Genomic DNA, 57,671 nt, shown 5'->3' with positions numbered 1-57,671 from the left:
ACCTGACGCTCGACGTGGCGTACTCGCGGCCTTATGACTGCGATCGGCCCGAAGTCGACTACTCCCACTGGGGGCACGTGAACGTCGACCGGCTGCGGCAAGTGCTGCCGTCGAACAACTTCCGCTATTACCTCTGCGGTCCGCCGGGGATGATGGAATCGCTCGTCCCGGCGCTCTTGGAGTGGGGCGTCCCGGCCGAGCATATCAACTACGAAGCGTTTGGCCCCGCCACCGTCCGCGGCCTGAGCGACGCCGCCGCGAGCGAGCCGTGCAACGTTGACTTCGTCCGCTCCGAGAAATCGCTCCGCTGGCAAGGGAATGAAGAGTCACTGCTCAATCTGGCAGAGCAGGGGGGCGTGCGACTTGAATGGGGCTGCCGCGCCGGCAACTGTGGCCAGTGCCGCGTAATGATCGCCGCCGGCCGCGTCGCGCATGCCAAGCGCCCCGGCGTCGAACTCGTCGACGGCGAATGCTTGGCGTGCATCGCGCGGCCTGTCGGCGACGTGGTCGTCGAAGCGTAAGTTCCCCTAGCCCCGGGCTCCGCCCGGGGGTCGGTTTGCGCATCGACGCGTATTGGAGTGGTGAGCGACCCCCGGGCGGAGCCCGGGGCTAGAGTGCGAGAGCATGCCACCCGATTCGCTGGCAGGCCTGATTTCCCGCCCAAAATTGCGGCGATTTGTAACCTAAACTTGCGGAGCTTGAAATTCCGTCCAACCGCACGTTTGGGATCAATGAATCGTTCGGCATTGAGGTTCGCAGCGCTAGCACTCCTGTGGTTCGCCCAGGAAGCCCGTGCTGCTGCGCCTGCTCCAGCCGCCGATCAACCGCTCTCCGCCGCCGCGGCGGGATTCATTCAGTGCGATCCTGCCAAGGTGCTTGGCCCCGACTCGTGCACGAAGTGCCACGAGAACGAAATGCTCTCGTGGCGCGAGACGCCCCATTTCGCGACGTTCGAAACGCTTCACCGCATGCCCGAGGCGAAGGCGATTGCCGATCGACTCGGCCTCCGCAGCGTCAAGCGCAACGACGAGTGCACCAAGTGCCACTTCACCGTCCAAGAAGAGCATGGTCGCGAGCGGGTGATTGCCGGCGTCTCGTGCGAGTCGTGCCACGGCGCCGGGCGCGATTGGATTGAGCTCCACGCCGACTACGGCGGGCCGACCGTTACGCGTGCGATGGAATCGCCCGAGCATCGCGCCGAGCGAATTGAAAAGAGCATCGCCGCCGGGATGAACAATCCGGCGAACCTGTACTTGGTCGCTCGTCAGTGCCTCGCCTGCCACACCTCGCCGAACGAACGGCTGGTGAACGTCGGCGGTCACGCGGCGGGGACGCCCGACTTCGAACTCGTCGCCTGGTCGCAAGGCAAGGTGCGGCACAACTTCCTCCGCAGTGGCGGGACGGTGAACGCCCCGTCGAGCCCCGACCGGCTGCGCGTCATGTACATCGTCGGCGTGTTGGCCGACCTCGAAGCGAGCTTGCGAGCCACCGCCGCAGCGAGCCAGAAGTCGACGTTCGGCATTGCCGCCGCCCAACGGGCCGCGCGGCAGAAAAGACGCCTATACGAAATTTCGCAATTGGTCCAGAATCCGCACGTCTCGGCGGCGCTCGACGCAGCCCTCAGCGCGCGACTGAAACTCCACAACCGCGAGGCGATCATTGCCGCGGCGAACGAAGTCGGCAAGCAAGCGTACGAGTTCGCCGCCACGGCCGACGGCGCTCAGCTCTCCGCGATCGATCCGTTGTTGCCGACGCCGGCCCAATACAAGTAGATTCGCCATGGAAGTCGCCGTCAGCAGACCGCAGCGTTGGGACGTGCCGTTCGGCGAATCAATGCGCGACGACGCGATCGATCGCCTGCTATCGATCGAGCCGTTCGCCGGCATCGACGCGGCGAGCTTTCCGGCCTCGCTGCCGCTGCGTGAAATCTTGCGGAACGACACGCGGCTACAGCACTACGCCGCGGGCGACATCATCGTCCGCGAAGGCGACTATGGGAACAGCGCGTTCCTGATCCTCACAGGCCGCGCGCGGGTGGTGCTGGCTGGCCTCTCGCCCGAGGTCCTCGGCCGCAAAGAACCTAAGCGAATTGGCTGGCTCGCCGCGATGGTGCAGTCGTTTACGCGGCCGAAACTCGCCGAAGTCCGCGATTACTCCGCCAGCGAACTCAACTCGAAGGCGAGCTCCCCGCTTCATGCGGGGGGGATCTCAACCGCCGAGCGCGGCGACCCCGGCCACCCGCACATCTTCCTCCAAGACGTCCCGCGCGTCCTCGAAGCGACTGACACCGTCGTCCTCGCCCCGGGCGAAATGTTTGGCGAACTCGCAGCCCTCACCCGCAGCCCGCGCACGGCGACGGTCTTCGCCGAGAACGAAACGACGCTGCTCGAGATTCGCTGGCAAGGCCTCCGCGACCTCATGCGTCGCACCGACGCGCTGCGGCTGCATGTCGAACGCTTGTATCGCCAGAACAGTTTGCTGGTGCACCTCCGCGAAACGCCGCTGCTCCGCGACCTACCCGCTGAGCAACTCGGCATCGTCGCCGATGCGACGCTGTTCGAGAGTCATGGCGCCTTTGATTGGAATGATTCGTTCACCACAGCGGTGAAACGCCGTCCCGGCGATGCGATCGTCGATGAACCCCTCATTGCCGAGGAAGGAACGCCGGCGGATGGGCTGCTACTGATTCGCTCTGGCTTCGCCCGGCAGAGCCGATGCTACGGCAGCGGCCACCGCACCGCGGCGTATCTCGGTCGTGGGCAAACGTTCGGCTTGGCCGAAGCGGTCGCCGCGGCAGGAAGCGGCGTGCCCGCGAAGTGGAACGACTCGCTGCGAGCGGTCGGCTACGTCGACGTGCTGCGGATTCCGCAGAGCGTGCTTGAGCAATCGGTCTTTCCGTACCTCTCGCCCGACGCGCTGGCCAGCGCCGTAAAAGCCCAAGCAACTTATACCGTCGCCCCTCAAACGACAGCGCCGACTGCCACGAATGGCATCGACCAGAGCCTGCTTGAATTCCTCGTCGATCACCGCCTGCTCAACGGCCAAGAAGCGATGGTGATCGACCTCAATCGCTGCACCCGCTGCGACGATTGCGTCCGCGCCTGTGCTGCAACGCACGACAACAACCCGCGGTTTGTGCGGCAAGGGCATCGGCACGGGCCGCTGATGATCGCCCAAGCTTGCATGCACTGCGTCGACCCCGTCTGCATGATCGGCTGCCCCACCGGCGCTATCGGCCGCGACGGCGTGAGCGGCGTCGTGCAAATCAACGATCGCACCTGCATCGGCTGCAGTACCTGCGCGAACAGTTGCCCATACGACAACATTCAGATGGTCGAGGTCCGCGACCAGAGCGGCGCGACGCTCATCGACGCCGCGACGCAGCAGCCGATCGCGAAGGCGACGAAGTGCGATCTCTGCACCGGCCTGCCGGGCGGCCCGGCTTGCCAGCGCGCGTGCCCGCAAGATGCGCTTGTTCGTTTGGACTTAGGTAACTTAGGCGAACTCTCCGCCTTCTTGGCTCGCTGATTCGTCTTCGCCGAGCGCTGCAAAACCGCTACGCTAGCGTGGCTGTAGGTTGGGCTTTCAGCCCGACAGCAGCGCCATCGATTCGCCATGCCGATGGTGCATTCCCTTCGGCCAATCGTCGCCAACGATGTGGAGCGGAACGTTGCGTTGAATTTATCGTCTGTATGCCGTGTACCCGCTGCCGTCAGGCTGAAAGCCTGACCTACTCATGACCACCTTCGCTCGCCGCCGATGGATTGGCGCCGCCGTCACGCTGACGGCGCTCGTCGGCGTATGGCTGTGGGCCGAGCGACTCGAGAACCGGCTCGAATCGTCAAGCTACTTCACCGGTTGGATCCTGCTCACGGCGATCATCGCGCTCGCCGCATTTCAAGTTCGTAAAAAACTCCCCGCCACGCCGCTTGGCACGTCGGCAGCGTGGCTGCAGACGCACATCTACATCGGCCTCGGCTCAGCAGGGCTCTACGCCATCCACGCCCCCTGGCGGTGGCCGAACGGCGTGCTCGAAACGATCCTTTCGCTGCTGTACATCTCCACGTTCCTTAGCGGCGTGATCGGCCTGTACTGGACCCGTTCGCTGCCACGGCGGTTGAGCCGGCTTGGCCAAGAAGTAATCTACGAACGGATCGGCGCCGAGCGACATCGCATTCAAGAGCGTGCCCAGAACGCCATCCTCGCCGCGGTGCGCACCGCCGGCGCCACGACGCTCGGCGAGTTCTACAACGCGCGGCTGCACGATTACTTCTCCACCCGTCGTGGTTGGCGGTTCCGCATTTGGCCGAGCAGCGAGCTCCGCAAGTCGCTCCTCGCCGAACTGACCGACGCGACGCGCTACCTCTCCGACGAAGAACGCAAAACGGCCGAGCAACTGTTCTCACTTCTCCGCCAGCGCGATGATCTCGATTACTCTGAGTCGCTGCAGTGGCGGCTGCGGGCGTGGTTGTTCGTGCACATTGCGCTCACGTACCCGCTGCTGCTGGTCGCGGGACTGCATGCGTGGACGGCGCACCTCTTTTACGGAGGTCTGCCGTGAGAGAGCCGCGAAACCCCGCGACGACCGACCAGTACGAACGCCCGCAGCAGCACTGGAGCTGCGGTTTGGCGGGCGACGGAACCGCCTGCCCGGCAGGGCCAACGGCGCACGGCGCCTGCCCGGCCGCGGCAGCTTGCCACCCGGTGCGCGACGGCGATCGTTGGCACTGCAACCGCTCAGCACTCCGCGGCGGACCATGCGAGGAAGGCCCGACGCCCGACGGCGCCTGCTGCATCGCCTACCGCTGCACGCCAGTGTTGTCGTTGCGGCAGCGACGCGGCCGCTTCGTGGCGGCGATCGCCATCGCCGCGCTCGGCGCGCTGTGTATGGCGCTTAGCGGTTCATTGCGAAACGAGTTCCTCGCCCCCGGCCCACTGTCGATGCATCACGCTCAGCTGCTCGAGGGCGAGAACGCGACGCTCCGCTGCGCGCAATGCCACGCGGCCGGCATGGCGTCGATCAGTTCGTGGTGGGAGCACTCGTTCGGCGGCGGCGAATTGTCGCCGACCCAATCGACGCTCTGCCTCGAATGCCATCGCGACAAGATCGGCGAAGAGTTCGCCCTCGCATCGCACGGCGTGCAACTCGCTTCGCTCGAACGGATGACCGACTTGCGACAGGAACGCCAAGGCAACGCCGCCCCGGCCGACGTGCCGTGGGACCAGCGGCCGCGCAACCCGAACGACCCCATCGCCTGCTCCGCCTGCCATCGCGAGCATCAGGGCCGCATGCACGACCTCCCCGCGGTGAGCAGTGTCGCCTGCCAGTCGTGCCATCGCGCGGAGTTCGACAGCTTCGCCCACGGCCATCCGGAGTTCGGCCAATGGCCCCACCTGCGGCGAACCGGTATCGCGTTCGATCACGCTGCACACCAACTCAAGCATTACCCTGAGGAGAAGCAGGAGTTTTCTTGCGCTGCCTGCCATAAGACCGACGCAACCGGGCAGCGGCAACTGACGGCAAGCTTCGCTGAGAGCTGTGCCCAGTGCCACGACAAGTCGATCGCCGCGAGCTTCGCCGATGGCGTGACGTTCCTCTCGCTGCCGACGGTCGACGCCGACACGCTCGCCGATCACAACATCGATCTCGGCTCCTGGCCGGCGGCTGCGACGGGCGACTTTGAAGGCGCCCCGCCGACCGTTGCCAAGGTGCTGATGCAAGCCGACGCCGCCGGCGCCGCCGCGCTCGGCGTGTTGGGGCCGGATTTTGATTTGTACGACGTCGACATCGACGACCCGACGCAACTCCGCGCCGCCGCACAAACGGCCGAGTCGATTCGCGCGATCGTCAATGAACTTGCCGACCAAGGCGAGCCCGCGCTCGCGGCCCGTTTGAAGTCGCTGCTTGGACGCGAACTCACGGCTGCAGAACTGGCGAATCTTTCTGGCCGGCTGTCAGCGGAGCGGATCGGCGAGTTCCGCGATCAGTCGTTGCTTGGAAAGCCATCGGGTATTCCTGCCGACATTGCCGAACGCCGCCGGCAGCAGCGCCCCGCAGCGGGCGACTGGACGCACGATCCGACGACGCTCACGCTTCGCTACCAACCGACCGGCCATGCCGACCCCTGGCTGCGGGCATGGCTCGACGTCCTCGCCGAAGGGGCGAGCGGAAAGCAGGCCAAACTCTTCGAGCCGCTCCTCACGCAAGCGATGAAGCCAACGGCCCCCGGCCTTTGCGGCAGTTGCCACAGCGTCGACCGCGTCGACGGCCGGCTCGCGATTCAGTGGGAACTGCACGATCCCACACGCGAGCCGCGTAGCTTCACGCGATTCAACCACGCGCCGCACATCGTCATGCCGAAAGCAGGCGACTGCGCGAGCTGCCATCAGTTTGCTGTCGGCGCCGACTTTATGGCGAGCTATGCCGAGCGCGATCCGCATCGCTTCACGTCAGGCTTCGCACCGATGTCGAAAGCCGCGTGCGCCGCCTGCCACACCCCCGCCGCCGCGGGCGACAGCTGCACCCAATGCCACCGCTACCACAAGTAGCCGCGGCAAGTAGCCGCGGGTCAACGACCCGCCGGAGCGGTGATCGAGGGGATTCACCACGAAGGCTCGAAGAGCAAGAAGACGCACCAAGTGAAGCGGAGGGCATTCAATTCCCTTCACTTCTTCTTCGTGCGTCGTGGTGTCCTTCGTGTCTTAGTGGTTCGTCTTCAAAGAATCGCTCCGGCGGGTCGTTGACCCGCGGCTGCTAGAACTTGTGCCGTAGCTCGAGCCGCGCCCCGTCGATGTCGTTCGAATTCTCCAGCCAGCCGTGCATTGCGTCGGCGCGTAAGATCCACGCGTTGCCGAGCCGCACTTGGTAGCGAACGCCGAGGGCGTACTGGTCGCCCGGCGCGATCCGGCCAACCGGGTCGCCAAACGCTTGCAGCACGGCCGTTTCGACGATGAACTGCCGATCGAATTGCCCGCCGAGCAGGTCGACGCCGAAGGCGCCGCCGTAGGTATCGTTGCCCGAGTCGTCGAGGAACGGATACCCGGTGAGCAGGTCGCTCTCGAAGTTGATGCCGGTGTTCTTCAGCGGCCCCTGCAACCGGCCGAGCGGTTGCGGGCGATCGAAACCGGCGAAGAAGTTCGCGTACGGAATCACGTTGTACGGCAGCGGCGTCAGCAAGCTGTTTTCCATCAGTAGCAAGAAGCCGTCAGCCGTCCGCTGATCTTTCGGCACATCTTGGCCGGCGTTGACGATCACCCGCATCGAGTTCGAGAGCAGGTTCGCATAACGCCGCGTGTACGAGGCGCCGAGATTGAAATAGTCGAGCCCCAGGTCTGCGGGATCGTCGACGTACGCTGCGCCGAGTTCGAAATAACCGCCGCGACGCTCCATAAAGGTCGTCACGCCGACGAACTGGGCGTCGTCCGCGTCGACGCTGAACGCATCGGTCGTCAGCTCTTTGAACCCGGCGAAGAAGGTGGTGTCGAAGTTCGAGATATCGAGCCCCGGCGAGTTCTTCGCGGGAATCGTCGCTGCGGCGCCGACGAACGCATCTTCGAGCCACACGCCATTCTGCAGCACCATCGGAATGAGGCCCGCCGCGAACGGCATATCGAACGGCGCGTCGGTGCCGCGGGCGCCGCCGATGAGGTAACCGAGGTCGCCCTCAAAATACATCGTATCGGTGTTCTGATCCCAGCCGTCGAAGTTGTCTTCGACTTCCATCCGGCTCTCGTCGACGACGACGCTGGTGAAGTTTTGCCCCTGGTCGAGCGGGCCGAAGAACATGTGGAACCGCTCGGTCGCGGTGATCGGGAAATCGAGGTCGAGGTTGAGTCGATTCGCCCAAATCCCCTGCGAGTTGCCGACGTTATTGTTGCTCGCCACCGCAGTGCGGAAATCGCCGTACAAGTACAGTTTCGGCCGCACGAGATTCGTCGGCCCCATGAACGTGAACGATGGCGGCCACGCGCCGTTGCCGTACAGCGGCGTGAACCCTTCGATCCACGGATACTGCGTCAGGTTGAGATGTTTGCCGCCATAGACGCCAAGTTCCGCTTGCCCGTCCCAGCAGTAGGAATCGAGCTTCGGATCGGGCGCGAAGTCGATCGACGTGAACGGCGCATCGTTGCTGCACGAGTCGTGGACCGGCGGTTCCGCCTGCATCACCGCGCCGTTGAGCTGCGGGGGCGTCGGCATCTGGTCCCAGATGATCGAGTGCGATGAATCGACGCCCGGCGTCGAGGCAGGGACTGGTCCGTAGCGGCCGAGCGAACGCATGAATCCCGGCACCGCGGGCGGCGGGGCGAGCATCGTGCCCGTCAGCGGCGGGCCGAATACTGCTTGGACGCCGGTGGAGGCTGCATAGGTCGGTGCACAGACGGGCGACGGTGCGAAATTGCCGCTCGTCCCCGTAACGGCGTTGCCTGCGGCGGGATCGACGGCAGGGATAGGCGGAGCGAACGCGCTCGCAGCGCCAGGCGTGCCAGGGTTCGCGGCAAATAAGGCAATCGGTTGGTCGACAACCGGCGGCAACGCTTCGAGCGCCGGTCCTGCTGTTGGCGGAGCAAACAAATCGTCGAACGCCGATTGTGCGTGCACGGGCTCGACGTCAGCGGCCAAACCGACTGCACACAGCGAGACCGCAACCGCCAGCGCGCACCGGCGCCACGGCGTCATCATCGTTCGATCAATTCGTTGCGGCAAAGTCATTCGGCCAGGCGTCGTTTAACTGCTCACTTACTCACCTAAACAGCTACCAACTCAAGCACTTACTCACTCACTCCACGTCGAACTCCACGCTCGACGTATGAAAATCGAGCGTCCCTTCCATCATCGCGCGTTGCATCTCGGCCGTTGAATCGCAGAACCGCATGAAGTACATCGGTTCCGTCCGATTCCGCATCCGGAAGCTCAGGCGATATCGTCCCGGTTCGCACAGCAACTCGCCGGGGATCTTGTACGGCACGGTGCGCGAACCGAGCGGCGCCAGCGATCGCGCTTCCATCCGAATGAACGGCGGATGGTTGAGCACCGAGATCGGCTGCGCGGCTGGCCGGATGAAGGGGAGGGGATCGATGTCGATGTTCACCGGCAGGAAGAACTCGCGGTCGGTTCCCTTGGCGCCGGTGATGAGGAACATCGTCTGCAAGTTGAACAACTGCCAATCGTACGGAATCCGCTTGTGGCGGACGTCTTCCGAGTGGATGTCGGCCAAGTCGCCGAAGCGATCGAGGTAGCCGCTTTCCCACACGCGTTCGCCGCGCGGGTTAATCAGCGCCACATTGGCCCACAGCTGCGGCTGGGCGCCGAGCGACGCCGTCGGCAGGTTATGCCCGTCGTTCGTGTTGGTGACGATGTAGTTGAACTCAAGATCTTGCCCGCGGACGCGCGGCTTCGTGAAGAACGGCCCATTGACGTGCGAGCCGTTCTCCATCACCTGGGCCCGCAGCTGGTTCTTCACCTGCTTTTTCTTGAGGTTCTCATCTATGATGTCGCGGGCGTCGTAGCGGTCGTCCGATTCCTTCCACGCCTCAGGGAAGGTCACGCGAATGGCCCCATCTTCGACGGCATCTTCGAATGCGTCCGTCCCCCAGCCCGCCCGCCAATCGAACTGCAGCCAGTCTTTCATCGACCAGCGATCAGCCTTCGGGTTGAACGGGAACACGCCGGGATGGGCGATCGAATAGCCCGGCCCGTAGAAGACGTGATTTGAATGCTTGCGGTCGGTGTTGACCGTCTTCTTGTTGATCTCGGCCGCGGCGCCATATTCGTAGCCACTTGGCACGCCGGGAATGCGGCCCATGTGGCAATCTTGGCACGAGACCCCCTTCTTGCAGGCCGGCGAGGCGCGGTACTGCTCCCACACCACTTCCAGCTTAATGCCGGGGTATACAGCTACTTGGTGGCAAGACGTACAGAACGACGCGTGCGACAGCTGCGGGAACGAGAACGCCGCCGCGTGCATCGGCTGGCCTAGTCCCGTTTCGTCGGGCGACGTTTTGACTTTGAATTTCTCTTTTTCGTCGATCACCTGCGCAACGCCGTCGCCGCCAAAGGGGCCATACATCGGCGCGTAGACGTCGCCCGGTTCGATGCGGCGTTCGCCGTTGGTCTTGCCGTACCATTCGCGAATGCGATGGCAGGCAATGCACGTGACGCCTTCGCGAGCAACCGGCGGCAGGTCGTACATTGGCGCCGCGCGCGAGATGCCGAGCGTCGTTCCCGCTGGTGAGTGGCAGCGATAGCAGAAGTAGCCAATCGTCCCTTGCGTCAGGTCGTTGATCTTCTGTTCGAAGCGGTGGAACATCGGCGACACGGCCGCGTACGCGTGGCTCGAGACGCTCCACTCTTCGTAGATTTTTTCGTGACAGACGCGGCAGGTCTTCGCGGAGGGGTAGAGCGATTCCGCTGCGAACGTGCAACGCGACTGTTCGCCCGGCGGCCGCTTGTCAGCCGCCTTTGCTCCCGCAGCAGCATTCGCCGCTCCCCCAGCCGCTGCACCACCCGGCTGGCCAGTAGCCGGACCGCCATGCGGTCCGGGAGCAGCGCCATGGGCGCCCCCATGCATCGACGGCATCCCCGCCGGCGGCGGCACAAACGGCGACGGCCCCGCACCAGCCGGCGGTAAAGCAACAGGCGGCGTAGCCAACGGCAGCGTGGTCGTCGGCGGTTGTCCAACTCCCGGCTCGATGCCGTTCGGCGCGATCGGCGGCACGGCTGGAGACGTAACTGGCGGTGCAACCGGCGCTGGTACAGCGGCAGGCGGCGCGACGCGCGGAGTCGCTTCGGGACCAAGCAAGTCGCCGCGATCGTTCAGCATGTCTTGCGCGGGATTGGGCGCCGTGCGCGGAACCGCCGGCTGAGGCGCCGTCGGTTGCGGAGCCACATTAGCTCGCGGCACCGGCGAATGTTCCGGCGCGAGCAAATCGTCGACGCCGTTGAGCAGATCATCATCAGGCCGCAACTTCGCAGCCGCTGGCGCGGAGGCTGGTGCTTGAACAGGAGGCGCAATGACCGCAGGCGCCTGAGCAGGCGGCACTTCAACCGTAGGCGCGAGCCGGGGCGTCCCCGCCCCCGGCTGAGGCGCAACAGACGGCGGCGTCGCAACTGCCGGCTGCTGCGCAGGCGCAGTTCCTACCGCCGCTGGAGTCTCCCCCGCAGGCGCGCCCTTCTGAAACTCCGGCGAAGAATGCAGCAGATCATCCTGCTCGCTGATGAGTTCATCATCCACCGGCGGCAACTGCACGAGCCGCATCACCGGCCCTTCGTGCGTCGTCACCGGCGAACCATTTAGTGGGCCAACGCGAACCGGCCGAGGGTACTTCACCACCGGCGGCACGGGTTCGCCGTTCGCTGCGGGGACGATCGCGTTGTCTTGCATCACTTCCGCTTCGCGCTGCCCGGCCGTCTCGATGTCGGGCTCGCTCGCCAGCGCAATCCACCCGGGGCAACCCCCTTGGGCGAGCATCTGCTGCACTTCTTCTTTGAGCTTCGAAGCGTACTGCGTCGGCTGATTCGCAGAAACGGCCTGCACGCTGTTCGCGGCGTCGTATGGCCCACAGTGGTCGGCCGCCGTCAGCGTCGCGACGCCGCTGCGCTGTTCCCGCGAACTCTGCGGAGCGAGCAACATGCCGCACGCCGCGCACGCCACGAACAGGCAAGCCGTCCGGGCGACCAGCGGCGTGAGACGACGAGTTGGCGATTCGGTGGGCCGCATCAACAGCGCATTCCTGACTCGGCGGAAAAGGAAGCGGCCGCGGGCGCCGCTGCTAGCAGTCGTCTCAAGGTCTACGGATACGGTTTGATTGATCGAACCGGTGCGGAAGGAAGATTGAGACTTGTCTTCGCAGCCCGCAGAGCTTGCCAAGCTTCCGGGGTCAAAATGGCCCGACTAACCCTGCAGGCCCGTGGTGGCTACAATTCCCGTAGCCGCGGCGATTTGCCCTTCAGAAAGCTCGGCCGTGCGAACTAGCGGTGAGCCGTGTTCCGCTGAGAAAATCCAAACTGGGCCGACTTTGCCGGTTAGGAAAAAGGTAGGCTGGAGGGCTGGGCGCCCTCAGCCCGATGTTAGCCACAGAGTTCCGACCCTCCGCGTCGTCCGTGCGATGAACCGAATCTTTGCCACCTTCGCCGCCTGCATGTTGCTGCTCCACGCAGCCATCGGTTGCTGCTGGCATCATCAGCACGTTGCCGCGCAGGTCGAAGCGAGCGAATCGCAACTCTTGCCTGTCGTCTGCGGTGGGCATGCCCACTCGCATGACGGACACCGTCACGACCACGACTCAGCGCCGGCCGAACCCGAGCATCGTCACTCCGACGACGGCTGTGGTGAAGAGGCCTGCCAGTTCGTGAAGAGCGACGCCGGTTACAGCCTATCGCTGCTCGACGGCGCCATGCTCGCCACGGCCCCGGCGATCGATACGACGATTGTGAACGAAGGCCGCTTCGCCCGTCGCGATCGCCGCACCGGCCACATTCTCGAGGGCGTGCCCCTCCATCTACGTCACCAAGTCTTGGTGATCTGACGCTCGCCGCTGCGCGCATTCCCCCAGCGCAGCGTTCGCCGCCTCTAGCCCCGGGCTCTGCCCGGGGGTCGATTACCATTCCGGTAGACATCGTCGCGCGTGACGTCACCCCTGGGCAGAGCCCGGGGCTACTAAACGCTCCACCACTCACGCCGCAAGCCTCGCCGCAGGTACGCATATGCCCGCTCGCACAACAACCACCCTCATCGGCTGGACTGTCATCATCGTCTCCATCGTCGCTGGCCTCGCCGGCGGTGCGTGGCTGATCGCCTCGCGCAATGGTTCGTCCGGCGAACCGAGCGCCGCCGACTTCGCCGCGGCGCTCGGCGGCAAATCTGCCGAAGACGATCACGAACACGCCCCCGGCGACGGCCATGATCACACCGAAGGCGAGGGGCATGACCACGCTGGCCACGATGAAGGAAACTCACTCGAACTCAGCCCTCAAGCCCTCAAAAACATCGGCTACGAGCCCTTCACCGTTGCGGCCCGCGATTTCGAACGCAAGATCTCGCTGCCCGGCATGATCGTCGAACGCCCCGGCAAAACGCAGTACCGCGTTTCGGCCCCGCTCGGCGGCGTCGTCACGAAGGTCCACGTCATCGAAGGCGAAACCGTCGCCGTCGGCCAACCGCTGTTCGACGTGCGACTCACCCACGAAGAACTCGTTTCCGCTCAGGGCGAGTACCTCAAGACGCTCGAAGAACTCGACGTCGTCAATCGCGAAATTGAGCGGCTCGAAGCACTCACCGAAGGGGTCATTCCAGGCAGCCGTCTCCGCGACCAGAAGTACGAGCGGCAGAAGCTCGAAGCGCTGCTTCGCGCCCAGCGGCAATCGCTCCTCCTCCACGGCCTCAGCGATGCGGAAGTCGACGAGATCGTGAAGACGCGGCTCCTGCTGCAGTCGCTCACCATCAAAGCCCCGCCGCATGACGAGCAGTGCGACTGCGGCGATGAGCAACTCCTGCATGTGCAAAGCTTGCCGGTCGAGCGTGGCCAGCAAGTCGAAGCGGGCGCAACGCTTTGCGTGCTCGCCGACCATTGCAAACTCTACATCGAAGGGACCGCGTTCGAGGAAGACGCGACGCAAATCCGCGACGCGGCCTCGCGCGGCGCTGCCGTCTCCGCCGACCTACTCGTGCGCGATCGCCGCGAACCGATGATCGAAGGCCTCAAGATTCTCTACCTTTCGGACCAAGTCGACCGCGAATCGCGGGCGTTCCACTTTTACCTGACGCTGCCGAACGAAATCGCCCTCGACCGCACGGAGGGCGAGCACCGCTTCATGCAGTGGAAGTTCAAGCCCGGCCAACGCGTCGAGCTCCGCGTCCCCGTTGAGAAGTGGGAGAGCCGCCTCGTCGTTCCGGCCGAGGCGATCGTCAGCGACGGCTCTGAGGCGTACGTCTTCCAGCAGAACGGCTCGCACTTCGACCGCGTCGCTGTCCACGTCGAGTACCGCGACCAGCAATCGGCGGTCATCGCCGCCGACGGCGCGCTCAAACCGAAAGCCGTCATCGCCGCTCGCGGGGCGTTCCAGATGAACCTCGACCTCAAGAACAAAGCCGGCGGCGGCGTCGACGCCCACGCGGGGCACACGCACTAGATTCAACCGTGAATCACAGCAAATAAAGAGAGTAATCGGTAATCGGTGATCTGTGATCGGAAAGAACCATCCTCGATTCACAACTGACAACTGACCACGGACAACTGACAAATCGCATTCGCGACTATTCGCGTGATTCGCGGGTAGGTATTTCCTCTAGTTTATAAACAGCAGTTTGAGTTCCTCAATGCTCAACGCCATCATCCGCCTCTCGCTCCAGTACCGCTTCGTGACGATCACGCTCGCGCTTGTCACGCTCGTCTACGGCGGCTACACGCTCTTCAACCTGCCCATCGACGTCTTCCCCGACCTCAATCGCCCCCGCGTGACGATCATCACCGAGGCCCACGGCCTCGCGCCCGAAGAAGTCGAAACGCTCGTCTCCTTCCCGCTCGAGTCGGTTCTCAACGGCGCCACCGGCGTCGAGGCGGTCCGCAGCACCTCCGACGTCGGCCTGTCGGTGATTTACGTCGAATTCAAATGGGGGACCGACATCTACCTCGCGAGGCAAATCGTCACTGAGAAGATCGCTCTCGCCGCCGATCGCATGCCGAGCGGCGTTCATCCGCAGCTTGCCCCCGTCTCGTCGATCATGGGGCAGATCATGATGATCGGCATGGTCAGCGAAACGGGCGCCACGTCGCCAACCGAGGTGCGTACGCTCGCCGATTGGGTCGTCCGCCAGCGGCTGCTCACCATCCCCGGCGTCGCGCAAATCGTCACGATGGGCGGCGGCCGGCTGCAGTTTCAGGTTCTCGTGAATCCTGAATCGCTGGTGAAGTACGACGTCTCGCTGCAGAACGTCGAAGAGGCCCTCGCCAAGTCGAACAACAACGCCACGGGCGGCTACCTCAACGTCGGCGAGAACGAACTCCTCGTCCGCGCGATCGGCCGCGTCGAGAGCCTCGCCGATCTTGAATCGGTCGTCGTGAAGGCCGACCGCGAACGTCCCGTCCTGCTCGGCCAGGTGGCGAAGATCGTCGAAGGCGACCAGATCAAGCGGGGCGAAGCCGCCGTCGACGGTTCGCCCGCAGTACTGCTGATCGTCACCAAGCAACCGGGCGCCGACACCCGCGACCTCACCGACCGCGTCGTCCGCGCTGTGAACGATTTGCAAAGCTCGCTGCCGAAAGACGTCCGCATCGATCCGAACATCTACCAGCAGCGGGTCTTCATCGATCTCAGCATTCACAACGTCATCGAAGCGCTCCGTGACGGCGGCATCCTCGTCGTCATTATTCTGTTCATCTTCCTGCTCAACTTCCGCACGACGTTCATCACGCTCACCGCGATTCCACTGTCGATTGTCTCCGCCGGCCTCGTGTTCAAGTGGTTCGGCATGTCGATCAACACGATGACGCTCGGCGGCCTTGCCGTCGCGGTCGGCGAACTGGTCGACGACGCGATCGTCGACGTCGAAAACATTTTCCGCCGCTTGCGCGAGAATCGCCATGCCGCGGTCCAGAAGCCGGCGATTCAAGTGATTTACGAAGCGAGCAGCGAAGTCCGCAACTCGATCGTCTTCAGCACGATCCTCGTGGTGCTTGTCTTCGTGCCGCTGTTCGCCCTCGGCGGCATGGAAGGGCGGCTCTTTGTGCCGCTCGGCGTCGCCTACATCGTCTCGATCATCGCCTCGCTTGTCGTGTCGCTCACGGTCACGCCCGTGCTGTCGTACTGGCTGCTGCCGAACGCCAAGTTCATGGCCGAGGAAAAAGACGGCTTCCTGCTACGCTGGCTGAAGTCGATCGGCGGCCTCGTCATTCGCTTTAGTGTGCAGCATCCGTGGCCGATTCTCATCGCCGTCCTTATCGCCGTCGGCGCCAGCGGCGTCGCGGTGACGCAAATGGGCCGCGACTTTCTGCCGCCGTTCGACGAGGGGACGGTGCAGGTCAACGTCCTCGTGCAGCCCGGCACCTCGCTCGAAGCCTCGAACCGCATCGGCGCCATCGTCGACGAGCGGCTGCTGCAAGTCCCCGGCGTCGTGACGATCGCCCGCCGCACGGGCCGTGCCGAACTCGACGAACATGCGATGGGCGTCAACGTCTCCGAGATCATCGTCACGATCGATCCCGGTTCAGGCCGCACGCGCGAGCAGATTCTCGACGACATCCGCCATCAACTCGCCGACGTGCCCGGCACGACCATCGCCGCCGAGCAACCGCTGCAGCATCTCATTTCGCACATGCTCTCCGGCGTCCAGGCCCAGGTGGCGATCAAACTTTACGGCGACGATCTCACCGTCCTCCGCCGCACGGCCGCCGAGATGAAAAAAGCGATCACCGGCGTGCCCGGCGTCACCGACCTGATGGTCGAACAGCAGACCCTCATCCCGCAGTTGCAGATCCAAACCCGTCGCGACGAACTCGCCCGCAACGGCCTCACGGTCGACGACGTCAACGAATTCATCGAGACTGCGATGAACGGCCGCAAGGTGTCGGAAGTCCTCCGCGGGCAACGCAACTTCGATCTCGTCGTCCGCCTCGACGAACCCTACCGCGAAGACATCGAGTATCTGAAACGCCTGCGCATTAACCTCCCCACGGGTGGCGGCGGGGTGCCGTTGAGCGCCGTTGCCGATGTCGTCGAAGCCAGCGGTCCCAACACGATCAACCGCGAAAACGTCCGCCGCCGCATCGTCGTCTCGTGCAACACCACGGGCCGTGACCTGGCGAGCGTCGTCGGCGACATTCAAAAACGTCTGGCGCCGATCCAAGCGTCGCTCCCCACCGGCTACTTTATTCAGTACGGCGGGCAGTTCGAGAGCCAACAATCGGCGACGCAAATGATCGGCCTGCTCAGCCTCGCGTCGCTGGCGTGCATGTTCCTCGCCCTTTACACGCTCTTCCGCTCAGTAAACCTCGCGCTGCAAGTGCTGGCCGCGCTGCCGATGGCGGCGATCGGCGCCGTCACCGCACTGCTCATCACGGGCCAGTCGCTCACGGTGGCGAGCATGGTCGGCTTCATCTCGCTCGCCGGCATCGCGTCGCGCAACGGCATTTTGCTGATTGCCCACTACCTTCACCTCGTGCGGCACGAAGGTGAAAGCTTCTCGCTCGAAATGATCGAACGCGCCGGCAAGGAGCGGCTGGCACCGATGTTGATGACCGCCCTCACCGCCGGCATCGCGCTCATCCCGCTTGTCCTCGCGGCGGGGGAGCCGGGCAAAGAAATTCTCTACCCCGTCGCCACCGTGATCCTCGGCGGCCTGATCAGCTCAACGCTCCTCGACTTCTTCGTCCACCCGGCCCTCTTCTGGCTCTTCGGCCGCAAGGCGGCGGAGCGGAGCGAGCATGAAGAGAGCGAGTGGGCGTGAGGAGGTGGGGCAGTTGTCAGTTGTCAGTTGCGGCGCCTCTAGAACGCCAACGGCGTTCCACAACAAAGCCCAGGGTCGCCGCAACGCGGCGCACCCTGGGTATCAGGCATCCACAACCGCAGTCACCCCAACGGGGTTACACAATCTCCACCATTGCACGGCGAACATTGTGAAACCCCGTTGGGGTTTTTTTCTCGACACGCGCCTGGACCCAGGGTGCGCTGCGCGACCCTGGGCTTTGTTGTTCAACGCCGTTGGCGTTGCGAACTTGTGATGCCACTCAGAGAGCGCGGACGCGATTGGGGCCCGTCGCTCTAACCACTGGTCGTTTTCGCGTTTCGTTTTCTTCGCGTCAACCTGGCCAAATCTGCCAGGCACGCGCCGCGCGAACTGCACGCTATGCTCCACGCATGCCAACCACCTGCTGCGATCTCTGCCATTCCGCCGACCAAAAAACAAAGCGGACGCCGACATTACTCGGCGTCCGCTCGTTATGTGATCGCTGCCGGACCGCTTACCGCCACTCGCTGGTCGAGGCGCTTGTCGAATTCCAACGGAATTCAACGCCCTTGCCAGCAACCGCGACGGGCTCCGCTCACCGGCAAGCCGCCTGAGCGACGCCCCGTTACCAGGCGTTAGTTCTTGAACAGCTCGACGTTCTTCGTGCGGTCAAAGTCCGCATCGGTAAAGCCGTTGTTCACCTTCAGGTTGAGGTACGTGTAAGCTTCTTCGAGCGGCGGTTCTTCGCCCGGATTTTGCGGCCAGAGGTACGCCGCGTAGCGAATCGGCACGCGAAGCTCGTTGTCGATGAAGACCTGCGCCTTGTGGAAGCGGAAGTTCTTCCGCGGCGTCGGGTGAACGACTTCGATCACCGTCACCGGACGCTTGTCGGTCGCGGTGCCAATCGTCGTTTGCAGCGTGCGAACTTCGCACTCGCCGAAGTTGATGTCCTTCGAAGCGACGTCGATCAGTTCAGTCGTCAGGTTGCGGATGCCGAGCTTGCTGATCGGGTACTTCTGGCCAGCCATCGCGAGGCGGCCATCGGGATCAAGTTCAAACACGCCGAGCTTCTTGCGGAAGCCCGAGTCGCGGGCATGCAGCACGCCCTTCTCGCCGTTCGGGCCGGCGACGTACAAGCACTCGCGACCCTTGTTCGGCGACAGGAAGAACATGTGGACGCTGAACGGCTGGTGCCGCACCTTCACGAAGGCGACTTCCTGCTCTTGCAGTTCGCCGTCGATCCGCTCCTGCTTGTACATGATCGCCGAGTAATCTTTGATGTCGGCGTCGATGTGCTGCACGCCCTCTTGGGCGACGCGAAGCGCGGGCATCAGCGGGTGTTCGCCCGGCTTCTGTTCCAGGTCGAACGGCGCGCCAGCGGCCGGCTCGGCAATGCGAGCGGCGACTTGCGTTGGCTGTTGCGTTTGCGCGGCAGCGGCATTGGCCACGCGGTGGACTGGTTCAACGGTTCCTGCCGGCGCTTGAGCCTGCGCGCCGCGACCCGCCAGCAGCGAAACTGCCAGGGCTAGTGCAGGCGTACATTGGCGTAACACGCGAAGACGTAATTGACAGCTCATTCTGGGCGCTCTCCTATGGCGGCCTCCGGCCGCATGATTGGCAGGGCGTTTGTATTTTCTAGGCGGGGACAGGGAAGCAAACGTCGTTCCTCACCCTGTCGGCGATTGGTGGCGGGGGCGTGCTTGCGTCGTTGGTCAGGCGGTTGCCAACGCGGAAATCCCAAGCGGGCTAAGGAGTTCTGCGTTAAGGTTTGACCAATCGGAAGGTCGCTAGGCGCGGACGATCCCTCTTGCCGCTTCCTAACTATCGTTCGCACTGGGCGAAACAATTACAATCGTCGTAACCTGGACCGGGAGTCAGCCTAACCGTTTCAGCCGATACCCCCAAGGCGGGGAATCGTATCCGAGTGTTACGACCACGAAAAGGTTAAACTGTGCAGAACAAGGAAACTTCCCCATTTGTCCGTGTCGTGACCTCTGCGCTGTTTGAGGAAAATGCCTATCTTCTCTCGCTTGCCGAGGGAGGCGCCTGCATCGTCGTCGACCCCGGACTTGAGCCTGATCGCATCGTCGACGAGCTCGAAGCGGCCGGACTCCACCCGGTGGCGATCCTCAACACCCACGGCCACGCCGACCACATTGCTGGCAACGGCTACCTGAAAGAACGCTGGCCCGACGCCCCGCTAGTGATCGGCGCCGGCGACGCCTGGAAGCTAACCGACGCGAAGGGGAACCTCTCGGCCGGGTTCGGGATGCCGATCGTTAGCCCCCTGGCCGATCGGACCGTCGACGAAGGCGAGGTCGTCGAGTTCGCCGGAATTCGCTGGACCGTCTACGACACCCCGGGCCACAGCGCGGGCCACGTCATTTTCGTCGCGAAGGAGCTCTCGCCGATGATCGTCCTCGGCGGCGACGTGCTGTTCGCCGGCAGCATCGGCCGCAGCGACTTTCCCGACGGCGATCACGAGACGCTCATCGAATCGATCCGCACAAAGCTGCTGACGCTGCCTGATAACGCTGTGGTGCTCCCCGGCCACGGCCCGCCAACGACGGTGGGCGAAGAACGCCGCACGAATCCGTTTTTGGCGTAACCCCTAGCCCCGGGCTCCGCCCGGGGGTCGCGCACCATGCCGATGGTACGTCGCCCCGACTTCACGCCGACCCCCGGGCGGAGCCCGGGGCTAGAATGCGAGGTGCCGCTGCGCTAGTTCGCACCTGCTTCGCGCCGGTATGCTTCCGCCAACAACTCCACCGGATGGCACGCCCGCACATGGGCCAGCCGCGGGTCGCGGCGCATACCGTTCTCGATTTGCATCAAGCACCCCGGGTTGCCGCTCGCGAGCACCGACGCGCCGGTCGCGGCAATATGTTCCAGCTTGCGACCGAGCAGCTTCGCCGATTGCTCCGGCTGCGTGATGCTGTAGACGCCCGCGCTGCCGCAGCACCAGTCAGACTCCGCCAGCGGCACGAGATCGACGCCCGGCAACAGCTTCAACAGCGCGAGCGGCTGCGCAGCAATCTTCTGCCCATGCAACAAGTGACAAGAAGCGTCGTAAGTCACCCGCAGCGAGCCGGGGCGTCCCGCCCCCGGCGCATTGGTGTTTTCTTGCGGCGCGCGGCACCCAATCTCCACCAACCACTCGCTCACATCGCGCACCTTGCGATCCCAAGCGACCGCCCGCGAGTGATATTTCGAGTCGTGATGCAACAGCTCAGCATACTTCTTCAAATGCGATCCACACCCGCCCGCGTTGCTGATGATCGCATCGAACTTCTCAACGTCGTACAGATCGAGATTCTTCCGCGCCAGATCGCGAGCCAATTCCAACTCGCCGTTGTGGGCATGCAGCGAACCACAGCAATACTGCAGTCGTGGCGTCACTACTTCGCAGCCGTTCGCCAGCAGCACGTCGGCCGTCGCGCGGTTGATAGGGCTGAAGAGCAAATCTTGCACGCAGCCGGTGAGGAGCGCCACGCGATATTTCGCCGGCGCTGCCGGCGTTTCGACCGGCGCGATGCGGGCGTTCGAAAAGGGCGCTACCACCGTCGGGGTCGCCGCTTCCATCACCTGCAACTGCCGCGGCAGGAGCTTCATCACGCCAAGCTTCCGCAGCGCCGACTGCACGCCCAGCTTTTGGTAGAGCCACAGCGAACGGCCCACCGCTCGCATTAGCCGCGGATGCCGGAACAACACCGAGAGATTCGCCCAACGAAACAACCGCCGCGCCGGACCGCCGATGACGCCGCGCCGCTCCACTTCGCCGCGGGCATTTTCCAGCAGCGTGCCGTAGTCGACCCCGGCCGGGCACGCCGTCTGGCAAGCGAGACAGCCGAGGCAGTACGACATCTCCTCGGCAAACGTCTGGGTAACGTCGAGCCGCCCGTCGGCCACCTCGCGCATCAACCGAATCCGCCCGCGCGGGCTGCTCCGCTCGAACTTCGTCTCGTCGTACGTCGGGCAGGTGGGCAAGCACATGCCGCAATGCATGCATTGCTGCAGCACGGAGTAGTCGAGCGATTTGAGAAGGTTCAGTTCAGACAAGGTCGTTCAACTGCATCGAAGGGAGATAACTAACCACGAAGGCACGAAGCTCGCCAAGAAAATCACCAAGAAGAATCTTGCTTGGTGCGTCTTGATGCCCTTGGTGTCTTCGTGGTTTGTATTGTCATTCAAAAATCTTGCCAGGATTGAGCAGCCCGTCGGGGTCGAGCGCGCCCTTCACCAGCTTCAACAACTGGTAGCTGTTGTCGCCCAGTTGCTGCTTCAAGTACGGCTTCTTCGCCAGGCCCACGCCATGTTCGCCGGTGATCGTGCCGCCGACCGCGAGCGTGCGGTCGACGATCTCGGCCAGCGAGAGCTCGACGCGATGCATCTCGTCGGCGTTCCGTTCATCGGTGAGGTACGTCGGGTGCAGGTTGCCGTCGCCCATGTGGCCAAAGGTGCCGATCTGCAGCCCATGCTTTGCGGCCGACGCGGCGATGAACGCCACCATCCCCGCGAGTTCGCTCCGCGGTACGGTGACGTCTTCGAGGATCGTCGTCGGCCGCACGCGGGCGAGTGCCGAGAACGCCGCTCGCCGCGCCGAGAGCAACTTGTTCGCTTCCGCGTCGTCAGCCGCGGTCCGCACCGAAATCGCGCCGCAAGCAGTGGCGATCGCCGCCATCGCAGCCGCTTCTTCCGCGACGACGTGCGGATGGCCATCAGTTTCCATGATCAGCACGGCCGCCGCTTCGGTCGGCAAGCCGACGTGGGCGAAATCCTCAACGCAGCGAATCGTCTGCTGGTCGAGAAACTCGAGCGTGCAGGGAATGATCTTCGCCGCGATGATGTTCGAAACCGTTTCGCCTGCCGCTTCGAGCGTCGTGTACGACGCGAGCATCGTCTTGCGAGCTTGAGGCAGCGGCACGAGCTTCAGCAGCACCCGCGTCACAATGCCGAGCGTTCCCTCGGAGCCGACGAACAAGTCCCGCAGGTTGTACCCCGCGACGTCTTTAACGCACTTGTTGCCAAGCCACACGACCTCGCCATTCGCGAGGACCGCTTCGAGGCCCATCACATAGTCGCGGGTTACGCCGTATTTCAGGCCGCGCAGGCCGCCCGAGTTCTCGGCGACGTTGCCGCCGATCGTCGAAATCTTTCGCGATCCCGGATCGGGCGGATAGAACAGCCCATGCTTGCCGGCCGTCTCGTCGATCGTCTGCGTGATGCAGCCCGCCTCAACTTCAATGGTGAGGTTCCGCGGATCGAGTTCGATGATCCGGTCCATCCGATTGAGGCAGACGACGAGCGCCCCCTCCATCGGCACGCTGCCGCCGCTCAGCCCGGTGCCCGAACCGCGCGTCACGATCGGCGCCCGATGCCGCCGCGCCGTCTGCACGCAAAACGCCACCTCGGCTGTCGTCAGCGGAAAAACGACGCACGCCGGATTCTGCCGCAGCGCCGCGGTGCCGTCGTAGGCGTAAACCGCCAGATCCTCGGCCGCCGTCAGCACCCGATCGGCGCCGAGTTGCTGGGCAAGTTCCTCGGCAAGCGAAACGACCGTCTGCGACATGGGGGCTAGTTCAATGGCGGTGAGCGAACGACAAACCGCCAGTATAAACAAACGCCCCCGACGTTTTCAGGCGGGCCGCCGCGATTTCACTCGCCGTACAGCAGAAACTTTTGGCGACGCTTCCCGAATTCTTTCAGATCGTCCGCGAACAGCGCCTCCAACTCCGCCCGATCGGCCCCGGCGACAATCGCCTGGTAGACCTCGTCGTTGATCAGCAGCCGGTCGGCCGCCTTCACCTGCCAGTCGAGCGGGTAGAGCCGCCGTAGCGTCGCGGCCATCTCCAGCCCCACGGCCACGGCGTTAAACTCCGCCTGATTGGTAATCGCCACGTTCACGCCGCCGCACTTTTGCTCTTTAAACTTGCTGTCGCTCGGCGTGAACTCGATCGGCGTGAACCGCACCCCCGGCAGACCGGCGGCGTTCAGTTCCGCGGCCAGCTTTTGCCCATCGATCCACGGGGCGCCGATCAGTTCGAACGGCGTATCGGTGCCGCGACCGACCGACACGTTGGTGGTCTCCCACACGCCCATGCCGGGGTAGAGAATCGCCTCGGTGAGGCTCCGCATGTTCGGCGATTGGTTGACCCACGTCAGCCCGGTCGCATTCCAGTAGTCGCCGCGGCTCCAGTTCTCGGCCTTGATCACTTCGAGGTCGACGTCGATCTCGCGTTCCGCACGGTACATCGTCGCCAACTCGCCGACCGTCAGGCCATGCCGCAGCGGCACCGTGTGGCAGCCGACGAACGACTCGCGGCCGCCGTCGGCCAGCGGACCTTCCATCGCGACGCCGCCAATCGGGTTCGGCCGATCAAGCACGACGTACTTCAGCCCATGCTCGCCCGCCGCTTCCATCGCCCAGGTCATCGTCGATTCGTACGTGTAAAACCGGCAGCCAATGTCCTGAATATCGAACACAATCGTGTCGATCCCCTTTAGCTGCTCAGCCGTCGGCTTGCGCGTCTCGCCGTAGAGGCTGTGAATCTTGAGCCCCGTCGCTTCGTCGCGGGCGTCGGTGATGCCATCGTGATCGAGCTTGCCCGCAATGCCATGTTCCGGGCTGAAGATCGCCAACAGCTTCACCCCCGGGGCGTTCGCCAGCAGGTCGATCGTGCGGCGGCCGTCGCGATCAAGACCGGTGTGATTGGTGATGAGGCCCACCTTGCGGCCGGCGAGTTGCTTGAACCCATCACGAGCCAGCACATCGATGCCCGTCAGTACCTGCGGCCGCTTGGTCTTGGCGACCTTGGTTGCTTCGACGGCGTGCAGCGCCGGCCGCACATCACCAGCGCCTTCGGCCTTCGCTTCCACCGCAGCCTTCGCCGCCACGGCCACGCTTGTCGGATTCGGCCCGTCAATCGCCGCCGCCGCCACCGAACCAATCCGCCCCGCGAGCGGATTCACCAACCCATCCCCCTTCGGATGAACGCGGTTCGACAGGAAAATCACGAACAGATCGAGTTCCGGATCAATCCACATCGCCGTGCCCGTGAACCCGCCGTGCCCCACGGCGCGGCTGCTGAGCAGCTCGCCACGATTGGTCGAATAGGCACTCTTGTTGTCCCAACCAAGCGCACGCGAGTTACCGGCGACGTCGCGCGGCCGCAGCATTTCGGCGAGCGTTGCCCGGCTCATCACGAACGGCGGAACCGCGTGAGCGGCCGACTTGTTGTCGTCACCGCGAGCCAACTCTTGCGACGGCTTGTTCGAAGCCCCCCGCAAGAATGCATCGCAGTAAATCGCCAGGTCCGCGGCTGTCGAGAACAACCCCGCATGCCCGGCGACGCCGTTCAGCAAATACGCCCGCGGATCGTGCACTTCGCCGCGCATCCACTCGTCGTTGCGTTTCTCGGTCGTCGCAGCCCGCTGCGACAGCTCCTTCGACGGCGTGTAGCCCGAGTCCTTCATGCCGAGCGGCTTGAAGATATTCTCCGCTGCAAACTCCGCGACGTTCTTTCCGCTTGCTCGCTCAACGATCTTGCCCAGCGTCAGGAACCCGACGTCGGAATAAACAAACTGCTTGCCCGGACGGTCGGTCGGCAGGGCGAACAACCGCTCCCACGCCTTCTCCTCGCCATCCTCGTAGTCACCCAACGCATTGTCCGGAATCAACCCGCCGCGGTGGACGAGCAAATCCTCAACAGTGATGTTCTCTTTGCCGTTCTGCGCGAACTCCGGAATGTACTCCGCCACCGGATTCCGCAGCCGCACTTTGCCTTGCTCGACGAGAATCATCACGCTCGTCGCGGTGGCAATCGGCTTGGTGAGCGACGCCATGTCGAACACCGTGTCGACTGTCATCTCTTCCTGCGACGGCTCGATGCGACGATCGCCGTACGCCTTCAAGAAACCGATCCCGCCCGTGCGGCCGATGGCCACGACGCAGCCCGGCAACCGCTTCGCTTCGATCTCTTCTTTGACGAGGGCGTCGATGCGATCAAGCTGCGCCTGGTTCAGCCCGAGCGACGCGGCCGGCACGACCGGGATTTCCGCCTGAGCGGCATTCACGGCCGCCACTAGGCTCAACGCACAGGCGCCAATCAACGAAAGCGTGTATCTCATCGTTGCGATCCTAATTTCAGAGGAAATCAGTTTTTCTTAAGCGTGTTTCGCCCCAAGCGGCGTCTTACTTAGCAGCCAGCCCGACGCAAACGTCGCGGCCGAACCAATCGTCGCGTACCACGGCCACCAGACGGTCGGAACAGCGGGCACATACCTCGGCAGGAACGTCACCAAGGAAATCACAATCAACCCGCACACAAACCCGCCCAGCGCGGGCTTTTCCGAAACGCTCGGCGCCAACACGCCGATCAAATAAAGCCCCAGCATCGGTCCGCTCGTGAAGGCCGCAATCGTCAGCACTTCGTTAACGATGCTCTGGCTCGCGCTCATCCGGTAAGCGACTACCGCGATGCCGATCTGCAAGATGCCGAACGCCAACGTAGACCACTTCGCCCACCGCATCTGCGTTTCGCGGGTGAGCGTGTTGCCCGAAAGCGGCAGCACGATATCGCTCACCAGCGCGGTCGATAGCGAATTGAGCGAACTCGAAAACGCCGCCGCGAACACCGCCGCCAGCGTCAGCCCAATGATCCCCGGATCGAGATGGTTGATAATGAAGTGCGCCACCACGCGGTCGGAGTTCTTACCGAATGGAACCTCTGGCGGGAACTCGTTATAAAACGCAGCCAGGCCCACGCCGATCAACAGAAACAATGCGAATTGAAAAAAGACGATGAACCCGCTCGCCGCCAACGCCCAACCCGCCGTCCGCTGGCTTTTGGCAGCCAGCAACCGCTGCACGGTCAACTGGTCGGTGCCGTGCGTCGCCGCGGTCAGGAACATGCCGCCGATCAATCCTCCCCAGAACGTCAGCGGCACCGTCAGCGACGGCGTGAAATCGAACACCCGCAGCTTGTCATTCTTGGCTGCGTAGCTCCAGTATTCATCCATCCCGCCTGGAAGCAACGTTAGGATCTTGTAGAGAATCACCCCGGCGCCCAGGATGTAGATCGCAAATTGGACGCAGTCGTTCCAAACGACCGACTTGACGCCCCCCAAATAGGTGTAAGCGATCGTCACCGCCCCGACGGCCCAAATGCAGAGCTGCATTTCGAGGTTCATCGCCTCTTTTAGGACCAGGGCGGCCAGATACAGCCGCAGCGCATCGGCGATATTTCGCGTCACCAGGAACAGCAGCGAGGTAATCCGCCGCGAAGACTTCCCAAACCGCCGTTCCAGTACCTCGTACGCGGTGAAGGGCTCGCCGCGGAAATAAATCGGCAGCAGTAACCAAACGACGATCAACCGACCGACGATATATCCAAAGGTGATCTGCAAAAACCGTAAATCACCGCCGGCGGCAAACGCCATCCCGGGGATACTGAGAAACGTGACTGCACTCGTTTCGGTCGAAACAATCGACAACAACACGGCCCAGCCGGGCATCGAGCGGCCGCCGAGAAAGTAGTCGACGGTCGTCTTTTGACCGAGACCGACCCAAATCCCCAGCGCTAGCATCGCCAGGAGATAAATCGCCACGATCGCCGCGTCGAAACCTGAGATCGGGAGTTCCCAGAACGACGACGACTCGGCGAATACTAGCATGGGCCTGCAAATCCCACAGCGTGGCGGGAAATTCAATACTTGGGTGGGAAATGGGCTGGCTGTAACAAAGAGCCGCCTGGCGCATCTTACTTTTACGCAACCAATTCGCGCTAGACTTACACTATAACTACCACCCCCCAAACGCAGGGCAGACCAGCGCAGATTTTACTCTGTTTCGCGCACCGAATCTGTCTTACGTCCGAGACCGTTACTAGAATCGAAGCATGCTCGAACATCTGACCACCGAAGCGCGGAACCCCGCGTCTGAACACCTCGACAGCCTGACTCCCCTTGAGTTGGTTCGCCTGATCAACGAGGAGGACGCCAAGTGCACCGAAGCGGTCGCTGATGAGGCCGAGCATATCGCGAAAGCAATCGAGGTAATCGCTCACCGTCTTTCCCACGGGGGACGGTTGATCTACATCGGGGCCGGAACTTCGGGGCGCCTCGGTTTGCTGGATGCAGCGGAATGCCCGCCGACCTTCCGTTCGGATCCGTCGCAGGTCGTCGGCATCATCGCCGGCGGTCCGTCGGCGATGCTGAAGGCCGTCGAAGGGGCTGAAGATTCGACGACGCTGGCTGCTGAAGATCTTCAAAAGCTCAATCTAAGCAACAGCGACGTCCTGGTCGGCATCGCCACCAGCGGCCGCACGCCCTACGTCATCGGCGGCATGGACTACGCCCGCAGCGTCGGCGCCTACACCGTAGGCCTCGCCTGCAACCGCGAATCGCTGCTCAAGTCGCGGGCCGACATCAGCATTATTCCGGTCGTCGGGCCCGAAGTCCTCAGCGGTTCCACACGCATGAAGGCCGGCACCGCCACGAAGATGGTGCTCAACATGCTCACCACCGGCGCCATGGTGCAGATGGGCAAGACGTACGGCAACCTGATGGTCGACATGAATGCGAGCAACGTCAAACTGCTCGAACGGGCCAAGCGGATTGTCTCAGCCCTCACCGAACTCGCCTCCGAAGAAGCGGCCACACTGCTTGAAGCATGCAAAGGCGAAGTGAAGACCGCGATCACCTCCCACCGCCTCGGCGTCACCGCCGAAGAGGCCCGCGTCATCCTGCACGCCACCAACGGCCACCTGCGCGCCGCCCTCGAATCAATGGGCCGCCTCAACGGCCACGCCGCGAACGGCCACTCGACCGTCAACGGCCACGGCAGCAACGGCCATTCGTCGAACGGCAGCCACTAGGCTGTTGGTTTCACGCTAGTGTGAGTGCTCGCCGAGACCGCGCTGGCAGTTTCCAGCTATTATGTGGGAGGTGTCTCCGACGCCGATTCCGCGCACCATCCCAACGGGGTCGGGGGCCTTTTGCCACTGGCAATTTCCCATCCCGTTGAGAGCTCCTAGTGGCAAAAGGCCCCCGACCCCTTTTACGCCGCCTCAAACTCAGCGCCCCCTCATGCCGACGAATCAGGCTACCGCAACCGACGCCCAACTCGCCATCGGCGTCGACGGCGGCGGCACGAAAACCGAAGTCTGGCTCGCGCAACTCAACGGCTCCGCCCCGCCCGCCATCCTCGGCCGCGGTTTGGCCGCCTCCTCCAATCCCCGTGCCGTCGGCATGGAAACCGCCCTCGCTAATCTCGGCGCAGCGATCAACCTCGCCTGGGCCGACGCGAAGCTCACGAAATGCTCCGTCCGCGTCGCCGTCCTCGCGATGTCGGGCGCCGGCCACGCCGCCGTTCGCGAAGAGATCGGCGCGTGGGCCCGCGCTCAAGGCATCGCCGAGGAGATCCGCTTCGAGCACGACGCCGAACCAGTCCTTGCCGAGGGAACGCCGGCAGGGCAGGGGATCGCGCTCATCGTCGGCACCGGCTCGGCCGCCATTGGCGCCGACGTCTATGGGAAGAAGCACGTCGTCGGCGGGTGGGGCTACCACTACGGCGATGAGGGGAGTGCCTACTGGATCGGCCGTGAGGCGCTCGTCGAAGTCGCCCGTTCCGCCGACGGCCGCAGCGCTCCGACGATGCTCGTCTCGCTACTGATGGCGAAACTCGAAGTCGACGAACCCCGTTCAATCCTCGGCGCTCTCGAAAAGACCGGCAACGTCCGCGGCGCCATCGCTCGACTGGCGGTCGTCGTCGAACAAGCGGCCCGCGAAGGCGACGTGGCGGCGCTTCGCATCGTCCGCGAAGGCGCCCGCGAACTCGCCCTGATGACGGCGACCTTGGCGACGCGGCTCGAACTCGGCCCGAAGTTCCCGCTCGCCCTCGCCGGCGGCGTCATCTGCGGCAGCGACCTGCTCTACAACGAGCTCCTCGCTGCCCTCGCCCAACGCGACATTCACCCCGAGCCAGTGAAGCGCGTCCCCAACCCCGTCGCCGGCTGCCTGCGCCTCGCGCAACGCTATCTCTAGCCCCGGGCTCCGCCCGGGGGTGGCCTCAATCTCGCGCACGATCCAAAAGAGTGCACATTATCCTTGTCCCGGAGGGACAACGCGATAATAGCCCAGCACTTTAGTGCTGGGTGCCGGGCCGAAGAAGAGCGGAAAGCCCTGGAAGGGCGATTGAGAGTTCAGCCGCCCCGACGGGGCTGCTTACGCGTGCCGCGAATCTGACCCAGCACTAAAGTGCTGGGCTATTGCCGGTCGTCCCGCTGGGACGAAAGCATTCACGGCAAGTGGCCGAAAATCGCCAGCTGCAATTACCCGCGCGTTCCGCTACCGTGAAGCAAGCGATCAATCTCGCCCGCAACGCGCGGCGGCTGCGCAATCGCTGCGCGCCGCCACCGCGTTACGAGTCCCAATCGCTCCCGCTACTTGAAAATTCAATCACACGCCAGCTGCGCTTTTTCAAGCGACCGCAAGCGTCATTTTCCACTGCCCGGCAAAGGCGGCTACCACGTCCATATCGCTCCTGGTGTCGTGTCGCATGCGACACGACATTCGCCGGAATCATCGCAACCTGTTCTCAATCAAAGACATGCGGCGAATACTTAGTGCCGCCTAAAATGCACTTCGCCGATCTGGCCTGTCGGACTGGTTGCTTCAGCGACCAGAAAGCACGCTTCGCAGGCATCGCTTCAAAGAAAGGAAGCCCACCGAACCCGGTCCAATGGGCTCCCACGTTTGCAAGCCTGTCGGCTAATCGCATTACCGAGTCGCAGTCTCGCCTTCCTCGGCATAGGCCTTCGAAGCATCGGCCCAGCGATCTTCGCCCGTGAAGAAACGCGTCGTCTCTTCGGCGGCGAGGTTCACTTCGAGCTCCTGGCAAACGACTTCCGCGCGGAACTTGTGAGTTCCCGACTTGGTCGCCTTCGCATGGATCTTGAAGACCGTCTCGCTGCCGGGGGCGACGTTGTCGAGCGTGCGGAACGAGACCCGGCCGTCGGCGATCGTGTGCTGGCCACCTTCGACGTGCGAAGGTTCGACGCCCTCGGAGAACATCGCGACCACGTTCACGCCCTTCGCGGCGGTGAGGCCGTTGTTCTTGATGTGGACTTCGTAGACGGCCATCTCGCCGACCGGCACGACCCCTTGCGGATCGGTCACTTCGAGCTTGAGATCAGCCAGACCTTCGACGTTCACCGGCGCCGACTTCGCGTCCCGCAGGTCGCCCGCGGCCGTCGCGGCGGTCAGTTCCAGCTTGTTGACGCCCGGCTGCGACATGCGGCATTGAACTTCCATGAACCGTTCTTCGCCTGGGTTGAGCGACGTGCCGCTCCAGACGACCTTCTGGCCCGCTTCGTCCCACGCGTGCCCTTCGCTCGCTTCGACCAACTCGGCGCCAGCCGGCAGGATCAGCTCGACCGACACTTGCTCAGCGACGGCCGTGCCCGGGTTGCGAACGCGGAGGTAGTAGGTGGCGACTGACCCGGCGAAGTTCTTTTCCGGACCACGCCAATCGACTTGCAGTTCCGCCTTACGGCAGAGGACAGCCTTCGAGGTTTCCGTACGGAGATCGCCGAGCGCCGAAGCGGCGGCCAGGATCTTCAGTTCGCCCGCTTCGCGAGCGGTCAGTTCGAGTTCGATCTTCTTCGTTTCGCCGGCGGCGAGCGTCCCGACCTTGTGCTTCACGACGCCCGTCTTATCGGCGCCCGGCGGAGTCAGTTCGATCGTCACCTCTTCGGCCGAGCCGTTGCCCGGGTTGCTCAGCGTGAGAGCGTAACGTTGCGACTTGCCGAACATCACCTCGGCCGGGCCGCTGATGTCCATCTGCAGCTTCGGCTCTTGGATTTCAACGACCGCCTGGCCGCCGACCGGAGCGTGGTTCCACTGGACGCCGAGTTGCATCTCGCGTCCGCCGCGCGGAATCACTTGCATCGTCAGCGTCTGTTTGGCGCCAGCCGGCAGTTCGTACAGTTGCCACTTGATTTCGTTCGAAGGCTGCTGGCCTTCAACAATCGGAGCCCGTTCAACGACGCCGTTCGAAGCCGAGGCGTCGACCAACTCGGTTCCAGCCGGAGCGGCGATCGTGCCGGTCACTTCACGAGCGGCAACGTTGCCTTTGTTCTCGACGACGATGCGGTATTCAGCCGGACGGCCGACCACAATCCGCTGCGGACCTTCGATGAACGACGAGATCGACGGTTGCTGCGAGGTGAACAGCACGCCGTCCGCCGGAGCTTCGGCGGCGACGCTGTTCGAACGCATGCTGTTGTTCGACTTGGGGGCGACCACGGGAGCAGCGACCGGAGCGGCCGGCTGCGGCGCGGCGGCGTATTCTTCGTCGGCGATCGGCGCCGGCGGAATCGCAGCAGGCGTTGGACGGAACGCATCGGCAATGTCACGCTTCGCCACCGAGGGACGAGCGGCAGGAGCCGGCGTCGGAGCGCTCGAGGGCATCGGAGCGAGTTCGTCTTCCGCGTAGACCGGAGCGGGTTGCGGCGTCGGGCGAGCGGCTGGACGACGCGGAGCTTCGGCTTGCAGCGCGGCGCCGACGTCGAGCGACCCCGACTTCTTCGCCACCGGGCGAGTGGCCGGGGCCGACTCTTCCAGGTAGCTCGGCAGGCCGGCGCCATCAACGGCGGTCGGAGCAGCGATTTCGGAGTCGACGTATTCCTCAACGACTTCTTCAGCTTGAGCCTCAACAGCGGAAGTCGACGGAGCCAGGTCCGATAGAGCTTCGGCCAACTCGTTGCGGCGATGGCTCGGCGTCGGCGAGCTGCGCTTCACGGCCGGAGCAGCCGGCGCGGCGGCTTGCGTCGTGGGACGAGTCGCGGTGGGACGATTCGGAGCGGCGGTCGCCGTACGCGGCGCGGCGGCCGGGGCCGAAGCGACCGGCGCCGAGACCGAGCCAGCGCGTTGCGGCTGACGGCGGGCGATCGAGCCCGACTCTTGCTGCAGCTCGGACGGATCGTACGGCAGCGGCGGGTTCGAACCCGAATCGCCGTAAGTGGCTTGTTCTTGTTCTTCGCCGCCGTCGCCGCTGAGGCTAGGCAGCTTGAAACGCGAGAAGAAGGACGTCACGCCCGACTTCTTCGCCGTGGTTTGTTGCGGTTTGGCGCCATTCCGCGGCGAACGCGAGTTGGTGTTCGCGACGGCCGTTTGCTGCACCATGGGATCGACGTGCATGCGGGGCGCGGCGGGAGCGGCGGCTGCAGCGGGCTGCGGCACCTGCGCGTTACGTTGCACGTAACGGTTCGGCGCCGGCTGCTGTGCTAGCAACGTGTCCGCGGTCAGGCTGAAAACAGCCGCGGCAATGATCAATCCACGCATCATGATGGCATCCCTGCACGATTCAACGACGGTACGCCCTCCCCTAATGCAGAGTGATCGGCAATGCGCGTTGCGAGAAATGAATCGATCCCGAAAAGAATTCCGGTAAAGTCGACTGCGTAATTTGAGGGCTGTGTGTGGTTTGTTCACCACGAAGCCGCGAAGACACGAAGGAGGTCACGAAGAAGAGGAGATAAGCGTAAGAAGCGCGCGGAGAAACAATCCTGCTAGCAACCGCGAGCCAGCGAGTCTTGCAACTACTCGCTCTTCCTCAGTGCCGTCTTCGAGCCTTCCAGCCTTCGTGGTTAAGCATTCGCCGCAGCGCGAGCTGTCTCAGCTTCCACCGAAGTGGTCACCTCAAAGCCCATATCGCGAAGCATCGCGTAGTCCGACTCAGGCAGCTGGCCCTTCGTCGTGAGATAGTCGCCGACGAAGACCGAGTTCGCCGCGTAGAGGCCGAGCGGCTGCAAGCTGCGCAGGTGCATCTCGCGGCCGCCGGCGATCCGCAGCTCGCGGTCGGGGTTCACTAGCCGGAACATTGCTAGCACCTTGAGGCAATAGTTCGGCGTCAGTTCCGTGGGCCCGGCGAGCGGGGTCCCTTCGATGGGGTTGAAGAAGTTGACCGGGATCGATTCGACGCCGAGGTCGCGGAGTTCGATCGCCATCGACACCACGTCGCGCGGCTGCTCGCCCATGCCGACGATGCCGCCGCTGCAGAGCTCCATGCCAGCAGTGCGAACGGCCTTCAGCGTGTCGACGCGGTCCTGGTAGGTGTGCGTCGAGCAGATGTTGCCGTATTGCTCGGCGCTCGTGTTGAGGTTGTGGTTCACCTTGTTCACGCCGCACGCCGCGAGGCGGTCGGCTTGGTCTGGAGTGAGCAGCCCCAGGCAGGCGCAGATCTGCAGGCCGTACTTCTGCTTGATCTCGGGGACGATCGTTTCGATCGCCTTGATCTCGCGCTCGCTCGGTCCGCGGGCGGAGATCACGATGCAGTAGGTCTTCGCCTGCCGCTCGGCAGCCGCCGCGGCGCCCGCCATCAGCTTCTCGCGATTCAGGAGGTTGTAGCGCGGGATCTCGGCGTCGGAGACCTTCGACTGCGAGCAGTAGCTGCAATCTTCCGGGCAAAGTCCGCTCTTGGCGTTCATCAGGAAGTAAAGCTGCACCGTCTTCCCGAAGTAATGCCGCCGCACGCGATAGGCCGCGGCGAGCAGGTCGAGCAGTTCCTCGTCGGGCGAGCGCAGGATCGCCACCGCCTCTTCCGGGGTGAGCTGATAGCCGTCGAGCACGCGGTCGGCGAGTTCGTTCCAGTTGGTCGTCGAGGGGGCAACAGCGGTGGGCATATCAGGTCGATCGGGCTGTGGCTGGCCGGGGGCGCGGACGCCCCTGGTTTGCTGGATATCGAGGGAATTTGGAACCCTTGAGTATCGCCACTCACGGGGCCTTGGCAAGGTTTAACGGGCCCTCGCCGGGGGCGAACTTGGCACGCCGCCGTTACTGGGTAACAATTGGTGATTCCAGGACTTTCCGCATCGAGCTATTCCGCATGGGTTTTCACCTCGTCCGCTACGGCCTGCTGGGCCACGTTGGCAGCTTTTCGGCCGCCGACGCCGCTCGTTACCCTCGCCGCAGCCGCGTCGTGGTGCGGAGCCCCCGTGGCCTGGAAGTGGGCGAAGTGGTGGCCGAGGCCGACGATTCGCTCGGCGTCCACCAGCCCGACGGGGCGATCCTCCGCCGGATGAGCGTCCAGGACGACCTGCTCGAGGCCCGCCTGCAGCAGAAGCGGCACGAAGCGTTCGACGCCTGCCAGCGGCTGCTGCATGAAGCGGAGGTGCCAGCAGCGCTCGTCGACGTCGAGCACCTATTCGACGGCGAGGGGCTCTTCTTCTACTTCTTGGGCGACCCGCCGCAACAGGCGGCCGACATCACCCGCCGGCTGGCCGAAACGTACGAAGCGGCCGTCGAGTTCCGCCGCTTCGCCGACACGCTGAGCGAAGGCTGCGGGCCGGGGTGCGGGACCGAGGAAGCAAAAGGGCAGGGCGGGTGTGCGAGCTGCACCAGCTGTGCAGTCGCGAGCGCCTGCGGCACGAATAAGAAACGCTCTGCATCCTAGCCCCGGGCTCCGCCCGGGGGTCGGTTTGCGCTGCAATGCGTCTCGGCGTGGTGAGCGACCCCCGGGCGGAGCCCGGGGCTAGGGGACTACTCGCCCGCGGAGCCCAGCGACGACAAGAACTCGCTCATCTCCCCGGCGGCGTGGGCGTTGCCTTGCTGGCGAGCCGCTTCGATGCCGTCGCGCAGGTACGAGCGGGCTTCGTTCACGCGATCGAGTTTCGCCAACTGTTGCGCTGCCATGAAGAACGCCGGCACGTACGGCGGCTCGTCGCGGGTGAGTTCGTTGAACTTTGCGAGGCTCGCGTCGTTGGCTCCTTCCTTCTCGAGTTCCATCGCCAAGCTGTAGCGGAGGAACGTATCGCCCGGTTCGTCGACGAGCATCGCTTCGATTTTTTCGCGGCGCGACATGCGGTTACCCTGCTTTGCTTCTAGAACTTGGCGGCGTCGGTCTTGGGAGTGATCTTCAGCAGCACGCCGGTCGACGGCGTGCCCGGCGCTTGCCGCGGGCCGATTGCCGTGACGTACATCGCGCCGTCCGGACCAAACGCGAGCGCCGTCGGCCGTTCGGCGCCGGCGATCTTCACCGCCCGGCACGTCTGCTGGCCATCTTTCTCCGCCGCTTCGAGTCGATAGACGCCTCCGAGCTTCGCATCGGCCCGTACCACGTCGACGGCGTACAAGTTATCGGTCGGGCTGTAGGCTAACCCGGCGATGTCGTAGAGCCCCGTCTGCTGGTTGAGCGCGACCTTGCCCGTGCGCGGGCTGTAGAACGTGATCAGGCTGTCGCGATCGGTTTCGAAGTCGGACATCTGGCTGATCACCAGATAGTTGGCGTTCGGCTTCGGGTTCACTACCGCCCCTGTTGGGCCGGTCGTGCCGACGAGCTGCTTCGTGGCGATGAAAGGCTGCAGGTCGCGGAGCTTGTTCGCCTTCAGGTCGGCCTTCAGCACCCACGCTTCGTCGTCGTCGCCGTTCGAGGTGACGAACAGGGCGTCGTCCGACTTGGCAAGGCCGTAGAAGTTGCCTTCGCCCGTAGTCGTTTTCTTCCCTTTCAGAATCGGGCCGACCGCGTGGTCCTGCTGCTTGTAGTCGAGCGCAGAACCATCCTCTGGCAGCGCGTAGACGGTTACGAGATCCTCGCCCTGTTCCAAACCGGCGCCGCCGACGGCGAGCTTCTTCGGCGTGATGAATGCGAGCCCTAGCGGGCCGATGCGGTACTCGGGTTCGTCCTTCTTCGCGTCGCCGTAGCTGTCGACCGGGAAGCCGGTGATGATCGGCTTCGACTCGCTCGGTTTGTCGCTCACGACTCGCAGCACTTGCCCGGCGCCGCTCTCGGCGACGTAAATCTCGTAGGGCTGCCCGTTGCGAGCTTCAGGCCGCACGACGACCGCGCAAGGATTGTCGAGCCCGGTGAGCAGCGTCTCGACCTGATACTGATCCGACTCGTCGCCCGGCTCGGCGTAGGGCGCCGCGGCGGCGGGATCGCTCGGCTTAGCTTCAGCCGGTTTCTCTTCTTCAGCAGCGCGTAACGACGGCGCGATGCCGCACGTCAACGCAGCGAAAGCGAGAAAGCTCGCGCAGAGACGCAGAGACGCGGAGGGAAGACCGAGGCTCATGGATTTCCTCTGCGGCTCTGCGCCTCTGCGAGAAACGATTTTAGGTAGTGCCCGAGATTTACGCCGCAACTACGCGCCGATGCCGTGGCTCGTTTCGTAGGCCGTGATCTTCGCTTCGTGCTCGAGCGTCAGACCAATGTCGTCTAGCCCGTTGAGCAAGCAGTGGCGGCGGAACGGCTCGACGTCGAACTTCGCCGAGAAGCCGTGGCCGTCGGTGAGCGTGCACGTGTTGAGGTCGGCTGTCAGCTGGTAGGGACGGTGCTTCGCCTCGCGCTGGAAAAGCTCCTCAACTTGCTCTTCGCTCAGCTTGATCGGCAGCATGCCGTTCTTGAAGCAGTTGTTGTAGAAGATGTCGGCGAAGCTGGGGGCGACGACGACTAGGAAGCCGAAGTCCTCGAGCGCCCACGGAGCATGCTCGCGGCTCGAACCGCTGCCAAAATTGCGGCGAGCCAGCAAGATGCTTGCCCCCTTGGCGTACGGCTTGTTCAGTTCGAACTCTTCGTTGACCGTGCCATCGTCGTGCCGCATCCAGTCCCAGAAGAGGAACTCGCCGAAGCCCGAGCGTTCGATCCGCTTGAGGAACTGCTTGGGGATGATTTGGTCGGTGTCGATGTTAGCGCGATCGAGCGCGACGGTCGTGCCGGTGAGGGTGGTGAATGGTTTCATGGATTTTCTATTTGGCTTGGAATGACGAATGACGAAATCAGAATGACGAATGAGTCGAACGATTCCGTCCCTTACTTCCACTCACGCACGTCAACGAAGTGCCCAGCCACCGCGGCGGCTGCAGCCATCGCGGGGCTCACGAGGTGCGTCCGTCCGCCTTTGCCTTGGCGGCCTTCGAAGTTGCGGTTGCTCGTCGAGGCGCACCGCTCGCCGGGGGCGAGCTTGTCGGGGTTCATCGCGAGGCACATGCTGCAGCCGGCTTCGCGCCAGTCGAAGCCAGCTTCCTTAAAGATCTTGTCGAGGCCTTCCGACTCGGCCTGCACCTTCACCTGACCGCTGCCGGGGACGACCATCGCCTGGACGTGGCCCGAGACCTTTTTGCCCTTCGCCACTTCGGCGGCGGCGCGGAGGTCTTCGATGCGGGCGTTCGTGCACGAGCCGATGAAGACGCGGTCGAGCTTCAGGTCGGTGATCGGTTCGCCGCCCGTGAGGCCCATGTATTCGAGCGACTGGGCGGTCGTCTTCTGGTCGGTCGGATCGCTGAAGTCGCCGGGGCGGGGGATGTTGGCGGTGATCGCCGCGACCTGGCCGGGGTTCGTGCCCCAGGTGACTTGCGGGGCGATGTTGGCCGCCTCGAAGACAAGCGACTTGTCGTACTTGGCGCCGGGGTCGCCCGGCAGCGTCTTCCAGTAGGCGACAGCCTTGTCCCACGCTTCGCCCGACGGGGCGAAGGGACGGCCCTTGAGATAGTCGAACGTCGTCTGGTCGGGGGCGATCATGCCGGAACGGGCGCCAGCTTCGATCGACATGTTGCAGATCGTCATCCGGTTTTCCATCGTGAGACCCTTAAGGGCCTCGCCGGTGAATTCCAGACAGTAGCCAGTGCCGCCGTCGGTGGTGAGCTGGCCGATGAGGTAGAGGACGAGATCCTTCGCCGTGACGCCGCGGCCGAGCGTGCCGTTGGTGCGGAGTTCGAGCGTCTTAGGCTTGTACTGCAGCAGCGTTTGCGTGGCGAGCACGTGCTCGACTTCGCTGGTGCCGATGCCGAAGGCGAGGGCGCCGAACGCACCGTGCGTCGAGGTGTGGCTATCGCCGCAGACGATCGTCATGCCGGGCTGCGTGTAGCCGAGCTCGGGGCCGATGACGTGGACGATGCCCTGACGGACGTCGCCCATGTCGTAGTGGGTGATGCCGAACTCTTTGCAGTTGTTGCGGAGCGTGTCGATCTGCTGCTTCGAGATCGGGTCGGCGATCGGCAGGCTGCGATCGCTCGTGGGGACGTTGTGATCGGCGGTAGCGATCGTCCGTTCCGGACGCCGAACCTTGCGACCGGCGAGGCGGAGGCCTTCGAACGCCTGAGCGCTCGTCACCTCGTGCACGAGTTGCAGGTCGATGTACAGAATCGATTGCCGACCCTCCTGCGCGTGGACGACATGGGCGTCCCAGATTTTCTCGAACAACGTGCGGGGTTTGGCGGCGGCGCTCATCGACAGGCCTCGATCGAATGGCAAGCAGACAATGTGGGAAGCGACCCCCTGGCGGAGCCAGGGGCTAGGGTACGGTTCGGCCCCGGATGCGGGGGCGAACTCCTCATTTTAGGCGGCGCAGAGGTTCTGCGGAAGACGCCGGAAAGACACGGCAAAACAGCCGCTGGTTCAGATCGCGGCTAGCTCGACAGCCTCGGCGGCCATCGCTTTTCGCTGCGGGCAGCCGTAGTTGTTCCACCAGTCGGCGGCCATCCGGGCGGTCCATTCGGTGTCGACCGGGACGCGGTCGAGGGCCTCGCGGAGCTCAGCCACCGTTTGGAACCGGTCTTCCGGCCGCTTCTCCAGGGAGCGGAGGATTACCTCTTCCAGTTCCGACGGAATCTCGCCGTTCAGGTAGCGCGGCGGTTCGGGGTCTTCGCTCGCGTGGGCGATCATCACCTTCAGCGGGCTAGCGTATTCGAACGGCGCCTTGCCCGTCGCCATGAAGTACATCACGGCGCCGAGCGAGTAGATATCACTGCGGCCGTCGACCTCTTCGCTGCCGGCTTGCTCGGGCGACATGAACAGCGGCGATCCGGTGATCGACCCTTCTTGTGTCAGGCCCGAGTCGTTCGTGTCGGTGAGCGGCTTCGCCAAACCGAAGTCGAGCAGCTTCGATACGTCGAACACGCCGCCGCGGTAGGCGCAGTAGATGTTCGCCGGCTTGATATCACGATGAACCAGGCCATGGCTATGGGCTTCAGCGAGCGCATCGCACACTTGCCGCATGAGATAGAGGATCCGCGAAGCGGGGAGCGTGCCATGCTCGCGGACCAACTCGCCCAGGTTGTGCCCAGGGAGGAACTCCATCACATAGTAAAACGTGCCGTCGGGGGTGCGGCCGTAATCGTAGATGTCGATCGAGTTCCAGTGCGAAAGCTTCGCCGTGGCGCGGACTTCACGCTCGAAGCGGGCCAGCACCTGCGGATCGCCCGCCTTCTCGGGGCGGATCACCTTCACCGCGCAGGGCCGCTTCATCATCTGGTGTTCGGCCAAGTAGACCTCGCCCATACCGCCGGCGCCGAGGAGACGCTTCAGGCGATACTGGCCGAGCTGCTTGGCGACGAACGCTTCGTGCCGCAACGTGTTGATTGTGTGAACGCCGACGATGGCGGTCATCGCCGCGAGGGCGAGCATCATCGCTTGCTCGACCGGCATGTCGTCGAAGTCGTCGGTCCGTAGCAGGGCCGCGAACTGATCGATCGTCAGATACGCGACGAGCATCACCACGAGCGGGGCGAGCGCCATGGCGCCGATGACCCAGGCGGCTCGCTTCCAAGTGTTCGGGACGAAGATCGCGTAGGTGAAGATCAGCAACAGCCACGCGGCGGTGAAGCTCGCCACGTGGGCGTGCCCTTCGTCGAGAGCCGCGCAATACTGCAGCTTGTGGTAGGTGAGCGTGATGAACAAAATCGACGGCGCGCCAAAGACGACCGCTTCGCCGATGCGGAGTTTGGTGAGCGAGAGATCGCACTTCGCGCACAGCTTCCACGCGGCGAGGCCCATCAAGCTGGTGACGGCAACGTGTGAGAAGAAGACCCAGCGATACTCGGCCTGCAGGTGCTCGGTCATCTTCCAACGGACGAGTGACCAGAGCAGAAACGAACCAAAGCCGATGAACAGCAACACGGCGACGGTCCGCAGGCGACGGCGCAGCAAGCTGCGCGTCTCGCTGCTCATGTGAGGCGTGCTACCCTCGACGAGAGCGACGCGACGTCGGGCGGAAAGTTCGAGTTGAGCAGTCGACGCACCGTCGGAACTCAACAACGACCGCGGCGCCTCGACGGTGAGGGCGTTGGCCAAGGTGGGATTGCTATCGGCCACGGGGAGGGCTCCGCATTCTTGCGAATTCGCTGCCGGCATCCAGATGCGCCAGGCAGCCTTTTGCATCAGGCTAATATCATATTACGTCAGGACGCACGGGGGCAGGGGATTGTTCGCGCGGGGCCAATCTAGGGCAATTGGATGACTTCCTCGTAACGCTCGCCCGATTATCCGGCCGAGATGGGCGATTGCGCTATTTGGGCGGGCTAAATTTCGGGTTTCGCTGAGGCATTTGCACCTTGGCTTCTTGCCGCCATAGGTGAAGTTGTTTCTGCATCATAGCCGTGCGCTCTGGATCGGCATCGGCAAGATTTTTCGTCTCCGACTCGTCGTGCGCGACGTCGTACAGTTCGGTGCGGCCATCTTCGAGGAATTCGATCAGCTTCCAGTCGCCGTCGCGCATTGCGGAGAAGGGGCGGCCCCCTTGATTGCCATAGTGGGGGTAGTGCCAGTAGATCGGCCCGCGGGCCGGTTGAGATTCGCCTTTGAGCAGCGGGGCGAAGCTGCGGCCGTCGACATGTTGCTCGGGCTTTAGTTTGAGGCCCGCCATCTCGAGGATCGTGGGATAGTAGTCGGTGCTGATAACGTAGCTGTCGGTCGTGGCGCCCGCTTTCGTCTTGCCGGGCCAGCGGATGATGAGCGGCACGCGGACGCCTCCTTCGTAGTACCAGCCTTTGCCGGCGCGGAGCGGCAGGTTGCTTGTGGGCGAACCTTCGGCCGTGCTCAGGCCGCCGTTGTCGGAGGTGAAGATGACGATCGTTTCGTCTTCGACGCCTGCCTCTTCGAGTGCATCGAGCACGATGCCGACCGCCGAGTCCATCGTCTCGACCATGCCGCTATAGACGGGGTGGTTTTGCACGTGGCGGACGTCGCGCTCGCCCTCTTTGCCGAACTCTGGTCGATTGCTAACGAGCGCGTCCTTCTTTTGGCGGTACTTCTTCCGTAGTTCGGGCTTCGTGTTCAACGGCACGTGGACGTCGAACTGTGCGAAGAAGACGAGGAACGGCTGATCGCGGTGATCGCGAATGAAGTTGGCCGCTTCGTGGGCGAGCCGTTCGTCGAGCTGTTCGCCATCCGCGCCGTCGGGGAGATCGGGATTGTTGTAGGGCGAGAAAAACTTGCGGTTCTTGTTCGCGCTCGCGCGGTTGCCGCCGACGTTGGTTTGATAGCCTTGGTCTTCCGGCCAATAGCCCTTCGGACCGAGATGCCACTTGCCTGTGTAAAAGGTCGCATAGCCTGCCGCGGCGAGCGATTCGGCGATGGTCTCTTCTTCGAGCGGTAGACGCTCGAGATAGTTCGGCGGCAGCACGGGGCGACTGACATAGCGCTCGTCGTTGAGCGCCTTGTCGTAGGTTGGCCCGCCGAAGTAGTCGGTCGTGTGCAGACGACCGGGGTACTTGCCCGACTGAATGCTCGCTCGCGTCGGCGAGCAGACGGGGCAGGCCGAGTAGGCGCTGGTGAATCGCATGCCGCTCTTCGCGAGGGCGTCGATGCGGGGCGTCTCGTAGAAGGTGCTGCCATAGCAACCGAGGTCGCGCTGGCCGAGGTCGTCGACGAGGATGAAGACGAAGTTCGGCGGGCGATCAGCGGCGTGGAGCGATGCCTGCTGGCTGAGAATGCCGAGGAGGGCGAGCAAGATGTGCTTTGAAATTTTCATGGAAGGTTTGTTGCGATAACTTAAAAGCCACCGGCTTTGCCGGTGGACGAAGTGCTGGCTGGCTCTGCTCTTACTACGTCCACCGGCGGAGCCGGTGGCTTTTATTGGATGGCTACGTAGGCGAGGCGTCGTTTGGCGCTGCCGCGTTCGTCAGCGTGATCAGCAGCCGATCGATGCGGTTGCCGTCCATGTCGACCACCTCGATCGAAATGTCGCCGCAGGGGACGATCTCGCCGACCGTCGGCAGGCGCTCCAGCACGGCCAGAACGAGGCCGCTGACGGTGCTGAAGTCGAATGAATCGGTGCTGAGGTTCACGCCGGAAGGCAGGTGTTCCATCAGGTCGTGCATCGGCAGTTGCCCGTCGACGAGCCAGCCGCCGCCGTCGCGGGCGACGATCATGTCGGCCTCGACGCGCTGCGTCTCGTCGTAAATCTCGCCGACGAGTTCTTCCAGCACGTCTTCGAGCGTGACCATGCCGCGGGTGCCGCCGAACTCGTCAAGGACGATCGCGAGTTGCGTGTGCTTCTCACGCAACGAGACGAGGAGCCGATCGAGTGAGAGCGATTCGGGGACGAACAACGGCGCCCGCAGCAGCTTGCGGAGTTCAACGTCTTTCCGCAAGTAGAACTGCTGGAAGACGTCTTTGTTGTAGAGAAAGCCGATGATGTGATCGAGACTATCTTCGTACACCGGCAGCCGCGAGAAGCCCGACATCGCCATGACGCCGACGATTTCTTCGGTCGGCGTTTCGATGTCGACGGCGTCGATGTCGATGCGGGCCCGCATAATGTCGCGCACGCGGCGATTGCGCAGCTGCAGGGCTTCGAGCGCGACTTCGTGTTCGGTCTCTTGCAGGATCCCTTGCTCGCGCCCCGATTCGATGAGGTGCTCGATGTCTTCGACGCTGACGGACGACTCGGCTTGCGGATCGACGCGCAAGATGCGCAGCACGATCGCCGTCACGAAGCCGAGCACCGCGACGAACGGCCGGGCGACGATGCTAAGCAGCGCCATCGGCGGCGCGACGATCGTGGCGAGGCGTTCGGCGTAGGCGAGCGCGGCCCGTTTGGGGACCAACTCGCCAAGGATGAGCGACGTGAACGCGAGGCCGCCGGTGACAACGGCCAGCGAGATCGCGCGGCTGTTCGAGGCAATCGCTTGCGTCGGCAGCGTCGAGAGGTATTCGGAGAGCTGGTTGACGAGGCTTACGCCGCCGTAGGCCGCCGCTAGGGTGCCGACTCCGGTGATGCCGACCTGCACAGTCGACAGGAAGCGATTGGTATCGCCGAGGAGATACATCGCCGCCTTGGCGCCTTTGCTCCCTTGATCGGCGGCTTGCTGCAGCCGATTGCGGCGGGCGGTGAGCACGGCGATCTCGGCGCCGGCGAAAAATCCGTTCAACAGAACCAGGACGAGAATGATGACCAGTTCGGCCGTCGTTTCCACGGAGGACCCAGGCGGGGTGTGCGGGGCAGGAGGACGCGCCGAGCGTCGCCGCTCGGCCGGTACATCGTACGGGAGAAGGGGGCGCGGAGGAACTGTTTGCGGAGCGGTTTAGGGGGAGTTTGCGACTTTGTGCAGGTCCGTTGTTCAACAAACTCACTGAGAAACGGCGCTCCTGTGATCGGCGTAATAATCTGGCTGCGACTGCGCGTTCGAGACCGCGCCTAAACGGCGGTCCGCTCGTACCAGAGCCACGGCGTCGCTCCGGAGAAGCATCACGGCGATTCAATGGCCTCCTCGCCAGCCACGGTCAGCAGTGCACGCAACACTGTGGGGTCAATCTTGGAGCTGATCATTTGAACGTGACCGTCACAGAATCCAGCCAGGAACCCGCCAGTGTGCGCGCCATCGAAGGGTTCCATCAAGTCGGAATCGCTCGGCGTCCAATCATCCGGTTTGGTCCAGGCGACTGCTGATTCATCGTCGACCGAGACGATCGCGATGCTATTGGAGAGTCCGTCGGTGATTGTCTTCATCGACCTTCCCTGCTCCGACCCGTCGAACACGTAGTCCTCGCCCAATACGCCAAGGTAATTCGACTTGCCATCCGCCGAGATATTCTTGGAACTGGGGCTGAGGAACTCAGGCGGCATCTTCGCGATGAGCTCCTTGTTGTGCTCGCTATCCCAGGGTTCATCGAGGTGGAACTGCTCGTAGAGAGCCTGTTGTTCCAGGTAAGGCAGAATGTGGACGCGCCAACTAAGGAGCGGCTTGCCATCAGCATCGAAGTTGGCGTAGGCGGGGAATCTCTTGTGAGAATCGTGATAGTTATGAAGGCAAAGCATTAGTTGCTTTATATTGTTCATCGATTGGTTTCGCCGGGCAGCCTCGCGCGCCGCTTGTACCGCCGGCAGCAGGAGCCCCACCAGCACGCCGATTGTTGCGACGGATAGCACGGCGCCGTTCTCGCTCGTCGGCGCTTCAGTGCGGAATACGACAAGCTGGTTGTCACGACGTTCCAGCTGTAGCGAGTCGAAAATCTTCTGATTGACGCGCCGCTGATACGCCCGCGTCGCCGCTTGCACCGGTTCCTCGCCGTCGAACTCCTTGGCCACCTCGCGATCGAGCTGTGCGAGGGCGTTGCGCTTCAGCGTTTCGACCGTCGACTCTAGTCGGTTGGCGTCGGCGGCATGATTGGCCGTGACGACGAGTTCCGTCGGCGCTGCGTGCGAAATGTTGAACCGCAAATCGACGTGCGAAATCATGCCGGGAACGTCTCGCAGGGCGGCGAACTCGGGCGGCAGCTTGGCGTTCCACATCGCCATGGCGATGAGCGGCCGCAGCATCGTGACGTTGACTGCTAGATGGAAATCATCTTGGGCAGTCTCGTCGGTGAAGTTCTTGAGGATATCTGAGCGCTTCGGGGCGCCGCCTTCGACTAACTCCTGGACGATGAAGTCAGGCGCGGCCAGCACCGAGCGTTCGTCGGGAGCGTAGAAGCTTGGTTCCAGATGGCTGCGGCTCTTGAGATACTCCTTACCGTTGAGCTCGTCTGGCGATGTGCGATCTGTGATCGGACCGTCCAACGATATCGGCGTCGCCGACCGGGCGAGAACGGCGTAGTTCGAAGGGGGCGACCAGGAGATGACCAACTCCTCGACGGTTAGCGGGTCAATTCCGGATGCCGTTTGGACGGCCGCTTGCAGCACTTCGTTGGGGAACATCTCCGCCGCCGGAGAATTGAATAGCTGCGCTGGCCGCATCGTGACGACCACGCAAGCGCCCGGCGTGACGTAGACCAGCGCCTCGCCATCGGTAGACGTTGCCGTCTCGGCAGCAGCGTCCGGCGATGCAGGAGCGGCGGCCGCCTGCTCGGCCGCGCAGAGCGAAGGACTCAGCGCCGTTAACGACGCTAGCAGGACGCAGAGAAAACGATGCGAAGCCGCGCTGCGGCAGAGGAGCGACGCCATTCAAGCACCTGGGGATACGGAATCGAATGAAAGCGGCGGGATGAATCGTAATTGTTCATCGGCCAAACTGCAATGATTCGTCCGCTGAGACCAGCCTGCGTCACTCGCCGTCCGCCTCGTCAATCGCGGCCTGCTTCTTTGGTCCAGCTATCTCGCAGCGTCGAGGTGCGATTGAAGACTGGTTGCCCCGGCTTCGAATCGACGGGGTCGACGTAGAAGTAACCGGTGCGTTCGAACTGGAAGCTGGTGCCCGGCTTCGCCTCTGCCAGCGACGGCTCGAGCTTCGCGTCCTTGATCACCTCCAGCGAGTTCGGATTGAGATTGTCGAGGAACGTCTTCCCTTCGGGCGCGTTATCAGGGTTCTCGACGCCGAACAGGTGATCGTAGAGCCGCACCTCGGCGGTGAGGGCGTTGGGCGCCGACACCCAGTGGATCGTCCCCTTCACCTTGCGGGAATGATCGGGATCAAACGTGCAGCGGAGCTCGGTCACCCGGCCCGCGGCGTCCTTGACCACCTCGTCGCACTTGATGATGCCGGCGCAGCGGAGGCGGACTTCGCCTTCGGGCTTCAAGCGGAAGAACTTCTTGGGAGCGTCCTCCATGAAGTCTTCCTGCTCGACAAAGATCTCACGGGTGAGCGCGATTTTGCGCGTTCCCAACTCCGGCTTTTGCGGATGGTTCGGCGCGTCGAGTTCGATCGTCTCGCCTTCCTTTAAGTTGGTGAGCACGACCTTCAGCGGCCGCAGCACGCCCATCGCGCGCGGGGCGCGTTCGTTCAGGTCTTCGCGGATGGCGTCTTCGAGCCACGCCATGTCGATCGTGCTGTTGAACTTCGCCACGCCGATTCGTTCGCAGAAGGCCCGCATCGCCTCGGGCGTGTAGCCGCGGCGGCGCAGGCCGCGGATGGTGAGCATGCGGGGATCATCCCAACCGTTGACGTGCTTCTCTTGGACGAGTTGCAGCAGCTTCCGCTTGCTCATCACCGCGTAGGTGAGGTTGAGACGCGCGAACTCAATCTGCTGCGGATGGTGGATGCCGAGCTCGCGGCAGAACCAATCGTACAGCGGGCGATGGTTTTCGAACTCGAGCGTGCAGATCGAGTGGGTGATCCCTTCGATCGAATCGCTTTGGCCGTGGGTGTAGTCGTACGACGGGTAGATGCACCACTTGTCGCCGGTGCGGTGGTGGTGGGCCCGCTTGATGCGATACAGCACCGGGTCGCGCATGTTGATGTTCGGCGAAGCCATGTCGATCTTCGCGCGGAGCGTGCGGCTGGCGTCGGCGAACTTGCCGGCCCGCATTTGCTCGAACAGGTCGAGGTTCTCGGCGACCGTGCGATTGCGGTTGGGGCTGTCTTTGCCCGGCGCGGTGAGCGAGCCGCGGTACTCGCGCATTTGCTCGGCGGTGAGATCGCAGACATACGCCTTGCCGGCTTCAATGAGTTGCACGGCCCAGGCGTAGAGCTGATCAAAGTAATCGGACGCGAAGAACATCCGATCGTCCCAATCGCCGCCCAGCCAGCGGACGTCGTCGACGATCGAGTCGACGTATTCCTGTTCCTCTTTGGCCGGGTTGGTGTCGTCGAACCGCAGGTTGAACTTGCCGCCGAATTCCTTCGCGAGGCCGAAGTTCAGGCAGATGCTTTTCGCGTGGCCGATGTGGAGGTAGCCGTTCGGCTCGGGCGGGAACCGCGTGTGGACGCGGCCGGCGTTCTTTCCGGCGGCGCGGTCGGCGTCGATGATCTGCTGAATGAAGTTGCGCGAGGCGGTCTTATCGTTGCCAGCGGGGGCGTCGGACGACATGGCGAGATTCCGTGATACGGCCAGCGGGTTTAGGCGAGCGGGGCGGGGCAGGTTGAGTGCGGTAGTCTAGCAAAGTGTCTCGCGAGACAGCAGAGCGATCGCTGCGATGCAGGCGTTGAAGGCTCGAGTGCTAGCATTACCCAGTCTGCCAATTCCTCAGATGGGCTTGGCAAAATTAATCGTTTCTATAATCTATGCGCCTCCGGCACTGCGGGGAATGTTGGCAAGACAGGTTGCCTTGCTTCCCCGTCGGTCAGGCATGCTTGCCTGGCTGGCTTTCAGTTGGCGGCGCGCCTCGTGGCGGCCGTTGGACTGAAAGGCTGACCCACCTCGGATTCGTTTATGAGCGCTTTTGCCGCCCTTGCCGCCACGACCGGTCTCCTTATCGGCGGCGGCGTCGCGGAGCTAGCAGCCCATCGCCGCAAGCTGTACCAAATTCCCGTTCGCATCCACGTGAACGGCACTCGCGGCAAGTCGAGCGTCGCGCGGCTGATCGCCGCTGGGCTGCGGCATGCCGGCAAGCGAACTTGCTGCAAGACGACCGGCACGCTTCCGCGAATGATCATGCCGGACGGTTCGGAATACCCGGTGTTCCGCCCGGCGAAGGCGAACGTCATCGAACAAATCCGCATCGTCGCGGCCACGGCGGAGATCGACGCCGACGCGCTGGTGCTCGAGTGCATGGCCCTCATTCCTTCCTTGCAGTGGCTGTGCGAAGACAAACTGGTTCGCGCCACCCACGCGGTGATCACCAACGCCCGCGAAGATCATCTCGACGTCATGGGGCCTGGCGGCCGCGACGTGGCGAAGGCGCTGGCGGGCATGGTGCCGGTGGGCGGCAAGCTGTACACGGCGGAACAGGTGTACCTCGACGTCTTCGAGAAAGTGTGCCGCGATCGGAAGTGCGAACTGATCGCCGTCGGCGACGCGGAAGTGGCCGCGATCACGCCGCTCGATTTGGCTGGCTTCTCTTACGTCGAGCACGCTGAGAACGTCGCATTGGCGCTGAAGGTGTGCCAAGCGGTCGGCGTCGAAAAGGGCGCGGCGCTCCCCGGCATGTGGCGCGCTCTTCCCGATCCGGGCGCCATGACGGCCCACGAAATGGACTTCTTCGGTCGGCAGATCAACTTCGTCAATGGCTTTGCCGCGAACGATCCGCAGTCGACCGAGCGGATCTGGCGGCTCGCGCTCGAACGTTACGCCGACGTCGAGAAGCGGATCGCCGTGTTCAACTGCCGCGCTGACCGCCCCGATCGCTCGCGGCAGTTGGGAACCGTCGTCGCGCAATGGCCGGCGGCTGATCATTATCTGCTCATTGGTTCGGGAACGTACATCTTCGCCAAGTATGCCGTGAAGGCAGGGCTTGATCCGCAGAAGATGGTCTTCGCGGAAGATCATCCCGCTGAGGATATTTTCGAAAGCATTGTTGAACTCACTGGTCGCCGTTCGCTGGCGATGGGCATGGCGAACATCGGCGGCGTCGGCCTTGAGGTCGTCCGCTACTTCGCCAACCGCAGCACGGTGAGAACGTTCAAGTAGCGAAGGGGCGATCAATCTGCCGACGTGCAGCCGCTCGCTCGCCACCCTCAGCGACACCGCATACTCACTTAAACACTTACTCACCTACATACACCTGCCATTTAGATGATTGATATTCTTACCGCTTCGATCGGCATCGGCCTCGCCGTGAGCCTGATGTTCTCCGAAATGTTCGGCCTCGCGGCCGGCGGCATGGTCGTGCCGGGGTACATCGCGTTGTACCTCAACCGGCCGATCGACATTGCACTGACGCTGGCGGCCTCGTTCGTCACCTACCTGGTGGTGCACTCGCTGTCGACGTTCATCATCATCTACGGCAAGCGCCGGACGGTGCTGATGATCATCGTCGGTTACTTGGTCCGCGGGGCGATGACGCAGATTCCGTTCTACGCCTCCGAGTCGCTGTACCAACTCAGCACGCTGAGCCCGATTCCCGCTGAGTGGGAGCCAATCGGCTACGTCATCCCCGGTCTGATCGCCATCTGGATGGATCGCCAAGGGGTGGTGGAGACGCTCTCCGCGCTGGTCACTTCGGCGGTGGTGGTGCGGTTGGCGCTCATGCTCGTGTTCGGAATGGAACTGCAGAACTTGGGCGCTTAAACGTCCAACTGCGACGGCGGGCATTCGAGTTAGGCGGCGCATCAGCGTTCATCGATAAACTTTGCGATCTACGTTACAGATATGAAAAAAATCTATTGGCGGCCGCGAGCCGTTTCCCGACCGGCCCTCCTGTTGATTGCGATCATTTCGATTGCCGGCCTGTTGATGGTCGAGCGGTGGAAAGTCAAACAAGATCAGCCTTACTTCGAAGAGAAGATCAAAGCAGCCAATCTCGCTGCGGACGCCTTCGAGATGGTGCGAGCCGAGCGCGTGAAGCTCGGTCCGCCGATCGATCAGGTGAACGACCCGGCTGATACGGGGATCATCGGCTTGGCGATGTCGCCTGTCACTTCGGTGCTGGGGCATCTCTCGGCGAAGCAGACGTCGACCAATCCGAACTTTGCCGCCGTGCTGGTCGAAATGCTCAAAGAGGCGGGCGTCGAGCAAGGCGACGTCGTCGCCGTGGGCGTTTCGGGCTCGTTCCCGGCGCTCAATATCTGCACGTATGCCGCGTTGGAAGCGCTCGGCGCGAAGCCGCTGGTGATTTCGAGCGCCAGCGCGTCGCAGTGGGGCGCCAACGTGCCGCAGTTGATGTGGCCCGACATGGAGCATTTGCTGCTGCGGCAGAAGCGCGTCGGCGAGGATGGCAAAGAGCTGCCGCCGCTGTTCAACATCAAGTCGATCGCTTGCTCGATCGGCGGTAACGATGACCAAGGCGAGGGGTTGACCGAAGAGGGGCTCAAACTCGTCCAAGCTTCCATCGAGCGCAACGGGCTGACCCCGCTGCAGGTTGAATTGCCCGAGAGCGCGAAGAATTTGCCGCCGGTCGAGCGTGCGCAAGCCGAGATGCAGGCGAACATTGAGTTGCGGATGGATAAGTACCGCGACAAAGCGAAGGGCCGGCCGATCGCCGCCTACATCAACGTCGGCGGCGGCACGGTGTCGGTCGGCAAGGACGTTGGTAAGAAGATGTTCAAGTCGGGGCTCAACATGCGGCCGCCGCGCGACGTCCGCGAGATCGACGGCGTGATGGCGCGGTTCAGCAACGATGGCGTGCCGGTCATCCATATGATTCGCATCAACACCCTGGCGAACAATTTTGGTTTGCCGTTGGAACCGGTCGTCGCCCCGCCGCTTGGCGAGGGGGGCGTGTTCGTGGGCATTGCTTACTCAAAACCCCTGGTGATTGGCGTGCTGGCATTTATTTTGATGTGTCTCTACGGCTTCATTCGGACCGACATTGGGTTCCGCATCCTGCGTACGTCCAAGGGGGCGAGCAAGCGGGAAATGCATCCGGAGCCGATGGTTTAAGAGCGGTCAGCCATCAGCGTTCAGCGGTCAGCAGAGCATTTAGCCTTGAGGCGATGATTTGCTGGCCGCGGTGGGTGGCCCTTCGTGTCGTGTCGCATTGCGTTCATGGGTGGAATGCGATTTTCGGCGACACTAAGCGACGGTTGTAAGTGGTTACTGTGAATCGGCTTGCGGCTTAGTGTCGTGTTTTGACGTCGCATTTGAGGCGATATCATTTGAGGCGATATGAAGGTCGTTGCGGTGGCTTGCTGCAGCCTTCGGAATGTAACTCTTCTCACGCATTCGTTAGGCGACGTTCGCGCTGCGGACTCCTCGATGGGCGCGCAGCAGGAACGCCTCCATCGTTCGATGGATTCGGTGACGCGGATTCACGGCGTCATTATCTTGGATCGCCGCGGCGGCGTCTGCTGGTGATTTTCGGCCACCCCCTGCGCGAGGGCCCCTCGGGCGAACCTACGGCGCCACACGCGGGTCTGCGGGGTGAAAGGACGAAGAGCGATGTCAGTCGAAGCGGCGTATACCAAGTGGTCCGAAACCTACGACAGCGATCCCAATCGGACGCGTGATCTCGATGCGATCGTCACGCGGCAGTGGCTCGGCGGGCGGCGGTTTGGCGCGATCCTAGAAATCGGTTGCGGCACCGGGAAGAACACCGAGTTCCTCGCAACGATCGCCGACCGCGTCACGGCGGTCGATTTCTCGCCGGGGATGCTCGGGCAGGCGGCCGCGAAGGCCGAGGCTCAAGGCTTTGCCGATCGTGCCAGCTTCGCGATCGTCGACGTCACGCAGCCGTGGCCGCTGGCCGACGGGAAGTTCGATCTCATCGTCTGCAATCTCGTGCTCGAGCACGTCGCCGGTCTCAATTTCGTTTTCAGCGAAGCGGCCCGCGTGCTTGCCACTGGCGGCGAGTTCTTTCTGTGCGAGTTGCATCCGTTCAGGCAGTATGAGGGAACGGTCGCGAACTTTGCCCGCCAAGGCGAAACGACGGCGATCGCGGCGTTTACGCATCACATTTCGGAGTTCCTGGGCGGGGCGGCGGAGAATGGGTTCTCGCTCGCGCGGTTCGACGAGCGGTGGCACGGCGACGATGCGGGGCGGCCGCCGCGGTTGGCGGCGTTTTTGTTTCGGCTCGCTTCTTGAGGGGGCGGAAGAGATGTCTCTCGCAAAGGCGCAGAGGCGCAAAGAAATGCGCGAAGAATACAGAGTAGAGGGATGGCGTGAAGTCCTTTCGTGTTGCTGAGGATGGGTTTGAGTTGGTCCCAGCGTTTGTCGGCGTCGATGAGCGGCGGTCGCTGGTTGAGTCGGTGGGCGATGTCGAAGCCGCTGTGCGGCGGAACATGCTCGCGATCGCGGCGGTGGCGGAGTTTGCTCACTCGCGCCGGTTGATTAAACTCGTGCGGTCGCACACGGGGGGCGAGCCGCGGGCGGTGCGGGCGCTTTGGTTTAATAAGTCGCCCGAGGCGAACTGGCTCGTCGCGTGGCATCAGGATTTGGCGATTGCCGTGCGCGAGCGGGTCGAGGCGCCGGGCTTTGGCGGGTGGTCGGTGAAAGAAGGCGTGCCGCATGTGCAGCCGCCGGCGGAGGTGCTGGAGCGGATGCTGACGGTGCGCGTCCATCTTGACGACGCCGACGCGGAGAACGGAGCGCTCCGCGTCATCCCCGGGACGCACCGTGAGGGGCGACTCGATGCGGAGCAGATCGAAGCGGCGCGCCGCGAACGCGCGGAGGCGATTTGTACGGCGCGGGCCGGCGACGCGCTGCTGATGCGGCCGTTGCTGTTGCATGCTTCGGGGCGCTCGACGAGCGAGCGGCCACGGCGGGTGCTGCACATCGAGTATGCTGGTTGGGAACTGCCGCATGGGTTGGCGTGGTTCGATTCATTTTAAGGCTGGTTGCATTGGCCGATTTCATCGAAAAGCTGTATGACGCGTTCAGGCCCTATCGTCTGGGAACCGCTATCGATGGGTGCGAGCATTGCCTAACTGCTGGGATGTCCGACGAACTCATCGCGACGCCGCTTCGTCAATTGACGGAGGAGCAGCTAAGCCTGTTCTCGCTAAAAGCGATGACGACTTGGGGAACGGAGCAGGACTTCAAGCATTTTCTGCCGCGATTGTTAGAGCTCGCTTACATCGATCCGTTGGAAATGAATTGGTTGGAAGCTCTGTTCGGCAAGCTGAAGCTGGCGGGGTGGGAGTATTGGCCGGCTCGCGAGAGGCAAGCTATCGAGAGCTATCTTTCGCACTGGTGGACGGCAACGTTGGCTCAGCCTCGACAGTATCAATTCGACGAAATTGCCGGCTCGGTCCTGTGCGCGATCGGTCGCACAGGGATCAAGATTCAGCCGTTTCTCGACCAGTGGATTCAAGACGATTCACAAGCTGCGCTGGATCGCCTCTGCATTTTTGTGCATTTCAACTACGATGCGTTGCGTAAGAGTCGCCCGCGACTTAGCTCTGCTTTCGAGAGTCCTGAGTCGGAAGCGGTCGTTGCTTGGCTGCAGTCGGACGTGAAAGAGCGTTTGCGGAGAGATGCATCGCGAATTGAAGAAGACCTCGCCGACGTTTCGTGGATGATTGACTGTTACTAAGTAGTCGTGAGCACCCCTATGACGCCGGTTGGACATAGTTTGATGGGGCTGGCGATTGGTTGGGTCGTCGTGCCGGCGGAGTTTTCGCAGCGGGCGAAGATCGTGACGCTGGCCGCGTTCGTTGCGCTGGCGAATGCGCCCGACTGGCCGTTGCCGGGGTGGGGGCATGATCGCTACGACGTTAGTCACAGCATTTTTTTGACGCTGGGGATGATCGCCGTTGTCGCCGCGATCGCGACGGCGGCGTTGCGGCGAACGCGATACTTCGCTTGGCGATTGATTGTTGGCGGCGCTATCGCGTGGCTCAGCCACTTGTTGCTCGATACGTTGTACTTTGGTCGCCGCGGGCTCGCGATGTTCTGGCCGGTGAGCGAGGCGCGCGTGTCGTTGCCGCTGCCGTGGTTCACGGTGATGCAATTGAAGCCGCTCGTTAGTGCGCACAACGCTCGCGTCTTTGCGATTGAAGCGGCGTTCTACGGAGCGATTCTCGCGCTCGTCGTCATCGCACGCTGGCTGTGGACGCGGTCGGCCCGTGCTACTAGTTGCGAATCCGCAGACTAGCTTCTTGCATCGTCGACGCAGGCGACTCACGCCGCCCGTTGTGCGATATGCCGCACCAGCCGCTGAACCGTGGCGATGATTTCCGCGCGGTCGAACGTCTTTTCGCACATCGTGAGGAGGGCGACCTCAAGGACATCCTCCATCTGCATCGTTCGTAGATAACTCGCGTTGAGATAACGCATGTGCCAGGTCGGGAAGAGGCGTGGGCCGTCGTTGTCGTTGTCGTCGTCGAGGCGGATGACGTTGGCGATGCGATGCCGCTCGTCGGCCGTGATGGCGGCCATCAGTTCGAGCACGGCCGGTTGCGGGCCTTCGAGATATTGGAAAATGGTGGTCCGCTCGCGGTTGAAGCTCAAGTATCCTGTAACCTGCAGGCGGCCGTTTTTCTCGCTGGATTGCACGGCGAGCGCGTGCAGGTCGTCGTCGGTGAAGCGGATAGCCGGGTGGCTGGCGTAGATCAGGGCGAACATGCTGCGGAGTTTCTGAGATGCGACCGTGGTCGCGCGGGGGGAACCGCACGGACATTGCTGTGAATCTTGGTAGTAACAGAGCGAAGAGAAGAAACGATGAGAGAGCAGGGTTCGAGTCTAACAAAAAATTGCCGAATCATCGGCGCTATGATGTGCTTCGCGATTGCATCAAATGCGTGCGCAGATGCGTGGATTCGCGTTAATCAAGTCGGCTACTTGCCGGGCGATCCGAAGATTGCGGTGCTATCAAGCGATGAGCCGTTGAGCGGCAACTTTTCGGTCGGCGATTTCAAGGCGGCGATCGGCGACGACCAGGGAGCATGGGGGCCGTTCGCGCATAACTATCGGCTCGACTTCACGAAGTTCGCCGATGCGGGGAAGTACCGCGTGAAGTTCGCGGAGGTTGAGTCGCCGGAGTTTGCGATTGGCGCCGATGCGTATGCGGCCGTGCCGGGGAAGTTGCTGGAGTTCATGCAGTTGCAGCGGTGCGGCGATAATCCGCTCACCGGCGAGTGTCATCAGGAGGATGGGTTTGACACGGTGACGGGCGAGATGGTCGACGTGAGCGGCGGCTGGCACGACGCGGGCGATCGGCTGAAGCATATGATCACGACGTCGTACTGCGTGGCGGCGCTCTTTCTCGCTGATGCCGAGGACGAAGCGCAGCATGGGGCGCCGCTGATTAAGAAGATTCATCCGAACGCCGACACGATCTACGTGCAGATCGGCGACGACCGCGATCACATGCCGCCGGAGACGCTGTGGCATGATGACCAGTCGGACTATGGTCGCGGGCCGGGCGGGCCGAGATCGGCTTGGCCGGCGACTGGCGCGCCCGAGGGGCCGAAGTTTAAGAACAAGTCGACTGGCGTGGCGAACCTCGCGGGCCGAAGCGCGGCGGCGATGGCCCTAGCGGGCGACATTGAAACGGCAAAGTCGCTCTACGCGCTCGGCAAGGCGAAGCCGGGCGTTGCGATGTCGGTGCCGGTGCGGTCGCAGTACTACTACGGCGAGAGCAGCTACTTCGACGACATGGAGTGGGGGGCGATCGAGTTGTACATCGCGACGAAGGACAAACAGTATCTCGACGATGCGATTGCATTCGCCCATCAGGCGCAGGGGAACCCGTGGATGGGCGAGGATCGGCACGGGCACTACGAGTTTTTTCCGTACGTGAATCTCGCCCACTGGCGGCTCTATCCGCATGTGGGGGCGGAGGATCAGGCGAAGATCGCGGAGTATTACCGAGAGGGGCTCGAGCGGATTCGGCTGCGGGCGATTAAGAATCCGTATCGGTTGGGGACGCCGCTGGTGTGGTGTTCGACGAACGACGTGACGGCGCTTGCGACGCAGGCAGCGCTCTACGAGCAGATGACGGGCGACAAGACGTACCGTGAACTTGGCGCGGAAGCGCGCGATTGGCTCTTCGGACGGAATCCGTGGGGCGTGTCGTTCGTGATCGGCGTGCCGGAGCATGGCCGGGCATCGAGCCGGCCGCACCATTTGTTTTGGAAGATCAAGAAGCATCTGCCGGTCGGCGGCGTGGTCGACGGGCCGGTGTACAAGGACATCAACGACGGGTTGAAGTTCGGCAATTCGTTTGATGAGGACGAGTTCGCGCGGTTCCAGTCTGACGTGGCGGTGTACCACGACTTGTTCGCGGACTTCTCGACGAACGAGCCGATCATTGACGGGACGGTGTCGTTGCTGCTGCTGATTGATGTTTGGAAGTAGAGGTCGAGCGATGAAACTCTGCTACTTGGCGACGCTCGTGGCGGCGACGTTGGCGATCGATGCGGCAGCGACGGTTGGCGCCGAACCGCTTGCGGCGCCGGCGTTCGCGAAGGATACGGTGCGCGACAGCGAGGGGGGCGTCATTCGCGGGGATGTGAAGGCGAAGCGGCTGTCGCTGATCTTCACGGGCGATGAGTTTGGCGAGAGTGCGGAGCCGATTCTGGAGACGCTGCGCGAGCGCGGGGTGAGCGGCGGGTTTTTTCTGACCGGCAACTTCGTGCGCGACAAGAGGCTGCGGCCGTTGGTGGCGCGGATGGTGGAGGAGGGGCACTATATGGGGCCGCACTCCGACTCGCATCCGCTCTATGCGCCGTGGGGCGATCGGCAGCGGAGTCTCGTGACGGCCGACTTCTTCAAAGACGATTTGCAGAAGAACATCGACGGACTGCGCGAGGCGGGCGCGCTGGCGGCTGGGACGCCAGTGCTGTTTGTGCCGCCGTATGAGTGGTACAACGCCGAGCACGCGGCGTGGAGCGGCGAGATGGGCGTCGGGCTGATCAACTTCACGCCGGGGAGCGGTTCGAATCGCGACTACGCTCGCGAGGGGGATCGCGTCTTCGTGCCGTCGCAGAAGATTCTCGATGACATTCTGGCGTACGAGCAAAAGAATCCGCACGGGCTGAACGGTTTCGTGCTGCTGCTCCATCTCGGCTCGGGGCGGCGCGATCCGTTTCATCCGCAGCTCGGTACGCTGTGCGATAAGCTCTCGCGGCGGGGGTACGAGTTCGTGCGGGTGGATGAACTGCTGCTTGCGCCGGCGGCGCGGTAGTCAGAGGCGGTTACCTTTCTTACCGCAAAAGGCGCCGGCGGTGACGGTTTGGCGATCCGGTTGGAGCGGCCGCAACCGGTGGAATTGGGGCCGGCGGGCGGTTTTCCGCCACATTTCGCCCACGGCAGTCGGCACGCTGTTTGCCTAGCCTATACTTGTCGAAGCCGTTAGCTTCGCCACATTCCGAAGCATTGGCTTCGCGAGAGTTCAGCAGCAACCGCACCGTGACAGCTTGGCGTGGGAGGAGAGATCATGGCTGGTAATTTGCCGTTTTCGGAAAAGCTTGGAAGCGATGCCATCGGCCCGGAAGAGCGTTGGTTCTCCGCGGCGGCTGGCGCTTGCCTCGTTGGGTACGGGCTGTCTCGGATCTCGCTGCGGACGCTCGCTGCCGTGGCGGTCGGCGGGTACCTCGTCTACCGCGGGAGCACCGGCAAATGTCCGATTGGCGACAAGCTGACGAATGCCAGCTCGGCGCTCAATGACGTCGTCCATCGCTACCAAAGCCAGAATGGCTGCTGCGATTCGAGCGTAAACGGCGCTGCCTACGAGCAACCCGCCGACATGACTGACTGCTGCGACGACGCGGTTGACCCCGTGGATGAAGCGGCGATGGAATCGTTTCCCGCGAGCGATCCGCCGA

At 63.3% G+C, this 57,671-nt stretch carries 41 protein-coding genes (2 of these 41 running past the window's edge); 22 read left to right on the top strand and 19 right to left on the bottom strand.

The features are described from left to right. The 5 genes from ACQY7R_RS14525 to ACQY7R_RS14505 all read left to right on the top strand — a co-directional run. On the top strand, positions 1-521 hold the 3' end of the coding sequence (locus ACQY7R_RS14525) for a 2Fe-2S iron-sulfur cluster-binding protein (RefSeq protein WP_428306312.1). The gene continues 745 nt to the left of window position 1, outside the view; only the last 521 of its 1,266 coding nucleotides appear in the window; its start codon lies off the left edge, out of view; the stop codon is at positions 519-521. A gap of 210 nt (positions 522-731) precedes the next feature. Continuing rightward, positions 732-1,772, top strand: coding sequence for a cytochrome c family protein (locus ACQY7R_RS14520; protein WP_428306311.1), 1,041 nt, complete (start codon positions 732-734; stop codon positions 1,770-1,772). A gap of 7 nt (positions 1,773-1,779) precedes the next feature. Beyond that, entirely contained in the window at positions 1,780-3,528 is a 1,749-nt protein-coding gene (locus ACQY7R_RS14515) for a cyclic nucleotide-binding domain-containing protein (protein WP_428306310.1), read from the top strand. Positions 3,529-3,736: 208 nt separating this feature from the next. Next, positions 3,737-4,561 (top strand): hypothetical protein, encoded by an 825-nt coding sequence (locus ACQY7R_RS14510; RefSeq protein WP_428306309.1) that lies wholly within the window; start codon positions 3,737-3,739, stop codon positions 4,559-4,561. Continuing rightward, positions 4,558-6,549: a hypothetical protein gene (locus tag ACQY7R_RS14505; protein WP_428306308.1), complete on the top strand. Its 1,992-nt coding sequence runs from the start codon at positions 4,558-4,560 to the stop codon at positions 6,547-6,549. Before ACQY7R_RS14510 ends, ACQY7R_RS14505 begins: the two co-directional genes overlap by 4 nt. Positions 6,550-6,754: 205 nt before the next feature. Here the strand turns inward: ACQY7R_RS14505 and ACQY7R_RS14500 are convergent, their stop codons facing one another. Both ACQY7R_RS14500 and ACQY7R_RS14495 read right to left on the bottom strand, forming a co-directional pair. Then, positions 6,755-8,680, bottom strand: a complete 1,926-nt coding sequence (locus ACQY7R_RS14500; protein WP_428306307.1) for a hypothetical protein — start codon at positions 8,678-8,680, stop codon at positions 6,755-6,757. Between the two features lie 97 nt (positions 8,681-8,777). Further along, positions 8,778-11,717, bottom strand: a complete 2,940-nt coding sequence (locus ACQY7R_RS14495) for a multiheme c-type cytochrome (RefSeq protein WP_428306306.1) — start codon at positions 11,715-11,717, stop codon at positions 8,778-8,780. A 388-nt stretch (positions 11,718-12,105) separates the two neighbouring features. Here ACQY7R_RS14495 and ACQY7R_RS14490 point away from each other — a divergent pair, with 388 nt between their 5' ends. From ACQY7R_RS14490 to ACQY7R_RS14480, 3 genes are all read left to right on the top strand, one after another. Continuing rightward, positions 12,106-12,525, top strand: a complete 420-nt coding sequence (locus ACQY7R_RS14490) for a hypothetical protein (protein WP_428306305.1) — start codon at positions 12,106-12,108, stop codon at positions 12,523-12,525. 178 nt (positions 12,526-12,703) lie between these two features. Beyond that, the gene (locus tag ACQY7R_RS14485; protein WP_428306304.1) at positions 12,704-14,128 is read left to right on the top strand and encodes an efflux RND transporter periplasmic adaptor subunit; all 1,425 of its coding nucleotides are present in this window, start codon (positions 12,704-12,706) and stop codon (positions 14,126-14,128) included. A gap of 187 nt (positions 14,129-14,315) precedes the next feature. After that, a complete protein-coding gene (locus tag ACQY7R_RS14480; RefSeq protein WP_428306303.1) occupies positions 14,316-17,441 on the top strand; it encodes an efflux RND transporter permease subunit in 3,126 nt (1,041 codons plus the stop codon). A gap of 635 nt (positions 17,442-18,076) precedes the next feature. Here ACQY7R_RS14480 and ACQY7R_RS14475 read toward each other — a convergent pair. Further along, on the bottom strand, positions 18,077-19,018 hold the full coding sequence (locus tag ACQY7R_RS14475) for a DUF1571 domain-containing protein (RefSeq protein ID WP_428306302.1): 942 nt from the start codon (positions 19,016-19,018) through the stop codon (positions 18,077-18,079). A 410-nt stretch (positions 19,019-19,428) separates the two neighbouring features. Here ACQY7R_RS14475 and ACQY7R_RS14470 point away from each other — a divergent pair, with 410 nt between their 5' ends. Next, positions 19,429-20,049, top strand: a complete 621-nt coding sequence (locus ACQY7R_RS14470) for an MBL fold metallo-hydrolase (RefSeq protein ID WP_428306301.1) — start codon at positions 19,429-19,431, stop codon at positions 20,047-20,049. Between the two features lie 113 nt (positions 20,050-20,162). On the opposite strand, the gene ACQY7R_RS14465 is transcribed toward ACQY7R_RS14470, so the two are convergent. The 4 genes from ACQY7R_RS14465 to ACQY7R_RS14450 all read right to left on the bottom strand — a co-directional run bounded on the left by ACQY7R_RS14465 (position 20,163) and on the right by ACQY7R_RS14450 (position 27,113). After that, on the bottom strand, positions 20,163-21,500 hold the full coding sequence (locus ACQY7R_RS14465) for a (Fe-S)-binding protein (protein WP_428306300.1): 1,338 nt from the start codon (positions 21,498-21,500) through the stop codon (positions 20,163-20,165). A 124-nt stretch (positions 21,501-21,624) separates the two neighbouring features. Beyond that, on the bottom strand, positions 21,625-23,010 hold the full coding sequence (locus ACQY7R_RS14460) for an FAD-binding oxidoreductase (protein ID WP_428306299.1): 1,386 nt from the start codon (positions 23,008-23,010) through the stop codon (positions 21,625-21,627). Positions 23,011-23,096: 86 nt separating this feature from the next. Next, positions 23,097-25,568: an exo-beta-N-acetylmuramidase NamZ domain-containing protein gene (locus ACQY7R_RS14455; protein WP_428306298.1), complete on the bottom strand. Its 2,472-nt coding sequence runs from the start codon at positions 25,566-25,568 to the stop codon at positions 23,097-23,099. Positions 25,569-25,604: 36 nt separating this feature from the next. After that, positions 25,605-27,113, bottom strand: a complete 1,509-nt coding sequence (locus ACQY7R_RS14450; RefSeq protein ID WP_428306297.1) for a sodium:solute symporter — start codon at positions 27,111-27,113, stop codon at positions 25,605-25,607. A 224-nt stretch (positions 27,114-27,337) separates the two neighbouring features. Here ACQY7R_RS14450 and murQ point away from each other — a divergent pair, with 224 nt between their 5' ends. Further along, positions 27,338-28,315, top strand: coding sequence for an N-acetylmuramic acid 6-phosphate etherase (murQ, locus tag ACQY7R_RS14445; protein WP_428306296.1), 978 nt, complete (start codon positions 27,338-27,340; stop codon positions 28,313-28,315). Positions 28,316-28,526: 211 nt separating this feature from the next. After that, the gene (locus ACQY7R_RS14440) at positions 28,527-29,483 is read left to right on the top strand and encodes an N-acetylglucosamine kinase (protein ID WP_428306295.1); all 957 of its coding nucleotides are present in this window, start codon (positions 28,527-28,529) and stop codon (positions 29,481-29,483) included. 735 nt (positions 29,484-30,218) lie between these two features. Here the strand turns inward: ACQY7R_RS14440 and ACQY7R_RS14435 are convergent. Beyond that, complete coding sequence (locus ACQY7R_RS14435) at positions 30,219-32,786, bottom strand: hypothetical protein (RefSeq protein WP_428306294.1); 2,568 nt, start codon at positions 32,784-32,786, stop codon at positions 30,219-30,221. A 302-nt stretch (positions 32,787-33,088) separates the two neighbouring features. Continuing rightward, a complete protein-coding gene (gene bioB / locus ACQY7R_RS14430; protein WP_428306293.1) occupies positions 33,089-34,123 on the bottom strand; it encodes a biotin synthase BioB in 1,035 nt (344 codons plus the stop codon). Positions 34,124-34,326: 203 nt separating this feature from the next. On the opposite strand from bioB, the gene ACQY7R_RS14425 reads away from it, so the two are divergent. After that, entirely contained in the window at positions 34,327-34,893 is a 567-nt protein-coding gene (locus tag ACQY7R_RS14425; protein WP_428306292.1) for a PSP1 C-terminal domain-containing protein, read from the top strand. Positions 34,894-34,979: 86 nt separating this feature from the next. Here ACQY7R_RS14425 and ACQY7R_RS14420 read toward each other — a convergent pair whose 3' ends face one another. The 9 genes from ACQY7R_RS14420 to ACQY7R_RS14380 form a co-directional block, all read right to left on the bottom strand. Further along, complete coding sequence (locus ACQY7R_RS14420; RefSeq protein ID WP_428306291.1) at positions 34,980-35,300, bottom strand: hypothetical protein; 321 nt, start codon at positions 35,298-35,300, stop codon at positions 34,980-34,982. Positions 35,301-35,320: 20 nt separating this feature from the next. Continuing rightward, entirely contained in the window at positions 35,321-36,508 is a 1,188-nt protein-coding gene (locus tag ACQY7R_RS14415; RefSeq protein WP_428306290.1) for a hypothetical protein, read from the bottom strand. A 69-nt stretch (positions 36,509-36,577) separates the two neighbouring features. Next, entirely contained in the window at positions 36,578-37,174 is a 597-nt protein-coding gene (gene leuD, locus ACQY7R_RS14410) for a 3-isopropylmalate dehydratase small subunit (protein ID WP_428306289.1), read from the bottom strand. 71 nt (positions 37,175-37,245) lie between these two features. Beyond that, positions 37,246-38,661 (bottom strand): 3-isopropylmalate dehydratase large subunit, encoded by a 1,416-nt coding sequence (gene leuC / locus ACQY7R_RS14405; RefSeq protein WP_428306288.1) that lies wholly within the window; start codon positions 38,659-38,661, stop codon positions 37,246-37,248. 168 nt (positions 38,662-38,829) lie between these two features. Then, on the bottom strand, positions 38,830-40,590 hold the full coding sequence (locus ACQY7R_RS14400; protein WP_428306287.1) for a serine/threonine-protein kinase: 1,761 nt from the start codon (positions 40,588-40,590) through the stop codon (positions 38,830-38,832). Between the two features lie 127 nt (positions 40,591-40,717). Continuing rightward, positions 40,718-42,181, bottom strand: a complete 1,464-nt coding sequence (locus ACQY7R_RS14395) for a sulfatase (RefSeq protein ID WP_428306286.1) — start codon at positions 42,179-42,181, stop codon at positions 40,718-40,720. Positions 42,182-42,293: 112 nt separating this feature from the next. Next, a complete protein-coding gene (locus ACQY7R_RS14390; protein ID WP_428306285.1) occupies positions 42,294-43,628 on the bottom strand; it encodes a hemolysin family protein in 1,335 nt (444 codons plus the stop codon). A 272-nt stretch (positions 43,629-43,900) separates the two neighbouring features. After that, entirely contained in the window at positions 43,901-45,595 is a 1,695-nt protein-coding gene (locus tag ACQY7R_RS14385; protein WP_428306284.1) for a DUF1559 domain-containing protein, read from the bottom strand. A gap of 119 nt (positions 45,596-45,714) precedes the next feature. After that, positions 45,715-47,397, bottom strand: coding sequence for a glutamine--tRNA ligase/YqeY domain fusion protein (locus ACQY7R_RS14380; RefSeq protein WP_428306283.1), 1,683 nt, complete (start codon positions 47,395-47,397; stop codon positions 45,715-45,717). 342 nt (positions 47,398-47,739) lie between these two features. Here ACQY7R_RS14380 and pgsB point away from each other — a divergent pair, with 342 nt between their 5' ends. The 7 genes from pgsB to ACQY7R_RS14345 all read left to right on the top strand — a co-directional run bounded on the left by pgsB (position 47,740) and on the right by ACQY7R_RS14345 (position 53,998). After that, positions 47,740-48,936 (top strand): poly-gamma-glutamate synthase PgsB, encoded by a 1,197-nt coding sequence (pgsB, locus tag ACQY7R_RS14375; protein WP_428306282.1) that lies wholly within the window; start codon positions 47,740-47,742, stop codon positions 48,934-48,936. Between the two features lie 105 nt (positions 48,937-49,041). After that, on the top strand, positions 49,042-49,536 hold the full coding sequence (gene pgsC, locus ACQY7R_RS14370) for a poly-gamma-glutamate biosynthesis protein PgsC (protein WP_152100692.1): 495 nt from the start codon (positions 49,042-49,044) through the stop codon (positions 49,534-49,536). A gap of 81 nt (positions 49,537-49,617) precedes the next feature. Next, positions 49,618-50,847: a poly-gamma-glutamate system protein gene (pgsW, locus tag ACQY7R_RS14365; RefSeq protein WP_428306281.1), complete on the top strand. Its 1,230-nt coding sequence runs from the start codon at positions 49,618-49,620 to the stop codon at positions 50,845-50,847. 498 nt (positions 50,848-51,345) lie between these two features. Continuing rightward, positions 51,346-51,987: a class I SAM-dependent methyltransferase gene (locus tag ACQY7R_RS14360; protein ID WP_428306280.1), complete on the top strand. Its 642-nt coding sequence runs from the start codon at positions 51,346-51,348 to the stop codon at positions 51,985-51,987. 77 nt (positions 51,988-52,064) lie between these two features. Then, positions 52,065-52,733, top strand: a complete 669-nt coding sequence (locus ACQY7R_RS14355) for a phytanoyl-CoA dioxygenase family protein (protein WP_428306279.1) — start codon at positions 52,065-52,067, stop codon at positions 52,731-52,733. Between the two features lie 104 nt (positions 52,734-52,837). After that, the gene (locus tag ACQY7R_RS14350) at positions 52,838-53,437 is read left to right on the top strand and encodes a hypothetical protein (RefSeq protein ID WP_428306278.1); all 600 of its coding nucleotides are present in this window, start codon (positions 52,838-52,840) and stop codon (positions 53,435-53,437) included. A 6-nt stretch (positions 53,438-53,443) separates the two neighbouring features. Continuing rightward, positions 53,444-53,998, top strand: coding sequence for a metal-dependent hydrolase (locus tag ACQY7R_RS14345; protein WP_428306277.1), 555 nt, complete (start codon positions 53,444-53,446; stop codon positions 53,996-53,998). A gap of 26 nt (positions 53,999-54,024) precedes the next feature. Here the strand turns inward: ACQY7R_RS14345 and ACQY7R_RS14340 are convergent, their stop codons facing one another. Then, positions 54,025-54,468 carry a BLUF domain-containing protein gene (locus tag ACQY7R_RS14340; RefSeq protein ID WP_428306276.1) on the bottom strand — a complete coding sequence of 148 codons (444 nt, stop codon included), beginning with the start codon at positions 54,466-54,468 and terminating at the stop codon, positions 54,025-54,027. Between the two features lie 147 nt (positions 54,469-54,615). Between ACQY7R_RS14340 and ACQY7R_RS14335 the strand changes: the two genes are divergently transcribed. The 3 genes from ACQY7R_RS14335 to ACQY7R_RS14325 all read left to right on the top strand — a co-directional run. Further along, a complete protein-coding gene (locus tag ACQY7R_RS14335) occupies positions 54,616-56,202 on the top strand; it encodes a glycoside hydrolase family 9 protein (RefSeq protein WP_428306275.1) in 1,587 nt (528 codons plus the stop codon). Positions 56,203-56,212: 10 nt separating this feature from the next. Continuing rightward, positions 56,213-57,031: a polysaccharide deacetylase family protein gene (locus ACQY7R_RS14330; protein ID WP_428306274.1), complete on the top strand. Its 819-nt coding sequence runs from the start codon at positions 56,213-56,215 to the stop codon at positions 57,029-57,031. A gap of 252 nt (positions 57,032-57,283) precedes the next feature. Next, positions 57,284-57,671 carry the 5' portion of a YgaP family membrane protein gene (locus tag ACQY7R_RS14325; RefSeq protein ID WP_428306273.1) on the top strand. The gene runs 44 nt beyond the window's last position, so 388 of the gene's 432 nt are visible here — the first part of the coding sequence; the start codon lies at positions 57,284-57,286; the stop codon falls past the right edge of the window.

This window comes from Lacipirellula sp., from assembly GCF_965279485.1.
Classification (GTDB): Bacteria; Planctomycetota; Planctomycetia; order Pirellulales; family Lacipirellulaceae; genus Lacipirellula.
This window is presented reverse-complemented; position numbering and strand designations above follow the sequence as displayed.

Coding starts and splice junctions, on each gene's coding strand:
- ACQY7R_RS14520 (WP_428306311.1), top strand. CDS start 732: ATGAATCGTTCGGCATTGAGGTTCGCAGCGCTAGCACTCCTGTGGTTC.
- ACQY7R_RS14515 (WP_428306310.1), top strand. CDS start 1,780: ATGGAAGTCGCCGTCAGCAGACCGCAGCGTTGGGACGTGCCGTTCGGC.
- ACQY7R_RS14510 (WP_428306309.1), top strand. CDS start 3,737: ATGACCACCTTCGCTCGCCGCCGATGGATTGGCGCCGCCGTCACGCTG.
- ACQY7R_RS14500 (WP_428306307.1), bottom strand. CDS start 8,680: ATGATGACGCCGTGGCGCCGGTGCGCGCTGGCGGTTGCGGTCTCGCTG.
- ACQY7R_RS14495 (WP_428306306.1), bottom strand. CDS start 11,717: ATGCGGCCCACCGAATCGCCAACTCGTCGTCTCACGCCGCTGGTCGCC.
- ACQY7R_RS14490 (WP_428306305.1), top strand. CDS start 12,106: ATGAACCGAATCTTTGCCACCTTCGCCGCCTGCATGTTGCTGCTCCAC.
- ACQY7R_RS14485 (WP_428306304.1), top strand. CDS start 12,704: ATGCCCGCTCGCACAACAACCACCCTCATCGGCTGGACTGTCATCATC.
- ACQY7R_RS14480 (WP_428306303.1), top strand. CDS start 14,316: ATGCTCAACGCCATCATCCGCCTCTCGCTCCAGTACCGCTTCGTGACG.
- ACQY7R_RS14475 (WP_428306302.1), bottom strand. CDS start 19,018: ATGAGCTGTCAATTACGTCTTCGCGTGTTACGCCAATGTACGCCTGCA.
- ACQY7R_RS14460 (WP_428306299.1), bottom strand. CDS start 23,010: ATGTCGCAGACGGTCGTTTCGCTTGCCGAGGAACTTGCCCAGCAACTC.
- ACQY7R_RS14455 (WP_428306298.1), bottom strand. CDS start 25,568: ATGAGATACACGCTTTCGTTGATTGGCGCCTGTGCGTTGAGCCTAGTG.
- ACQY7R_RS14450 (WP_428306297.1), bottom strand. CDS start 27,113: ATGCTAGTATTCGCCGAGTCGTCGTCGTTCTGGGAACTCCCGATCTCA.
- murQ (WP_428306296.1), top strand. CDS start 27,338: ATGCTCGAACATCTGACCACCGAAGCGCGGAACCCCGCGTCTGAACAC.
- ACQY7R_RS14440 (WP_428306295.1), top strand. CDS start 28,527: ATGCCGACGAATCAGGCTACCGCAACCGACGCCCAACTCGCCATCGGC.
- ACQY7R_RS14435 (WP_428306294.1), bottom strand. CDS start 32,786: ATGATGCGTGGATTGATCATTGCCGCGGCTGTTTTCAGCCTGACCGCG.
- bioB (WP_428306293.1), bottom strand. CDS start 34,123: ATGCCCACCGCTGTTGCCCCCTCGACGACCAACTGGAACGAACTCGCC.
- ACQY7R_RS14425 (WP_428306292.1), top strand. CDS start 34,327: ATGGGTTTTCACCTCGTCCGCTACGGCCTGCTGGGCCACGTTGGCAGC.
- ACQY7R_RS14420 (WP_428306291.1), bottom strand. CDS start 35,300: ATGTCGCGCCGCGAAAAAATCGAAGCGATGCTCGTCGACGAACCGGGC.
- ACQY7R_RS14415 (WP_428306290.1), bottom strand. CDS start 36,508: ATGAGCCTCGGTCTTCCCTCCGCGTCTCTGCGTCTCTGCGCGAGCTTT.
- leuD (WP_428306289.1), bottom strand. CDS start 37,174: ATGAAACCATTCACCACCCTCACCGGCACGACCGTCGCGCTCGATCGC.
- leuC (WP_428306288.1), bottom strand. CDS start 38,661: ATGAGCGCCGCCGCCAAACCCCGCACGTTGTTCGAGAAAATCTGGGAC.
- ACQY7R_RS14400 (WP_428306287.1), bottom strand. CDS start 40,590: ATGCAAAAGGCTGCCTGGCGCATCTGGATGCCGGCAGCGAATTCGCAA.
- ACQY7R_RS14395 (WP_428306286.1), bottom strand. CDS start 42,181: ATGAAAATTTCAAAGCACATCTTGCTCGCCCTCCTCGGCATTCTCAGC.
- ACQY7R_RS14385 (WP_428306284.1), bottom strand. CDS start 45,595: ATGGCGTCGCTCCTCTGCCGCAGCGCGGCTTCGCATCGTTTTCTCTGC.
- ACQY7R_RS14380 (WP_428306283.1), bottom strand. CDS start 47,397: ATGTCGTCCGACGCCCCCGCTGGCAACGATAAGACCGCCTCGCGCAAC.
- pgsB (WP_428306282.1), top strand. CDS start 47,740: ATGAGCGCTTTTGCCGCCCTTGCCGCCACGACCGGTCTCCTTATCGGC.
- pgsC (WP_152100692.1), top strand. CDS start 49,042: ATGATTGATATTCTTACCGCTTCGATCGGCATCGGCCTCGCCGTGAGC.
- pgsW (WP_428306281.1), top strand. CDS start 49,618: ATGAAAAAAATCTATTGGCGGCCGCGAGCCGTTTCCCGACCGGCCCTC.
- ACQY7R_RS14360 (WP_428306280.1), top strand. CDS start 51,346: ATGTCAGTCGAAGCGGCGTATACCAAGTGGTCCGAAACCTACGACAGC.
- ACQY7R_RS14350 (WP_428306278.1), top strand. CDS start 52,838: ATGTCCGACGAACTCATCGCGACGCCGCTTCGTCAATTGACGGAGGAG.
- ACQY7R_RS14340 (WP_428306276.1), bottom strand. CDS start 54,468: ATGTTCGCCCTGATCTACGCCAGCCACCCGGCTATCCGCTTCACCGAC.
- ACQY7R_RS14335 (WP_428306275.1), top strand. CDS start 54,616: ATGATGTGCTTCGCGATTGCATCAAATGCGTGCGCAGATGCGTGGATT.
- ACQY7R_RS14330 (WP_428306274.1), top strand. CDS start 56,213: ATGAAACTCTGCTACTTGGCGACGCTCGTGGCGGCGACGTTGGCGATC.